The organism is Microbacterium sp. F2 (genome assembly GCF_052274505.1).
Lineage (GTDB): Bacteria > Actinomycetota > Actinomycetes > Actinomycetales > Microbacteriaceae > Microbacterium.
In genome coordinates, this window is the sequence record NZ_JBNVBV010000007.1 from 56,973 (window position 1) to 113,372 (window position 56,400).

Sequence of the window (56,400 nt, forward strand, 5' to 3'; positions counted from 1 at the left end):
AGGCCTTCGTACTGGACCGGGTAGAAGAAGAGGCCGTTGTACTCCTCGACGACAGGCTTGACAGCCTTACGCGACGAGGAGGTCCAGCCGCCGAAGATCGCGGCGACGCAGTCCTGCGTGAGCAGCTTCTCGGTCTTCTCGGCGAAGGTGGGCCAGTCGGTGGCGCCGTCTTCCTGGATGTATTCGATCTGCTTGCCCAGGATGCCGCCGTCGGCGTTGATCTCATCAGCCGCCATGTGCAGCACGTTCGAGACCGTGGTCTCGGAGATCGCCATGCCTCCGGTCAGCGAGTTGAGGAATCCGAGCTTGACGGTGTCGCCCGAGGTGTCGACGCAGCTCTCCGCGGCCGCAGGGGCTTCGCTCGAGGCTGCGTCGTCGGTGCGGGCGCCACATCCGGCGAGGACGAGGGCTGCAGCTGACGCCATGGCGCCTGCCGCAAGCAGCGTCCGTAGACGCGTGCCAGTGATGATCATGCTGTGCTCCGTTTCAGGTTGCGTGTGCGAGTTGCCAGCGGTCACGATCGCGTCGAGAGCGCGACGGACACCGCTTGCATGGCGTTCCGCGTCGGATGCGCCGTTCGCCCGGTCAGAGGATCTGTGGTGCGGGGTGGAACCCCTCGCCGATGTCTGAGCGAAGAGGCCCCGATTCGCCGGTGGCAGAACACCGCCGACTGCTGCAGGTGAGTTCACCATGGCCCCATGGCATTACATTGCCATTACTCGAATGTGTCGACCATGTAAAACTGCCAAAGCCGTGATCCGCCTAGTGCCTTGAAATTACAGGGTTTTTCGCTGGTTCTCACCGCGTCATGACGATGACAATGATGAGTGACTGACGCAAAAATGACAGACTTCTGTCACTGCTCGGGACACTGTCCGACAAGCATCCTGACAGTGATCCGACTCGCCGGCTCCTCAGGGAGCCACGCCGAAGGGAGCGCCCCGTGCATCTGTCACCTGCGGATACCGAGAAGCTGCTGCTCGCCGTGGCGGGCATGGTGGCCAGAGATCGCCAGGCACGCGGCGTGAAGCTCAACCACCCGGAGGCCGTAGCCCTCCTGTCGACGTGGGTGATCGAGCGCGCCAGAGAAGGTGTCGGGGTAGCGGAACTCATGGCGGCGGGGCGCACCGTGCTCACCCGCGATGACGTCATGGAGGGCGTGGCCGACATGCTCGTCGACGTCCAGGTCGAAGCCACCTTCCCCGACGGACGCAAGCTCGTCACCGTTCACCATCCGATCGACTGAGAGGCTCACCGTGGCATCGGGAACATCGTCAGGACCGGGAGCCATCCGGGTTCGTCCGGGGCAGATCGAGCTCAACGCCGACCGCGACGCCGATGAGCGCCTCGAGTTGATCATTCTCAATACGGGGGATCGTCCCGTGCAGATCGGCTCCCACATCCATCTGCCCGACGTGAATGACGCGCTCGACTTCGACCGCGCGGCAGCTGCGGGATGTCGACTCGACATTCCCTCGGGGACCTCGGAGCGTTTCGAGCCAGGGGTCTCCAAGCGTGTGGCAGCGGTGAGCCTGCGCGGGAATCGGCGTGTGGCAGGCATCCGCATCCGACACGAGGGAGGAGATCTCTGATGGTCAGGATCGACAGGGAAAGATACGCCGCGATCTACGGGCCCACCGCCGGCGATCAGGTGCGCCTGGGCGACACCGACCTCTGGATCGAGATCGAGAGGGACCTCACCGCCGGCGGCGAAGAGGCGGTGTTCGGGGGCGGCAAGTCGATCCGCGAGTCCATGGCGCAGAGCACTGTGTCGCGCGCCGATGGCGCCCTGGACACCGTGATCACGAACGCGATCATCCTCGACTGGTGGGGAATCGTGCGCGCCGATGTCGGCATCCGCGACGGCCGGATCGTCGGGGTCGGGCGCGCGGGCAACCCCGACATCGCCAATGGCGTCGACCCTCGGCTGATCATCGGACCGTCCACCGACGTCATCTCCGGTGAGGGGAAGATCCTCACCGCGGGGGCGATCGACTCGCACGTTCACTTGCTCTCCCCGTCACAGATTCACGAGGCGCTCGCGGCGGGGATCACGACGATCGTCGGAGGAGGAACGGGACCGTCCGAAGGGTCGAAGGCCACCACCGTCACGCCGGGGTCCTGGCACCTCGAACACATGCATCGTGCCCTGGATGCCCTTCCGGTCAACGTCCTGCTGCTGGGCAAGGGGAATACCGTCTCGGCAGCGGCATTCGAAGAGCAGGCGCTCGCAGGTGCGGCGGGCTACAAAGTCCACGAGGACTGGGGCTCGACTCCGGCAGCGATCGACGCGAGCTTGCGCGCCGCCGAGGACTGGGGCCTGCAGGTCGCGCTGCATAGCGACTCGCTCAACGAGGCGGGCTATGTCGATTCGACGATCGCCGCGATAGCGGGGCGCACGATCCACGCGTTCCACGTCGAGGGGGCGGGGGGCGGTCACGCTCCCGACATCCTCTCGATCGCGAGTCTTCCCTACGTCATTCCCGGCTCGACGAACCCGACGCTGCCCCACACGGTCAACACCGTCGCCGAGCACCTCGACATGCTGATGGTCTGTCACCACCTCAACCCGGGAGTACCCGAAGATCTCGCCTTCGCGGAGTCCCGCATCCGGGGCACAACGATCGCCGCCGAAGACATCCTGCATGACATGGGCGCGATCTCGATCACCTCCTCCGACGCTCAGGCGATGGGACGGATCGGCGAAGTCATCACCCGGACCTGGCAGGTGGCGCACGTCATGAAGGCCAGGCGCGGAAGCCTCGGCACCTCCCTCCCCGCCGACAACGAACGAGCCCGTCGGTATGTCGCGAAGTACACGGTCAACCCCGCGATCGCTCACGGCATCGACGCGGAGGTCGGCTCGGTCGAGGTGGGCAAGCTCGCCGACCTCGTGCTGTGGGATCCACGGTTCTTCGGGTTCCGTCCGAGTGTGGTCATGAAAGGTGGTGGGCTGGTGTGGGGAGCCCTCGGCGATCCGAACGCCTCCATTCCCACCCCGCAACCGGTGCTGATGCGTCCCGCCTTCAGCGATGCCATCGGCGGTGCCCTATCGGTGTCGTTCGTCTCTCCCGCCGCGCTGGCGGCGGGGATCGAGGGCCGACTCGGACTGACACGCCGGATGCTGCCGCTGCAGTCCACCCGCGGAATCAGCAAAGCCGACATGCGCAACAACGATGCGCTGCCGCGGATCGACATCCGACCCGACACGTTCGACATCCGCATCGATGGCGAGCTCGTCGAACCCGCCCCCGCGTCGCGGCTCCCCCTGGCCCAGCTCTACCAGCTGTTCTGATGGCACTGTCCTCGACCTCCGCCGCGATGCTCCTCGCGGATGCCAGGCTGCCCTCCGGCGGTCACGCGCACTCCGCCGGCGTGGAGCCCGCGCTGATGTCGGGCCTGCAGGCAGCGGAGCTTCCCGCTCTGCTGCGCGGTCGGGCAGCCACGGTGACCCTCGTCGAGGCGGGGACTGCTGTCGCCGCACGCCACGTGCGCATGATCGACGGTGATCTGGACGCTGTCGAGGCGGCATGGGCGGCCCGTACCCCGAGCGCCGCGCTGAGGGATGCCGCGCGCCACCTCGCCCGCGGATACCTGCGGGTCGGGACCGAGCTCCTCCCCGGCGACTCGGCTATCCACACCTGGCGCGGGCGGGCGACCCCTCCGCCGCGGGCCTGCGTGCTCGGGGTCATCGCGGCGGGGCTAGACATGCCAGCGCTGGATCTGGCGCGACTGGTCGTCTACGAGGACATACAGGCAGCTGCAGCCGCGGTCCTCAAGCTCGAGCCTCGCGATCCGCTCGATCTGGTCTCTCTCGTGGTCGAGGTCTGCAGCGAGATCGAGAACGAGCTACCGCTGATTGCGCAGATCACCGACCCGACCGACATCCCCGCCCTGTCCGCACCGCAATCCGAACAGTGGGCCCAGGCCCACGCCCAATCGACCAGGAGGCTCTTTCGTGCCTGACCACTCACCTCGCGCCCTGCGGCTTGGCGTTGCCGGCCCCGTCGGCACCGGCAAGTCCTCACTCATCGCGACGATCTGCCGCATTCTTGCCGACGAGATCCGCATCGGCGTCATCACCAATGACATCTACACCGACGAGGATGCCCGGTTCTTGCGCTCTGCCGGAGTGCTCGATCCTGAGCGCATCGTCGCCGTGGAGACCGGGGCCTGCCCGCACACCGCCATCCGCGACGATGTCACCGCGAACCTGCTCGCCGCCGAAGACCTGGAGCGTGCCTTCGCGCCCCTGGACCTCGTCGTCATCGAGTCGGGCGGCGACAACCTCACCGCCACCTTCTCGCCCGCGCTCGTGGATGCGCAGATCTTCGTCCTCGATGTAGCTGGGGGCGGCGATGTCGCCCGAAAGGGTGGTCCCGGTATCGCCCGGGCCGACCTGCTTGTCGTGAACAAGACCGACCTCGCGCCCTATGTCGGGGTAGATGTCGAGCAGATGGTCGCCGACGCCACCCTCGCCCGCGACGGCCGCACGGTGCTCGCTCTCTCACGCACCGACGCCGTCTCGGTCGCGGCGTTGCGCGAGTGGGTGCTGTCGATCCTCGCCGCACACCGCGACGGATCGCACGTCCCCCAGGATCCCGGCCCCATGGCCCCCCACTTCCACGCCGACGAGGAAGGCGGCGGGTTCCTGCACAGCCACGCCGACGGCGAGCACGCTCACGCACACGCGGACGGGGCCCTGCACGATCACGCGGACCACGCCCACTCGTGAGACCCACCGTCGTCGAAGTGAGCGCGCGGGGCGACTCTGTCGCGTGCGCACTGGACGGCGAGCTGGTTCTCCCCCGCCTCGTGCATCGCCGGGGGCACTCGGTCGAGATCGCGCTGGTCTCGGGCCGAGCGATGCTCATGCCCGGGGACCACGTCGAGCTCGACATCCGTGTCGGGGACGGATGCTCAGTGCGCCTGGTCGACATCGGCGGGCTCATCGTCTACGGGCGAGAGGAAGTGGGCCAATCGCAGTGGCACGCGCACCTTGACCTCGGCGCCGATGCTCACCTCGTGTGGGAGGGCCTTCCCACGGTGGTCACCGATGCCGGCTCACTCACGCGGTCGATGACCGTGCGACTGGGCGCCGCAGCATCCGTGATCGCCCGCGAAACCCTCGTCCTCGGTCGCTCCGGCGAGCGCGGCGGCGCGCTCACAGCCGATGTCGAGGCGACGGACGCCGCAGGCCCGGTGCTGCGCGAGCGCCTGCAGGTTCGCGGCGACCAGCCTTTCCCCGGCATCCTCGGCTCACACCGCGTGGTGGATTCAGTCCTCTACCTCGGCGAGGGGATCGAGGCGCCGCCTGTGCCCGACGCTGTGCGTCTGGACCTGGAGCGCGGTGGCACCGTGCTGCGTTACCTCGGCGACCACGCCCACGACAGCCCGCTCGAGGACCTGCTTCCGCTCGGCACGACGCTCCGGTGCGCTCGGAGCGCCAGCGATGATGAGGGTTTCGTGCCTTACGCCGACACCGGCCGAGTCGATGCTGGTCGTCCGCGCTTGGGACGGTGAGTGTCGAGTTCGAGCACCATTGCGTGCGCGGCGCGCGCCGCGAGTTGCGCCTCGACGTGATCGAGCCACCGAAGTTCCGCCTCCGCACCGAAAACCATCGACTCGTTGAGAAGCGACCAGGCGAGCTCTTCCGGTCCGCCGACGATCTCACCACCGAACGTCGCCCTGCGCAGGGACTCGAGGCGCCGAGTCGAGGCTCGCCGCTGCGTATCGATGACCTCGAAGACATCCACCCCCGGCAGCGTGGTCGCCAGCGCGAGCTTGATCGCGAGCTCGTCCCGGGTTCCGGGGTTGCGTTCGACCGGAGACGCAAGCCAGGCGCGGGCCTCGCCGCGGCCGGCATCCGTGATCTGCCAGTAGATGTGGCCGTCCGTGTCGGGTGCGCCCCGCGAAACGAGGCCGTCGCGCTCGAGCCGCTCGAGAGTGCTGTAGATCTGGCCGACGTTGAGCGACGAGCTCGAGCCGGTGCGCCGCTCGAACTCCGACCGCAGCTGGTAGCCGTAGCACGGCCCCTGCGCCAGGATCGCCAACAGGCTCTGCCTCACCGACATTCGAGTCTCCCTGCGCGCGATATGTATACCGGGTAGTGTCGCGCTCCTTATGGATACCGCCGCGACGACGCTATGGAGTGGTGCTGGCCGGGCGTTTGGCGGAATCCGCTATATGGTCTGACCACATTAGGGGTGAGCGCCGTGGGCTTCACTGAACGATTGGCGATGCGCCGACTCTCGGCGTAGAACGGCACCGTGTTCGGTTCGTCTCGGCGCCGCATGGTCGGATGCCTCGCCCTCATCCCCGTTGTCACGATCGTCGCCGTCGCCTGCTCGCCGGCGGCTGCCACTGCTCCCTCGCCTGCACCCCTCGACCCGACAGCAGGAATCGTCGTCGGCGACGGCGCGGTCGACATCCAGCTCTGGAGCGACCCTTCCTGCCCGCACTGCATGAGCCTCGACGAGGCGATCGGTGACGACCTCGCAGCCTTCGTCGGCGATGGCACGGCGACGTGGACCCTGCATCCGATGACGTACGTGAGCGCCAAGCGCGGTGACGTCACCGACTACTCGACCCGGGCCGCGGCACTTCTCCTCGGCGTCGCAGCGGCGGGCGAGGATGACGCACTCCTGCCGCTGTACGGACTGATCCAGCAGAACCAGGTCACGGCAGATCACTCACCGAGCGACGAGGAACTCCTCGGATTCGCGGCCACGGCTGGCGCGACATCCGACCTGTCGACAGCGATCGCTGACTACGCGGGACTCGCGAGCACCGCCAATGACGCGTGGCTCGGCAAGCCGATTCCCGGCACCGACCAGGTCGTCGACCACGTCCCGTTGCTGGTCATCGACGGCACGGTGTTCGAGGTGCGTGAAAACGGCACGGATGCTGCGCGCTTTGCCGCTGCGGTAGCCGAGGCCGCCGCGGACTGACCATCAGCCGAGTCCCTCCCGGTGCGGCGCGGACGCCGCATCCGCCTCCCCGACCACGGGCTTGCGTGACAGGCCGACGGAGCCGGAGGCGGGATCCTTCGACAGCGCCGCAGCGACGGCGGCTGACTCGTCGACATCCGGGTATTGGGGCCGAAGCTGCACAGCCTGCCGCTTCTTCTGCTCCCGCTTCGCTTTGCGGGACGAGTACGTGAGGTTCAGCGCCTCGACGAAGATCGCGAAGGCCATCGGACCGTAGATGAAAGCCTTGTCGATCTTGATGTGGAAGCCCTCGGCGATGAGGAAAACGCCGATCAATAGCAGGAACGACAGCGCCAACATCTTCACTGTCGGGTGCGCGTTGACGAACGCGAAGATGAATCGCGAGGCGAACAGCATGATGCCGAACGACAGCACCACGACGGTGATGATGATGACCATGTTCGAGGTCATGCCGACGGCGGTGATGACCGAGTCCAGCGAGAAGACGATGTCGAGCAAGAGGATCTGCGCGATGACCGATCCGAAGCTCACGCCCTTGCGGCCGCCCGAGCCCTCGCCGTGTTCCTCTTCGGCGCCCTCGAGCTTGTGGTGGATCTCGGTGACTGCCTTGTAGACGAGGAAGAGCCCGCCCGCGATGAGGATGAAGTCCTTCCACGAGAACGAGATGCCCCACAGGGTCACGACCGGTTCGGTGAGCGTGATGATCCACCCCGCCGCGAAGACGAGGCCGACGCGGATGAGCATCGCGAGGGTCAGGCCGAGGTTGCGCGCCCGCGCCTGCTGCTCCTTGGGGAGCTTGGAGGCGAGGATCGAGATGAAGATGACGTTGTCGACGCCCAGCACGATCTCGAGCACGAACAGCGTGACGAAGACCGCGATCAGATCGGGCGTGAAAGCGAAGGAGAAGTCCACGCGATCAGCGTAGAGGCTCGCTTCGGTCGAGTGAAACGGGTGACACGGATGCCGAAAGCGGCCGCCGCGTAGACTGGAGCGGCCCGCACGCTGGCGCCGGTCTCGGCATCCTCGACCACTGGAGTCCCACCCCGTGAGCACCCCGATCACTCCCGCCCGAGCAGCCGCCGACACCGTCGAGAACGCCGCAGCCACGCCCGAGCGCGAGCAGCCGTACGGCGCGCTCGGCCTGAAGGATGACGAGTACGCGCAGATCCGCGAGATTCTCGGCCGCCGACCCACGAGCGGTGAGCTGGCCATGTACTCCGTCATGTGGAGCGAGCACTGCTCCTACAAGTCCAGCAAGATCTATCTGCGCCGGTTCGGGCAGAAGGTCTCGGACGAGATGCGTGAGCGTCTCATGGTCGGGATGGGACAGAACGCCGGCGTCGTCGACATCGGCGAGGGCTGGGCCGTGACGTTCAAGGTCGAGTCGCACAACCACCCGAGCTACATCGAGCCGTTCCAGGGCGCCGCGACCGGCGTCGGCGGCATCGTCCGCGACATCATCTCGATGGGCGCACGCCCCGTCGCCGTCATGGACCAGCTGCGCTTCGGAGCGATTGACAACCCCGACACCGCCCGCGTCGTGCACGGCGTCGTCTCCGGTATCTCGTTCTACGGCAACTGCCTGGGCCTTCCGAACATCGGCGGCGAGACGGTGTTCGACTCCGTCTACCAAGGCAACCCGCTCGTCAACGCCCTCGCCGTGGGCGTGCTGCGCCACGAAGACCTCAAGCTCGCCAACGCCTCGGGTGCGGGCAACAAGGTCGTGCTGTTCGGTGCCCGCACCGGCGGCGACGGCATCGGCGGAGCATCCATCCTCGCCTCCGACACCTTCGCCGACGGCGGCCCGACCAAGCGCCCCGCGGTGCAGGTGGGCGACCCCTTCGCCGAGAAGGTGCTCATCGAGTGCTGCCTCGAGCTCTACAAGGCGGACCTCGTCGAGGCGATCCAAGACCTCGGCGCCGCCGGCATCTCGTGCGCCACGAGCGAGCTGGCCGCGAACGGCGGCAGCGGCATGCGCGTCGACCTCGAGCAGGTACTGCTGCGTGACCCGAGTCTGACTCCCGAAGAGATCCTCATGAGCGAGTCGCAGGAGCGGATGATGGCGATCGTCGCCCCCGAGAAGCTCGACGCGTTCCTCGAGGTCGTCGGCCGCTGGGAAGTCGAGACGAGCGTGCTCGGCGAGGTCACCGGAGACGGGCGCCTACAGATCTTCTGGCACGGCGAGCAGATTGTGGATGTCGACCCCTCCACCGTCGCGGTGGATGGCCCTGTGTATGAACGGCCCGTCGCCTACCCGGCCTGGATCGACGCCCTCCGCGACGACTCGGCAAGCGCGCTGCAGCGGCCGAGCGAGCCCGACGAGATGCGGGAGCAGTTCCTGGCGCTGGTCGCGAGCCCGAACCTCGCCGACACCTCCTGGATCACCAACCAGTACGACTACTACGTGCTCGGCAACACCGCCCTCTCGTTCCCCGACGATGCCGGCATGGTGCGGGTGGACGAGGAGTCGGGCCTCGGCTTCTCGATCGCGACCGACTGCAACGGCCGCTACTGCCAGCTCGACCCCTACCAGGGTGCACAGCTGGCGCTCGCCGAGGCCTACCGCAACGTCGCCGTCACGGGAGCCAAGCCCGTCGCGGTCACCGACTGCCTCAACTTCGGCAGCCCCGAGAATCCCGAGGTCATGTGGCAGTTCGGTCAGGCCGTCGATGGCCTCGCCGACGGATGCCTCGAGCTCGGCATCCCCGTCACCGGCGGCAATGTCTCCTTCTACAACCAGACCGGCGACCAGCCGATTTTCCCGACTCCCGTGGTGGGTGTGCTCGGCATCATCGATGACGTCGCGCGTCGCATCCCGTCGGGGTGGCAGGATGCCGGAGAGAACATCTACCTGCTCGGAGTCACCGCCAACGAGCTCAGCGGCTCGGCGTGGGCACAGACCGTGCACGACCACCTCGGCGGTCGGCCGCCGGCCGTCGACCTTGCCGCCGAGCGGCGCCTGGCCGACCTCCTGCACGCCGGAGCGCTACAGGGCCTGATCTCCAGCGCGCACGACCTCTCCAGCGGCGGTCTCGCGCAGGCTCTCGCCGAGTGCGTCATGCGCTTCGGCGTCGGCGCCCGCGTGTGGCTGAACGAGATCATCGAACGCGACGGCGTGGATGCGGCATCCGCCCTCTTCTCCGAGTCCACCGGTCGCGTCCTGGTGTCCGTCCCCCGCGAGGACGACGTGAAGTTCCGCGGCCTGTGCGAGGGGCGCGGCTACCCCGTGCTGCGGATCGGCGTGACCGATGCCCCCGGTGACGGCGCGGATCCGAGCCTCGAAGTCCAGGGCCTGTTCACGGTGTCGGCATCCGATCTGCGCGCAGCGTCGAGGGCCACGCTTCCCGCGGCGTTCGGTCCGACGATCACCGAGCCTGCCCTCTAGACTGATCGCATGTCCGACGACGACACCAACGTCTACAGCGAGACCCGACAGCGACGCATCAAGATCGTCGCGTGGGTCGTGATCGTTTCGCTGATTCTCGTGGGTGGTGGCGCCACCGTCCTCGCCCTGCTGTTCGGCTGAGCACTCTTCGGGCTTTCCCCCGTGTCCGGCGGGGGATAGCGCGAATAGCATGATGGCGTGGAACCGCTGTTCCAGTTCATCGGCAGCTACTGGTGGCTCGTCTTCCCCCTGATGGGCGTCATGGGGATGATCGGTAGCGCCTGGGAGCGCGGCGCCCGGCGCCGGCACAAGCGGCGGCTCGAGATCCTGCAGGCCAAGGGCGAGATCCGTGCGGCGCAAGCCGCGGCCCGTGGCCGCCCCCTGATCGGCGTCACGCTTCCCGGCGCCAAAGCACCGAAGGATCCTCTCGCGCAGCGGGTCGAAGACGCCGTCGCTGCCGGAATGGGCACGGCGCCACGAACCGCGACCGCATCGAGTTCGGCATCCGTCACGCCGCTTCAGAAGCTGCTGGCAGATCACGACGCGGTGACCAAACGCTGGCTCGAGTACGAACTGGACGTCGCCAAGATCATCGCCTACCCCGCCATGAGCGATGGCCGACAGCCGTTGACAGCAGCGTTTCTGCGCGCCAAGAAGGTTGCCGACCGACTCCGCCCCGACTCCGCGACCGCGAAGCTCTCGAGGGAACAGTTCACCGAGTACCGCACCGCCGTGACCGACTACGAGGTCGCGTTCGATCTGGCCGAACGCGAGGCTCGCCGCATCCGTGACTCGTCCTTCACCGCCGATGAGCGCAAGCGCCTGAGCACTGCGCAGCAACTGCTGAGCGTCGCGATCGATCAGGCTGCCACCCCCGCCGAGCGCCAGCTCGCGTACCGACGAGTACGCGAAGAGCTCGACGGCCTGCTCGCTCTCTCGGATGACGCGATCACGATCCTCGAAGAACGTGTGGCTCTCGAGCTTCCCGCGTCATCCCCGGCCACAACCCCCGTGGCGGAACCGCCCGCTTCGGCATCCGAGCGGGCGGCCGGCCCCGCATCTCCGGGCATTTGGCCCGTCCCCTCCCGCACCCCGCGCTCCTGAAACCAGCTCCAGACGAGCAGGCCCGGCGCCAAGCCGACGGATGCTGCGCTTGACGCATCCTGCGTTCTATGGTTACCTACTTGAGTAACTAACCGAAGAACACCACGGAGGCGCGGATGATCGAAGAAGGCAAGGCCCTCTTCCTGCAGATCGCGGAGAGCGTCGAGGACTCGATCGTTGACGGGAGCCTGGCCGAAGAGGCGCAGGCGCCCTCAACAAACGAACTCGCCGCCTTCTACCGGATCAACCCCGCCACGGCAGCGAAAGGAGTGACGATGCTCGTCGACAAGGGCGTGCTCTACAAGCGACGGGGCATCGGCATGTTCGTCGCCCCGGGTGCTCGCGAAAGCCTGCTCGCCGAACGGCGTGCGGCGTTCCGCGACCGCTACCTGACCCCCCTCTTGGCCGAAGCCCGCAAGCTCGGGCTCGGCTCCGAAGACCTCGCGCAGCTGCTCCGTGAGCACGCGCAGAACACGACAACGGAAGGCGACCAATGACTATCAACGATGTCGCACCCTCCGCGGGTGCCGGTGAGACGGTGATCGAGGTGAAGAACCTCACCAAGCGCTACCGCGATACTGTCGCGGTCGACGATGTGAGCTTCTCGATCCAGAAGGACACGATCTACGGTCTCCTCGGGCGCAACGGCGCGGGCAAGACCACCGTGATGTCGATCCTCACGGCTCAGAACTTCGCGACGTCGGGTGACGTGCGCGTGTTCGGCGAGCACCCCTACGAGAACGCTCGGGTGCTGCGCCGCATGTGCTTCGTCCGCGAGAGCCAGCGCTATCCCGATGACGCGAAGCCGATCCACGCGTTCGCGACGGCGAAGCTCTTCTTCCCCAACTGGAACCAGGAGCTCGCCGATCGCCTGATCGCCGACTTCCGCCTCCCTGTGCGCACCCGCATCAAGAAGCTCTCGCGCGGCCAGCTCTCGGCCGTCGGCGTGATCATCGGTCTGGCCTCGCGGGCCGAAGTGACCTTCTTTGACGAACCGTACCTGGGCCTGGACGCCGTCGCGCGTCAGATCTTCTACGACCGGCTCCTCGAGGACTACACCGAGCATCCCCGCACCGTCATCCTCTCGAGCCACCTCATCGATGAAGTCTCGAACCTCATCGAGCGGGTGCTCGTCATCGACCGGGGGCAGATCATCATGGATGCAGCCACCGACGACGTTCGCGATCAAGCCACCGCGATCGTGGGCGATGCCGCTGCCGTCGATGCCTTCGTCGCGGGACGCGAAGTGCTTCACCGCGAGAGCCTCGGACGGGTGGCATCCGTCACGATCGCGGGCGCACTGTCCGCAGATGAGCGCTCCCGCCTCACTGCTGCTGGCCTCGACATAGGTCCGGTGTCGCTGCAGCAGTTGATCGTCCGCACGACGCAGCACGCCGACGAGACGGATGCTGCGGCATCCGATACCCGCACCACCACGAAGGGAGGCCGGCGATGAACCGCATCGGAAATGTCGTTCGCATGCAGCTGGTCAACAGACAGACATTCATCTGGGTGCCGCTTCTCGTCCTGGGCGGCACGCTCGCGGTCACGCTCATGATCTGGGCGATGCTGCCTCCTGCGGCGGTGAAGTACGGCGGCGGTGCGCAGGCGCCGATGTGGTACTTCTTTGCCGTCGGCATCATGGGGATGACCCAGACCTTCCCGTTTTCGCAGGCGATGAGCGTCACGCGACGCGAGTTCTTCCTCGGATCGCTGTTGACCGCATCCCTGACCTCGGCAATCCTCACGGTGATCTTCGTCATCGGCGGGTTCATCGAGCAGGCGACCAACGGCTGGGGTGTCAACGGGTACTTCTTCTACCTCGACTGGATCTGGAGCTCGGGACCGGTCGTGGCAGCAGCGCTCATCCTGTTCATGACGATGACCTTCTTCGTCACCGGCTTCGCGATCGCCACGATCTACAAGCGGTTCGGCCCCACCATCCTGACGATCATCCTGGTGGGGTTGGGTCTTCTGCTGGTCGGCACGATGTGGCTCATCGGTCGGCTGAACGCCTGGGGACAGGTCTTCGGTTGGATCGTCACGCAGGGACCCGAGGGACTTGCGATTGGTTTGGTGATCACCCTGGTCGTCCTGTCGGGGATCGCCTACGGGCTTCTCCGCCGCGCCATCCCGTGACGGATGCCGCGAGGAAACGACACGGGGCTCCCGGCCGGCCGGCGGGGGCCCCGTGCGTGGCTACCTGGAGGTGAAAGACTCAGCGCCCGTCAGCGGCCTCAGTGTGGTGGCGAATCACTTCGGCGACGACGAACGAGAACCACTTCTGCGCGAACTCGGGGTCCAGATCCGCCTCTTCTGCGAGACGCCGAAGTCGGGCAACCTGCTGTTCTTCTCGCGTAGGGTCCGAGGCCGGCATCCCGTGCTCAGCCTTCAAGACACCCACCTGCTTGGTAGCGCGAAAACGCTCCGCGAGCATGAAGATCAGGGCGGCGTCGATGTTGTCGATAGTCGCGCGCAAACGCAGCAGGTCGGCAACTGGATCGGTCGGCTCGGTCATCCCCACTCCCTTCGGACTGTGTCGAGATTATCGCCTCCCTTACACGGCGACCGCCGACCCCTAGAGTGTGACCATGAGCGACGAGAGCCCGACCCCGTCATCCTCGGTGGCGCCCGACGGCGAGACCGCCGCCGAGACCGCTGGGTCCACCGACGACACCATCACCCCAGCGCCGCAACGGCGGTCGTTCTGGGTCGGCCTGAATCAGCCGTTCGCGGTCGGGTTCGCCGTCACTCTGGGAGCGCTGGCTGCCCTTCTGCTCGGACTTGCCGTGTCGAATCTCGCCACGGTCATCATCTACATCAGCTTCGCGCTGTTCGCCGCACTCGGGCTCGACCCCATCGTGCGCGCTCTCGAGCGCAAAGGCGTAGGCCGCGTCTGGGGGATGGTGATTGTCTACGTGGGCTTCCTGCTCGTCATAGCCGGCGTCATCCTGCTCATCATGCCGACGGTTGTAGCGCAGATCGCACAGTTCATCCGCGACATCCCCTCGATGATCAATGACTTCGAGAAGTCCGACTCGTTCGCATGGCTTCAGACGAACTTCGGCGACCAGATCGGCAGCATTCTCAAGGACGTCGAGACCTTTATCCTCAATCCCGCGAACATCGCATCGATCACTGGCGGCGTGCTGGCTGTCGGTGCGGGAATCGCGACGGCGATTTCGGGCATCATCATCGTGATCGTCCTCAGCCTCTACTTCCTCGCCTCGCTGAACACGATCAAGGCAAGCTTTGTGCGCCTGACCCCGGCGAAGTCCCGCGCGAAGGTGACGGAGATGACCGAGCAGATCACTGACGGCATCGGCGGCTACCTCATGGGGATGGTCATCCTCGCGTTCTTCAACTCTGTCGTGGCCTTCTTCCTTCACCTCTTCCTCGGGTTGCCGTTCCCCGCGCTGATGGCGGTCATCGCGTTCTGCATCACGCTGATCCCCCTGATCGGACCCGTGCTCTACTGGGGCATCGCGACGATCATCGCGCTGTTCACCGATCCGGTTGGTGCACTGATCTTCGCTGCCCTCTATCTGATCTACATGCAGCTTGAGGCATACGTCCTGACTCCCCGGGTCATGAACCGTGCAATCTCGGTTCCCGGTTCTCTTGTCGTGATCGGCGCGCTGGTCGGAGGCACGTTGCTGGGACTGCTCGGCGCGCTCGTCGCGATCCCGATCACCGCATCGATCCTGCTGATCATCAAGCAGGTCGTGATCCCCCGGCAGGACGCGAAGCTCTAAGCGGGGTGGCTCGTGCTCGCCCGCTCGAGCAGCCCGAGGCGATAGGCAGCGGGAACAGCGTGGTGGCGCGAGCTCACCCCGAGCTTGCGATAGATCGCCGAGAGCTGCGTCTTGACCGTACTCGGCGACACCGAGAGTGCCTTGGCCATGTCAGAGACTGACGCGTGCCTCTCGAGCGCCTTCAACACGATGGTCTCGCGCGGTGTCAACTGCGGCCGTTCCGCTATCACGAGAGCTGCTGATGCCTTTTCGACAGCAGCCTCGAACGCCGGACGGATGCTGCGCTCGGAGAGGTCGACCATCTGATCCATGAGCCACCCCGGCATGTGCGCGATGATCCGGACGAGCCCTGCGGCAACGACCATGCGACCGACGATTCCCCCCTCTCTCGCGGTCGGCAGGTTCCCGAGTACGGCATCCGCCCAGATGCGGACGAGCAGAGCCTCAGCCCTCTCGGCAAGGCTGCTCGTCGAGCGATCGAGAACGGCTGTAGCGAGCTCGCGTGCAGCGCCCGCGTCTCCGACGTACATGTGCATGTGCGCTGTCGCGAGAACGACGAGGGGACCCTGCGGCGCGTGCGTCAACACCTGACGGGCGCGGTCGGGCTCTGACAGCTGCAGATGAGCATGAGCCTTCATTGCGGCCACCACATCCTGGGCGAACAGACTGTTCCAGCCCGGGTGGGTCGCTTCGGCGAACTCGACGATCTCGAGCGCCCGCATGGGACTGCGTTCGAGCAGAGCGTGTCGCGCGCGAAGAAGAGCGGTTACCGGCCACAGATCATCCGAAGCTTCCACCTCCGGCCACTCCATCTCAGGGTCATGAGCGTCGAACCGTTCCACGAGCATCATCGCCTCGGCGAGCGCCTGCTCCTCACGCAGCGCCCGAGCCCAGCTGGGTGGAATCTCGCCGGCCACGCGATCGAAGCGGCGAAGCTGACGTCGCGCCTCCACGAGGTTTCCGCGCAGCGCATGCACCGTCGCGGATTTGGCCAGGATGCTGCGGTGGAGCGTCGCGCAGGAGTCGGCGAGCCGCGCAGCCACGGCGAAGTGGGCCAACGCAACCGCAGACGAGCCTGCGTGAAGATGGGCGATCGCCAGCTGTACCCGCAGCAGGGCACGCAGGAGCGGCGGTGACCCGGGAGCTTCGAGAGTCCCCTCGGTGTCGAGCCGCGTCAGCTCCGCCAACAGTCCCGCGATCTCCTCGGGACGCGCTCGGGAGCGACTCGCGCTGAGGGTGACGAGCATCGACTCCACGCGGACGGCATCGTGGGACTCAGGTGCACCGGGAGCGAGCTCCGGAACGCCCAGCAGGTCGGAACCCTGATGAGAACGCAGGACTACCCGAGCGGCGGCGACACGGACTGCCCAGACTCCGTCGTGGGGCGCCAGTGCAGCCAGTGCTCGGCTCGCCAGCCGCAGATCCTCGAACAACAGCCCCCAGAGGGCGAACTCGAGGATCGACTCGACGTCTTCAACCCGCTCGTCGTCGATCGCCGCACTCAGGTCGTAGCGCAGCTGGTCGTCGATGTGGCGGTGCATGGGTTCCTTATAACGAAGGCTGCCTGCACCCGCCAAAACCAGCCTAGTCTGTGGCGGAACCTGTGGCGGGTTCCGCACTAACTGAAGTCTACGGGCGGGTGAGACCAGGAGTATTCATGGACGATAGACGGTTGAATTACTCGATGTAGCTCATGCGCACATGGGCCCGACCCGAATAATCGAGGTGGGGGAACCGCGGGCATTCCGTGCCTGCGTCCGGTGTGTCGTCTGGGGGAAGGCCCGTGACCCGCAGTTCCGCTGCCGCTGTCGTGGCCGGCTGGATCCAGGCGATCAACGCTGCTGACCTTTCCGGCTTTCTGAGTGAGCTGGAAGAGGAGTGCATTCTCGTCGAGCCGCAGCACACCTATCTGGGCAAGGGCAACCTCGCCCGCTGGTTCGAGATGGTGGTACTGCACCGCTCATCCACGCTTCGACTCATCTCGACCCACGACGCCGAGCCCGATCACCTGCTCGCGTGGGCGGAGTGGCGGGCCACGAGCTTTCACGACGAAGTCACGGTCTGGACACCGCTTGCGGTGCTGACTGCGCGCGGACGAATCCGCGAGATCCACATCTCGCCCCCGATGCGCGTGCCCCTACCCGCTATCACCCCGCCCGAACCGGAGGAGAGCGCCGCATGAGAAACGCCCCTACGAGCAAGCAGTCGAGCGTCCGCCGCCCTGCGCCGCCGCCAAGCGGGCCGCGGTGGTGGCACTATCTGCTGGTCGGGCTGCTCGCAACCATCGCCATCGCCTTGGCCGGCGCCGCGCTCACCCAAGACCATTCGCCGCCGCAGCCCCGCGAACGTGTTGTGTCGCTCGGTCTGCCCGTCACAGGCCCGATACCCGACGCAGCTACACCGAGCTAGCGCGCTCCCGACTGCGGTCGCGCCAGAGGATGCCCGCAGCGATGACCCCCTGAACCATGACGACGGCGCTGATCGTGGCCGCAATAGTCCCGGCAGCTTGGTCGGATGCCGTGAGCAGGTCGAATCCCCCGTGCCAGATCAGCACGGGAACGATGCTCCATCCGGCGCCGCGGCCCATCCACGCGAGAAGGTACGAGCCCGTAATGAGGGCAAGCATCCAGCCGATGATTCCGGGGCCCATCTCGCGATAGGTCGGGTTGAAGACGAAGGCCGGGGCGTGCCACACGATCCACACACCGGCAACGATGAGCGCCGCCCAGAACGTGGAGAATCGCTCCGCGAGGTGCGGTAGCAACCAGCCCCGCCATCCCGCTTCCTCGCCGAGCCCGAAGGTGAGGATCCACACGACCGCGACGGCTGCCACGTTCCACCCCGGAAGCTTCTCGGTCAAACCGAACTGCGTCATATCGGGCCAGCCGCCCGTGACGATCGACGCGGTGAGGTAGCCGACGAGGAAATAGGCGACGGGCATCCCGATGGCCCACCACCACCAGACCCGGCGGAATCGCACCGAGAATGTTCGGTTCGCCCAAGCTCGCACCCCGCGCCATCCGCCGCTGAACAGGCTCGCAGCAACCGCGCCAGCGAGGGGCCCGAAGGAGCCCGCGAAGAAGACGAGGGGAACCGGTGGCAGTTCGGTCGCGCCCAGAGCAGCAACCGCCAGGGGCGCCCACACCAGCCAGGTGACCCCGAACGCGACGATCAGATAGACGACGATGCTTCCCCGGCGCCCGGCTACGGCGCTGTCGACGGCAGACGGCATCACGACCTCCGCGCGTCGCCGGTGACCGCTCGCCGGGGGCGAGCTCGGAGTCAGACCGCTGCGACGATTGTCACGGTAAGCGCAGGAGACAGGTCGGTGAAGGGACCTCGGTCCTTGTCGTGGTCCGGCCCGGGATGCCGCGAGCATCGAGCGGTAGCACTGCGACATCGTTCGATCGCTGACCCGCGACCAGCAATCCGTCAGCGACGACGACGTGGTGCCGCGGCCAGTCGACCCCGGCCTCCACGAGCGCAACCGGTGCAGTCGCCTCGCCCTCGCCGGTGACCCGCATCACGGCTATCGTGTTGCTTCCTCGCACACCGGCGTACAGGAGTGTGCCGTCTGACGATCGCGTCAGTTCCGCTGCCGTGTCACCGTCGAGCGTCCCGGCGCCCAGCGGTGTGCCGCCCACGACGTGCCATACTCCAGCGTCGTCCGGAGCCAGCACGAACAGCTCACACGAGAGCTCCGCGACGATGTACAGGTGGCCGCTGGGATGCAGAAGCCCGTGCCGCGGCCCGGATCCTCGGGGCAGCGTCACCTCCTGTATGAGTCGCGGCGCGCGCGAACCGGTGCGCCAGAACCTCACGAGGTCGAACCCCATGTCCGTCGTGGCTACAACACCCGGAGCCACGACGATCGACTGGTGGGCGTGCGAGACCCGCGGCTCGGGGTCGTAGCCGGCGTAGGGATCGGATGCGGCATCCGCCGTGACGGAACCGCGAATGCCACCGTCGGCGTCCAACTCGAGCTGCACCACCTGTCCGCCGCCCCAGCAGGTCACAAAGAGCCGATCGCGGCCGGCGAGGATGTGACAGGGTGCCGCACCGACGGGGCTCGGCTGCCCGAACGCGACCCACTGGTCTGGCCCCTGCTCCCGGAACGCCTGGACCGCTGCCGCGCCCTCGAGTGTCGCGTACACCACATCCAGCGTCGGATGCTTCGCCACCCACGACGGAGAGGGCGCAGCAGCCAGCGTCCCCCGCCAGCTGAGGGCACCAGCACTCGTCGAGTCGGCGTCCCCGGCGGTGAGCAGACCGATCCCGTCGGCAGTGCCGTCCATGTCGGCCGTGTAGCCGCCTACGAGAAGACGCACGCGACCGACCTCAGTCGACCAGGTCGTGGCGGACGATGACCGCGTCGCGACCAGGTCCGACACCGATCACAGAGATGCGCGTGCCGCTCATCTCCTCGAGGGCGAGCACGTAGTCCTGAGCTTCCAGCGGAAGATCCTCGAACGTGCGCGCCCCCGAGATGTCTTCGCTCCAGCCGGGCAAGTACTCCAGGACCGGGCGTGCGTGGTGGAAGTCCGACTGATTGTCGGGAATGTCGTCGAAGCGCGTCCCGTCGACGTCATACGCGACGCACACCGGGATCTGCTCGAGACCGGTCAGGATGTCGAGCTTGGTGAGCACGAGGTCGGTGATGCCGTTGATACGCGTGGCGTACCGCGTGATGGGCGCGTCGTACCAGCCCACGCGGCGCGGGCGCCCGGTCGTGGTGCCGAACTCGAAGCCCTGCTGGCGGATCCACTCGCCCTGCTCATCGAAGAGCTCGGTCGGGAACGGGCCGGAGCCGACACGAGTCGTATAGGCCTTGACGATGCCCACGATCCGGTCGAGACGATTCGGCCCGACGCCGGACCCCGTCGCCGCGCCCCCTGCGGTAGCCGAGGATGACGTGACGAACGGGTACGTGCCGTGGTCGACATCGAGCATCGTGGCCTGGCCGCCCTCGAAGACGACAAGTTCACCCGCGTCGAGCGCGTTGTTCAGCAGCAGCGAGGTGTCGGTCACCATCGGCCGAAGCCGTTCGGTGTACGAGAGCAGGTCTTCGACGATCTCGTCGACCTCGATCGCACGGCGGTTGTAGACCTTCACGAGCAGGTGGTTCTTCTGCTCGAGGGCACCCTCGACCTTCTGCCGCAGGATCTTCTCGTCGAACAGGTCCTGCATCCGGATGCCGACACGGTTGATCTTGTCGGCATATGCCGGACCGATACCGCGCCCCGTCGTTCCGATCTGGCGCTTGCCGAGGAAGCGCTCAGTGACCTTGTCGAGCGTGCGGTGATACTGCGTGATGACGTGCGCTGCCGAGCTGATCTTCAATCGCGACGTGTCGATGCCGCGAGCGCGCAGCGCCTCGAGCTCGCCGAAGAGGACCTCGAGGTCGACGACGACACCGTTCCCGATGACGGCGTTGACGCCGGGCGAGAGGATGCCGGAGGGCAGCAAGTGCAGGGCGTACTTCTCATCGCCGATCACGACGGTGTGGCCCGCGTTGTTGCCGCCGTTGAACTTGACGACCCAGTCGGTGCGATCACCGAGCAGATCGGTGGCCTTGCCTTTGCCTTCGTCGCCCCACTGCACTCCGATGATCACGATGCCTGGCATGACGAATTCCCCCGGGGTGACGTGAGCTGGTAGGTCTCGAGTCTATCGGCGCGTCGCATCGCGGCCCGAGACTGCTTTCGTGGTCGCGCTGGATATCGTGAGCGCATGCTGAGATCACGGGCCTGGGCGCTGACCTGGGCGGTGCTGCGACTGCTCGCCGCCATCGCAGGTGTGGCGGCGATCGTCGGCCAGTTGGTGCGCACGCTGAGTATCTCGGCGGGCAACGGTTGGCCACTCGGACTCACCGCCGTCGACTTCTTCAGCTTCTTCACGATCCTCTCCAACGTCGGGGCGGCAGTGGCTCTGACGATCGGGGCGATCCTGATCTGGCGGGGTGACCGCGTCGACCCCGCGTGGTTCGCCACGCTGCTGGCCGCGGTGTCGACCTACATGCTGATCACCGGGATCGTCTACAACGCGCTGCTGCGAAACATCCCGCTCCCCCAGGGATCGACAGTTCCGTGGTCGAACGAGATCCTGCACGTCTGGGCTCCCTTGTTCATCCTGCTCGACGTTCTGTTCGGCCCGCTGCGGCGCCGTCTTCCCTGGCGTGCGCTGTGGACGATCATCGCCTTCCCGATCGTCTGGGTGATCTACACGCTGGTGCGCGGGCCGCTGGTCACCGACTTCCGCACCGGCAATCCGTGGTGGTATCCCTACCCGTTCCTGAACCCCAACATCCAGCCCTGGGGCTACGGCGGAGTCGCACTCTATGTCGTCGGCATCGCCGCCGGCATCCTGCTCCTGGCGGCCGGTGTGATCTGGGTGGGTCGTCGGCGGGGTGCCGACGCCGCCGAGGCGGGCAGCGCCGCTCAGTAGACTGAGGTTCCATGTCGAAGGTCCTCCAGTCCCTGCCCATCGGCGAGCGCATCGGCATCGCCTTCTCGGGGGGTCTGGACACCTCCGTGGCCGTCGCGTGGATGCGAGACAAGGGTGCGGTGCCTTGCACCTACACGGGGGATCTCGGGCAGCCCGACGAAGATGACATCGCCGCCATTCCGGGCCGCGCGCTGACCTACGGCGCCGAGGTGTCGCGCCTTGTCGACTGCAAGACCGCGCTCGTCGAGGAGGGCTTCGCGGCCCTCTCGTGCGGTGCGTTCCACATCCGCTCGGGCGGCCGCACCTACTTCAACACCACACCGCTGGGTCGCGCCGTCACGGGAACGCTCCTCGTGCGCGCGATGAAAGAGGACGGTGTCGACATCTGGGGCGACGGGTCGACCTACAAGGGCAACGACATCGAGCGCTTCTACCGCTACGGCCTGCTCGCCAACCCCGCGCTGCGCATCTACAAGCCGTGGCTGGATGCCGAGTTCGTGCGCGAACTCGGTGGCCGCAAAGAGATGAGCGAGTGGCTCGTTGCGCACGGCTTCCCGTACCGTGACTCCGCCGAGAAGGCGTACTCGACGGATGCCAACATCTGGGGCGCGACGCACGAAGCCAAGACCCTGGAGCACCTCGACGTGTCGCTCGAGACCGTCGACCCGATCATGGGGGTGCGCTTCTGGGACCCCGAGGTCGAGATCGTGACCGAGGATGTCACCGTCACCTTCGAGGCTGGTCGCCCGGTCGCTCTCAACGGTACCGAGTACTCCGACCCGGTCGACCTGGTGTTCGAGGCCAACCGCATCGGCGGTCGACACGGCCTCGGGATGAGCGACCAGATCGAGAACCGCATCATCGAAGCGAAGTCCCGCGGAATCTATGAGGCTCCGGGAATGGCGCTGCTGTTCATCGCCTACGAGCGCCTCGTCAACGCAATTCTCAATGAAGACACCCTCGCGACATACCACGAGCAGGGCCGGCGCCTCGGCAGGCTCATGTACGAGGGCCGCTGGCTCGAGCCGCAGTCGATCATGCTGCGTGAGTCGATCCAGAAGTGGGTCGGTTCCACGATCACGGGGACCGTCACGCTCCGGCTGCGTCGCGGCGAGGACTACACCGTTCTCGACACCACCGCGCCGGTCATGTCCTACGGTCCCGAGAAGCTCTCGATGGAGCGCGTCGGCGACGCAGCCTTCGGGCCGGTGGATCGAATCGGCCAGCTCACGATGCGAAACCTCGACATCGCCGATTCCCGCACGCGACTCGAGCAGTACGCGAGCATGGGTCTTCTGGGAGGTCCCACGGGTGAGCTGATCGGTGCCCTCAAGCGTGGTGAGGCCGACGAGATCACCGAGCACGCAGCACCCTACGACCACGACCGCGAGGAGCTGGCTGAGGCGACGGATGCCGCGGGCGAAGCCGCAGCGTTCGACTTCGGCGCCGACTGAGAGGCGCAGCGGCGGTGGTGCCTGAGCATCCGCCGGTAAAAGTGCACATCGGTGTGCAAGTTATGCGATGATTGGCGCATGGCCCACACCCCCGCGCACGCCCTTCGTCGGGACGCCGTGCGCAACCGCGACGAGCTCCTCGCCTGCGCGCAACGTGAGATCGCCCGCGACCCGCGCGCATCGCTGGCCACGATCGCTCAGGCAGCAGGACTGACCCGCCGCGCACTTTACGGACACTTCTCCGACCGCGACACACTCGTACGTGCAGTCATCGAACGCGGTGCGGAACGGTTCAACGCGATAGCGAACGGCGTTGCCGCTGCAGAGCCGTTGGACGAGTTGACCGAGCTGACCACGCGGCTGTGGCACGAAGCGTCCCTGGTGCACGCCTCCGCGGCGATCGCCCTCGAGGAGCGCTACCTGTCACTGACTGCGGCATCCCTCGCGCCCCTGCGCGCGCGTCTCACAGCAATCGTCGAGGACGGCCAGCGCACCGGACAGATCCGGCGGGACATCAGCGCCGCCACCCTCACGCGCCTGATCGAAGAGACCGCCCGCACCCTCATCATCCGCTGGGACCAGCAGGATGCCGAGGTCACCGCTCACCTGCCGGTGCGCGCCGTGCTCAGCATCGCCGGGTTGTCTTGGCAGGACGTCGAGGCTCGACTCGCGAACGCGACCACGAGCGCCGCCACGAAGGAGGCATCCGGTGCACGTTGAACTCTCCGACGTCAGCAAGGGCCGCCGCGGGATTGCACTGCCGCACATGAGTCTGAGCTACGGCAACAGTGTCGCTCGACTCGCCATCGCCGAAACCGAACAGCGCCCCACCGTTCTCGGTCTTATCGCGGCGGGCAGGATGACACCCGACACCGGCACTGTCCGGATCGACGGTGTTTCGGACCGTGGCGCGCTGCGCCGACGAGTCGCGCTCGTCGACGCGCCGGACGTCAGCGATCCCGCGCCCAACATCACCGTATGGGGCATCGTCGCGGAGGAACTCATGTTCGCGGGTCAGCCTGCCTCACCTCGAGCAGTGAAGCAGTGGCTCGTGACACACGACGCTGCGGGTTTGTCCCGCTTGCCGATCGCCGATGTCGCGCCTGCCGATCGGCTCCGACTGCTGATGGAACTCGCGATCCTGCGGCCCGGCGTCGAAGGTCTCGTCGTCGTCTCGCCAGATCGCCACGGCGGCCATCCGGAGCGATGGTGGCAGATCGCCGTAGACTTCGCCGACCGCGGGACGAGCATTCTGGTGATAGCTGGAGCAGCCTCGGGGGCCGTACTTGCTGACATCGCTCCGCGTGCCGAGCTCGGCCCACCGGACGAGAGCGCGCTCTCCGAGGAGGATCAATCATGAAGGTTCCCGCCATGATCGCGGCGGAGCTTCGGCGACTGACCGCGACACGCATGTCGATCCTCGCCCTCGTGGCGCTCATGCTGGTGCCCGTGCTCTACGGAGGCGTCTACCTGTGGGCAAATCAAGACCCCTACGGCCGGCTCAGCGAGGTACCGGTTGCGCTCGTGAATCTCGATACGGGAGCTCAGAACGACGGCGCGAGCGTGAACTACGGCGATGAGGTCGCCGACAATCTCCTCCGTGACGGCAGCTTCGACTGGCAGTCGCTCGACGCCGGTGCTGCCGAGCAGGCTCTCACCGACGGATCCGTGGACTTCATCGTGACGATCCCGGCCGACTTCTCGAGGGCACTGGTGTCGACCTCGGGCAGCGATCCGCACCAGGCTCGCCTCGAACTCGAGACCAACGACGCCAACAACTACCTCGCCTCCACGATCGGCGACCAGGCGATCGAGAAGATCCGTGCGTCAGTGGCGCAACTTGTCGGACAAGAGGCGGCGTCGCGCTTGCTTTCGGGGATCGCCGACATCCGTTCGAACCTGCAGGATGCCGTCACCGGTGCGACGCAGCTGACCGACGGCACGGCGCAGGCATCCGACGGATCCGCGCGCCTCGCCGACGGGGCTGCCCAGCTCTCATCCGGGGTCACGCAACTCGCGGACGCCGCCCCGAGCCTGGCTGACGGTGCAGCGCAGGTCTCCCAGGGAACCGCGACACTGGCGGGGTACGCGGGCCGAGCCAGCGCCGCCAGCCAGCAGGCGGTCAACGCGCTCCCGGCGGTTCGCCAGGACATCATCGACGCGCTGACCGCCGAGGGCCTCACCCCTGCCGAGATCGATGCCGTACTCGCGCGCCTCGACCCGCTTGCCGGAGCCGTGCAGAACGCCAACGCGCAGGTGCAGAGCGCGGCATCATCCGTCGATGCTCTGGCAGCCGGCGCCGCGCAGGTGGCTGCCGGCGCACAGCAGCTCTCCGGCGGGCTCCAGGATGCCGCCAGCGGCGCGGTGCAGCTGGATGCCGCGTCCCAGACTCTGGCCGAGGGCCTGACCCAGCTCGACGAGGGAGCGGCAACGCTGCGCGACGGCCTTGCCTCGGGCGTCGCGCAGATTCCCGATTCGGATGCCGCACTTCGGGACGCGCAAGCGAAGACGATCGCCGATCCGGTCGCGGTGGAGACAGGCAAGGTCGCCGCAGCGGGAGACTACGGTGCGGGCCTTGCCCCATTCTTCGCAGCACTTGCCGGATGGATCGGCATCTACGCGCTCTTCCTGATCGTGAAGCCGATCTCGCGCCGCGCCGTGACAGCCCTGCACTCGCCGGTCAGGGTCACCCTCGCCGGATGGCTCACCCCGGGGCTGCTCGGCGGACTGCAGATGCTCGCGCTGTTCGGCATCCTCGCGGCAGCCCTCGGCTTCACGTTCTCGCACCCGCTGGCATCGCTCGGCGTGATGGTGTTCGCTTCACTCACCTACGCCGCGATCATCCTGGCACTGAACGTGTGGCTCGGTTCGGTCGGGCAGTTCCTGGGGCTCGTGCTGATGGTGCTGCAGCTGGTGACGGCCGGCGGAACCTTCCCGTGGCAAACGCTGCCCGAACCGCTGACGTGGCTGCACCACATCCTGCCCATGGGGTACGTCGTCGACGGGATGCGCCAACTCATGTACGGCGGCGACATTGCCCGCGTCGGCGCGGACCTCGGCATCCTGAGCCTGTGGTTGCTCGGAGCGTTGACGTTCGCGGCGATCGGGGTCGCTCGGATGACGCACGGGAGGACTCTGCGGGACCTCCAGCCGAGCCTCATCGGCTGACCCGAACGCGGCAGCGCGGGCTAGGATGACCACCTGACACGGGATCCCAGATCGACTGCGACCCCGTGTCCGCCCGGCTCCCCCGAGAGGCTTCAATGTCGAAGACCGTAGCCGCCGTTGTCGGCGATGCCCCCGAGGCGCCGACCCGCCCGCGCCTCGGCCGCCGCATCGGCCTCATCGCCTACAGCGTGTTCGTGGGGCTCGTCGTGCTCGCGCTTGTTGCCGCGGGAGTCGGCGTGTGGTTCGTGAATCGATCGTTCCCCCAGGCCGAGGGAACGATCGCTCTGGACGGACTGTCGGGCACCGTCACCGTGCAACGCTCCGAACTCGGCATCCCGACGATCACGGCGGGCTCCACCGACGACCTCTTCTTCGCGCAAGGGTACGTGCACGCCCAGGATCGCTTCTGGGAGATGGACTTCCGCCGCCACGTGACCAGTGGCCGCCTCTCAGAGCTGTTCGGTGAGTCCCAGGTCGGCACCGATGCGTTCCTGCGGACCCTCGGCTGGCGCACGATCGCCGAGCAGGAAGTGGCGGCGCTCGATGAGACGACCGTCTCGTACTACCAGGCCTACGCCGACGGAGTGAACGCGTATCTCGCGAACCGCGACGCGGCAGATGTTTCGCTGGAGTATGCAGTTCTGGGCCTGCAGAGTGCCGACTACGAGATCGAACCCTGGACTCCCGCCGACTCGGTGGCGTGGCTCAAGGCCATGGCCTGGGACCTCCGGTCGAACATCGAGACCGAAACCGAGCGGGCGCTGCTGGCCACCGACTACACCGACGAGGAGCTCCTCGAGCTCTACCCGCCGTACCCGTTCGACGAGAACCCGGTTATCGTCCCGCAGATCACGGACGTTCCGGCGGCTACCGAGCCAGCGCAAGCAGCTGCGGCCGGCATCCGCTGGAGCGAGGTGTCAGACGTCGTGAGCGCCGTCTCGACGCTGATCGGTGATGCGGGCGAGGGTATCGGTTCGAACTCCTGGGTCGTGGCGGGCCACTACACCGACACCGGGATGCCGCTGCTGGCCAACGACCCCCACCTCGGAGCCTCCCTACCGAGCGTCTGGTACCAGACCGGTCTGCGCTGCTCCGCCCCAAGCGACACGTGTCCGTTCGATGTCAGCGGCTTCAGCTTCTCGGGCGTGCCCGGCATCATCATCGGGCACAACGCGTCGATCGCCTGGGGTTTCACCAACCTCACGACAGATGTCGTCGACCTCTACATCGAGAAGCTCGACGGCGACCAGTACTGGCGAGACGGCGGGCTCGTCGACCTCGACACCCGCACCGAGACGCTGAAGGTGGCCGGGGGCGAGGATGTCGAGCTGACGATCCGCTCGACGGTGCACGGCCCGATCATTTCGGGTCTGACCCCGGACTTCGACGCGATCGCCGCCGACCCCGTGGTCGGCACAGCAGGCGCCGCAGCCACCCCGGCGGCTGAGCCCGACGGGGAGACCGCCGTCAGCATCCAGTGGACCGCACTGCAGCCGGGAACGACGGCTACTGCGATCTTCGAGCTGAACGCTGCCACGGATATTACCGGCTTCCGCGCAGCCGCCGAGAAGTTCGTCGTGCCGGCCCAGAACCTCATCTACGCGGATATCACCGGCAACATCGGCTACCAGACGCCGGGGCAGCTTCCGATTCGCGGCGCCGGCGACGGGTCGATGCCCCAGCCCGGGTGGGACTCGGCCTACGACTGGCAGGGTTACATCCCGTTCGCTGACCTGCCGGCGGCCTACAACCCGGACGCAGGCTACATCGTGACCGCAAACAACGCGATCGTCGACCAGAACTACCCCTACTTCCTCACGCGGGACTGGGACGACGGATGGCGCGCAGCCCGCATCGATGAACTGCTGCAGCGAGCCATCGCCGAGGGGCCCGTCACCGCCGAGGTGATGCGCGGCATCCAGGCCGACAACCAGTCCGAGATCGGCAAGACGCTCATCACCGCCTTCGAGAACCTTCGCACTGGTGACGAGGCAACGGATGCCGCACTCGACCTGCTGCGGCAGTGGGACGCCCAGAACGACGCCGACTCGTCGGCCGCCGCCTTCGCGAACGTCGTGTGGGACGAGCTCGCGCAGAACCTGTTCACCCGGGGACGCTCCGCGCCCGTGCCCCTGACGAGCCAGTCGCGGCAGTTCCTGGTGGTGCAGAACCTGCTCGCTGAGCCCGGCTCTGCCTGGTGGACGAACACGGAGATCGGCGTGTCGGGCCAGCGAGAGATGCTGGAAACCAGCGCACGAAGCGCCACCGAGATCCTCACCAGGGCGCAGGGATCGAATCCCCTGCAGTGGCGGTGGGGCACCCTGCACGCGATCACCCTCACCCACGAGACGTTCGGCACCTCGGGGATCGCACCGATCGAGGCGCTGTTCAACCGAGGCCCCTTCCCCGTCGGCGGCGGCTCCTCGGTGGTCAATGCGACGGGATGGCCGCTCGGTGAGGGCTTCGCGACGACGACGGTGCCGTCGATGCGAATGGTCGTCGATCTGAGTGATTTCGACGCGTCAGGCTGGAATCACCTGACCGGCGCCAGCGGTCACGCGTTCCACGAGAACTACACCGACCAGACAGAAACGTGGCAGGCGGCGGGACTCTCGCCCTGGGCTTTCTCTCCGGATGCCGTGACCGCTGCCACCGAGCACACCCTCACTCTCGAACCGGCGAACTGACCCTCAGCCGAACCGGTGAACTCGGCCTCACCCGGGATCAGCGCCCGTCTCGGGGCGGGAGGTCTCGATCTCGGCGTCGGCGAGTTCGTCGACGACGAGGTCATCGACGTCCATCGTGCGGTTGCGGTAAGCCTGGCGCCCCACCATATGAGCGGCAAGCGGCGATGCCGCGAGCTGGATCAGGATGATCGGCACGATGAACGCGACCACTGCCCAACTGCGCTGCGCAAAGGCGATCGCCAGACAGATCAGAATGACACCCAGGACCTGGGGCTTGGTCGCGGCATGAAGACGGCTCGGGACGTCGCGGAACCTCGCGAGTCCGATCGCTGCCGTCAGGCACAGCAGTGCGCCGATCAGGATCAGCACGAGGGCCGTCCCGTCCAGAAGGGCCGCGATCCCAGCATCCGTCATTTCGTCACGTCCTTTCGGGCGACGAACCGAGCGATCGCGATCGATCCGAAGATGCCGACCGCCGCGATGATGAGCAACACGGGCAGCGTGCGGGTGTGGTGTCCGATCACCATGTCGGCACCGAGGACGCAGACAACCTCGGTCAACAACACATCGGACGCGACAGCGCGATCGAGGATCGAGGGCCCCACGACGATGCGCCACAGCGTGACGAGCGCCGCTGCCGTGAACGCGATGTAGATGGCGATGATCAGGATCGTCGAGATCGTCATGACACCTCCGCTTTCTGCGCCTGCCGAAGCCGGTGCAGCTGCTCGCGCGACCCGAACGCCCGGGTCAGGCGCGCCTCCCACAGGAGCGTCTCGCGCCGATTGGCTTCGATCTCCTTCTGCCCGCGCACGCCGATGATGTGCAGGTACAGGATGCGGCGATCGCGGTCGGCATCCAGCACGAGCGAGCCGGGAATCAGCGAGCAGGTGATCGCGGTGTGAGCCATCAGCAGGTCATCGTCGGTACGCAGCTGCACGCCGATCACTGCAGTGCCGGGCTGTCGACGCAGGTCGAGCACCTGCCACGCGACACTCAGCGAGCCGCGCACCAGCCCCCCGAGGAAGGTGACGACAAATACCAGCGTGTACCAGAGGTTCAGCCGCCGCGACAGCTCGACCACCGGCAGGTGGAAGACGGTAGTGACCGCGATGGCGGCGACAAGCCCGGTGAGGAAGGCGAGCACTGTGAACTGTCCCCACAGCAGCATCCACAGCACCGTCAGCCACAACAGGACGGGAAGCTGTCGCCAGATGGCCGTGAAGAAGCCGACGGGCTCGGGGGAGCGATCTGTCACGGCTGCACCTCCCCGCTCATGTCGACCGATTCATCGAGCTGGACGACGGTGATCGGCTCCAGCAGCGCGCCGCCCACACGAGCGCAGATCTCATACAGCGGCCCCGCAAAGACGGTCAGTGCGACGCTGACCGCGACCATCCCCGCGGTGGCTGCCGTCATGATGCGCGGAATCACGCGGCGTTCGGTGATCGTCGTCGCTGCGGGAGCAGCCTGCAGGTAAGCCGTGCGCTGTGAGGTCTCGCTGGAATCGTCATCCTCTCGCCAGAACGAGAGGTTCCACGCTCGCATGAGCGCATACAGGGTGAGCAGGCTCGTAGCGATACCGGCGACGATCAGGGTCATCATCAACGGTGTGCCGACGGCAGCGCCCGCATCGAACAACGCGTACTTGCCGATGAAGCCCGAGAAGGGCGGCAGACCCCCGAGGTTCACCGCCGGGATGAAGTACAGCAGCGCGATGACGGGGGCTGCTCGCATGAGCCCCTTGACCTTGAGGATCGAGGTGCTGCCGGCCCGGCGCTCGACCAGGCCCACCGCGAGGAAGAGCGTGGTCTGCACCACGATGTGGTGGACCATGTAGTAGATGGTCGCCCCGATCGCCGCGGGTGTCGCGATCGCGATCCCGAAGATCATGTACCCGACGTGGCTGACCAGGGTGAACGACAGGATCCGCTTGAGTTCAGCCTGCGCGACGGCGCCCAGGATGCCGATCACCATCGTCGCGAGCGCGGCAATGAGCAGGATCGTATTGAGGTCGTTCTCGAGGAAGATCTGGGTCTCGGTGCGGATGATCGCATAGACGCCGACCTTCGTCAGCAGGCCCGCGAACACTGCAGTCACCGGCGCAGGAGCCGTCGGATAGGAGTCGGGGAGCCAGAACGACACCGGGAAGACCGCTGCCTTGATCGCGAAGGCAAGAAGCAGCATGACGTGCAGCACGTACTGCGTCTCCTGCGGCAGCTGCGTCATCCGGTCCGCGAGCTGGACCATGTTGACCGTGCCTGTCGCGCCGTAGATCATCGCGATCGCCGAGAGGAACAGGATCGACGAGACCAGGGAGACGACGATGTACGTAATGCCCGCACGGATGCGTTGCTCACTGTTTCCGAGGGTGATGAGCACGTACGAGGCGACGAGCAGGATCTCGAAGCCGACGTAGAGGTTGAACAGGTCGCCCGCGGTGAAGGCGACGAAGATGCCCGCCGCGAGGATGAGGTACGTCGGGTGGAAGATCGAGACCGGGGTGTCGTCGTCGCCGTCCGCGGCTCCCTGCCCGATCGAGAACAGGAGCACGGCAAGTAGCACGACGCTGGAGACCATGACGAGCAGCGCGGCAAGGCGATCGACATAGAGCACGATCCCGAACGGGACGGGCCAGCCTCCCACCGACACCGCGAAGGGGAGGTTCGACGCGTCGACGGCGACCAGCAGCACTGTCGCGATCGCGAGGGTCAGGACGAGAGTGACGACCGAAACGCCCACCTGAACTCGGCGGTGGCGGCCGGCGATGAGCGCGATAGCTGCACCCAGCAGGGGCAGGGTGACCAGAAGCGGAACGAGGGCGGTCATGAACCTGATCCCTTCGTCCGGTCGTCTGCGGCTTCGGATGCGAGGAAGTCGCTTGTCGCGTCGTCGTCTTCGGGTTCGATCTCCTGATCCATCTCGTCGTCGGCTCGCATGCCGCGCTCGCGCAGCGCGACATCCGCTTCGTCTTCGTCGAACGTGTCGGCCTGACCCAGCTGCCAAGAGCGGTAGATCAGTGCGAGCAGGAATGCCGAGATCGCGAAGGTGATCACGATCGCGGTCAACGTCAGCGCCTGGGGGAGGGGATCTGACATCTCCTGGGGTTCACCGTCGCCGTAGAACGGCGCGATACCGGGCCGCCCCATGACGATCAACAGCAAGAGGTTGGCGGCATTGCCGAGCAGGAGGAAGCCGATGAGCACCCGCGTGAGGCTGCGCTCGAGCATCGCGTACACCCCGGCGGCGAAGAGCACCGCCATGATGACGATCAGAACGATCGAGACGTTCACGATCGGCTCACCCCCTCACGCGCAGCTACCGAATCCACGGCGGCATTCGCCTGACGGTCGACCTCGGCGCCGAGACTGCGCAGGACATCCAGCACCAGTCCGATCACGACCAGGTAGACACCGACGTCGAAGATCGTCGAGGTGACGAACTCGATGTGCCCGAGCACGGGGATCTCGGCCTCGAAGATCGCTCGCGTCAGCGGCTCGACACCGAAAGCGAGCGGGATGATGGCGCAGGCTACGGCGATGCCCATGCCGATCCCGAGGAAGCGCCCGGCATCTGTCGGCGCAGCTGCGCCGAGTTCGTAGCGACCACCCGCGATGTAGCGCATCACCAGGGCCATACCGGCAACGAGACCCGCTGCGAACCCACCACCGGGAAGGTTGTGCCCGGCGAACAGCAGATAAAGCGACACGATGATGATCGAGTGGAAGAGGATCCGCACCACGATCTCGAGCAGGATCGACCGGTTCTCCGGACGCACGCGCTGCCCCGCGACGAGCCAGGCGTTGCGGCCGGTCGGGCCGTCGGCGTCAGTCTCAGCCAGCGGCGTGCGACGACGCACCGCGCGCTGAGCACGCTGGATGATCGGCGCCGTGATCTGTGGCAGCGTCTCGGAGCGGTTCGTGACGAAGACCAGCGATGCGACACCGGTGGCGGCGAGCACGACGACCGAGAGTTCACCCATTGTGTCCCAGCCACGCAGGTCGACCAGTGCGACGTTGACGACGTTCTTGCCGTGCCCGATCTCGTAGGCAAGGTTCGGAAACGCGAGCGAGATGGGCAGATCGACGCGGGCGCCGGTGGCGACGATGGCAACGCCGGCCATCGTCAAGCCCACGAGCACGGCCAGCACCGCCCGCCCCACGGCGAACGCGGAGCCGTTGTGGGCACCCAAGCGGGCCGGGATGCGGCGCAGCACGAGCGCGAATGCGACCAGTGTGACGGTCTCGACGAGGATCTGGGTGAGAGCGAGATCAGGCGCACCGCTTGTTGCGAAGAGCACGACCATGCCGAGGCCGGTGACCGAGACGAGCACGACGCCCGTGTAGCGCTTGCGGGCACGAACAGCAATGACTCCGGCCGCGATCATCACCGGAGCAACGGCCAGTTGCACGGGCGTGTGGAAGGCGTCGAGATCTGCCTGCCAGTCGGATGAGGCCAACAATGCGGTTCCCTCGCCGGCCACAAGAACGAGGAAGATCGTGGCGACGTAGACCGGGAGTGAACCGCGCTGGACGAGCGTGGTCGTCAGCACCGAGAGTCGCTCGATCATCCGCAACGAGCCGTTATAGGCATCCACCGCCGTGAAGGGAAGAACGCGCCGGCGTCCGACTCCCCGCACCGTAAAGACAAAGAGCACGGAACCGAGCGCGATCGTGCCGAGCGAGATCCACAGAGCAGGCTCAAGCCCGTGCCACAGTGCGAGATAAGCGGGGTGCTCGGGCACGGGAACGCCGGCGGTTGCCGGCGGCGCGAGCTGCGCGTACGGCGCGAATGCGACGTCAAGAAGGGGAGCGGCGAATCCTCCCGCAAGGCTGAGCGCGGCCAGAATGACCGGCGCCGACAAGAAGCCCGCCGACGGCGCCGGCCACGGCGCCCTGGCGAGGTCGCGCTTGGTCCAGAAGGCGCCCCACACGAACCGCATGCCGTACGCGGCGGTCAGAACAGAGCCGACGACGACAGCCAGCAGCGCGACAACCCCCCAGGCCGAGCCTCCGACCGCCTCATCCAGGAGGGCTGCGAGCGCGCCCTCCTTCGCCACGAACCCGACGGTGGGGATGATGCCGACCATTGATGCGATCGACACGATCGCGGCGGTGGCCAGGACCGGTGCCTGGCGTCCGAGTCCGCTGATCTCACGAAGATCGCGGGTCGAGAGCTGGTGGTCGATGATCCCGACGATCAGGAACAGCGCGGACTTGAACAGGGCATGACTGAGCAGCAGAGCGAGTCCCGCCAGAGCGGCATCCTGGGTGCCATAGCCGAGGACGACCATGAGGAAACCCAGCTGGCTGACAGTTCCGTAGGCGAGAAGGCGTTTGAGATCTGTCTCACGCAGGGCCTGCCATCCGCCGAGCAGCATCGTGAAACCACCGAGGCCGATCACGATCGGATGCCACGCGGGATTCTCGGCGAAGACCGGCGCCAATACCGCAACGAGATAGATGCCGGCTTTGACCATGGCTGCCGCGTGCAGATAGGCCGAGACCGGTGTCGGGGCCGCCATCGCGCCGGGGAGCCAGAAGTGGAAGGGGAAGATCGCCGACTTGCTGAGCGCGCCGACCAGCAGCAACACGAGCGCCGCGGTCATGACGGGACTGACCGGTGGGTCGGCGAGGATCTCGGACAGGCTTGAGGTTCCTGCCTGCACCACGACGAGCACGACACCGATGAGCATCACCAGGCCACCGAGAGTCGTCACCAGAAGCGCCTGCAGGGCAGCGCGCCTGCTGGCCGCACGTCTGTTGTAGTGGCCGATCAACAGGTACGACAGAACGCTCGTGACCTCCCAGAACATCACGAGCACGACGACGTCGTCGGTGAGCACGAGCCCGTACATCGCCCCCGCGAACGCGAGCAGCACGGCGGCGAACTGGCCGAGCTCTTCCTTCCCGTCGAAGTACCAGCGGCAGTACAGCAGAACGAGAGCACCGACTCCGGTGACGATCAGCGCGAGGACCCACGACAGGGTGTCCATCCGCATCGACAGCTCGATATCGAGAGGTTCGATCCAGGTGAACGACTCGAAGGGGATGTCGCCGGCAAGCACTCGGGGTGAGAGCGCCGCGGTGTACACGAAAGCCCCGAACGAGACCGCGGCGGCGGCGAAGAATGCCCGTGGACCCCACGCCCGCACGAGCAGCGGCAGTGCGAGTGACCCGATCGTGAACGCCACGAGAACGAGGAGCATGCCGGCCTCCTCGTGGTCGTCGTCCCGTCGATGCTGCGGGATCGGGCGATCAGGGTGTGGCTTTCATCCTATCCGGGCAGTGTTCAGGCGCGGCCGGTGGATGCGGGATTACCCCGGGGAACCGGCCCTGCCGTGGTGCCGATTCGGAAGGAACACGTGAACGTGACGGACGCGGCATCCTCCCCCGCCAGCATCGCCACGACCGCGGCGCCGGCCGCGCGACCCTTCTCGACGGCCGGCTGCACCAGGGTCGTCAGCTCATAGGCATCCAGTCCGTCGACCTCGACTCCATCGAAGCCGGTGACGCTGAGATCGTCGGGAACGCGCAGGCCGCACTCTTCGGCCGCGCGGATGACGCCGGCGGCCAGCAGGTCGGTCTGGGCGATGACCGCCGTCGGGCGGTCGGGTCCGGCGAGAATCTCGCGGCCGGCGGTCAGGCCCTCATCGATCGAACTGGTCACCGCTGCGTACGTCGGGGCATCGGGGTAGACAGCCCGGGCACCGACCAGGCGCGCCGCGGTCACATCGACCTTGACGGCGTCGGCGGGGCCGAACCAGCCGCGGGCGCGCGAGGGGCGGATCGGGAGGGTGAGGATCGTCACCCTCTCGTGGCCGAGGTCCCGCAGGTAGCTCGCTGCTCGCTGCTGCGCCGCACTGTTGTCGAGCTCGATCCGCGGGATGTCGGGCCCCGCATCGCCCTCGATGATGACGACCGGCACGCGACGAGCACGCAACACCTCGAGCGAGGGCTGGCGGGTTTGGCCGAATCCGACGAGGACCGCAGCATCGATCGGCGCGGAGGTCATCGCCGATGGCACCTCGATCGCACCGCTGTCGGTTTCGGTTGCCGGCGCCGCAGAGGACGTCTCATCCGGCAGAAGCAGCAGTCCGGCGCGAAGCGGTGCTACCCCCTCGGCGATCCCATCCATCATCGCGATCGTCACCGGGTCGTGAAAGGCGGAACGCAGCGAGCCTCCGAAAACGACGCCGACGATGCCGGACCGACCCCGACGCAGCGACGCGGCGCGGGGATCCGGACCGGTGTACCCAAGCGCCTCGGCAGCCGCCAGGACCCGCCGTCGCGTCTCGGCCGAGGCAGGCGCGTTTCCGCTGAAGACGACGGACGCCGTGGATGCCGACACTCCGGCTTCGCGCGCGACGTCTGTGATCGTTGCCCTGCGCTCGCTCATGGTGCCTTGATGGTACTGGCTCGCACACGCAGTTCCCCGTGAGATGGTGCGCCTCGAAACGATTCGATACACTCGACCGGTGGATACCGCTCTCTCTCGCGCTCAGATCGTCCGGTGGCGCACCGCGGTCTTCACCATCTTCTTCCTCAGTGGGCTGAGCGTGGCAACGTGGGCTGCGCGGGTGCCGGCGATCAAGGCGACGCTCGGCGTCGACAACATCCAGATCGGCTTCATGCTGCTGGGCGCCGGTATGGCCTCGATCATCGGTCTGTCCCTGGCATCCGTCGTTCTCGCGCGGTTCGGTGCTCGCCGAAGCATGCTCGGCGCCATCCTCACCTTCTCGGTCGGTGTCGCGCTCGTCGGAATCGGCGTCGACGTCGCGAACTCGTACATTCTCGTGATCGTCGGTCTCGCTCTGTTCGGCCTGGGCAACGGATCCGTCGACGTCATGATGAACGTCGAGGGTGCTGCGATCGAGAAGACGATCGGCAAGACGATCCTTCCCCTCTTCCACGCGTTCTTCAGCTTCGGAACCGTCGCCGGCGCGGGGCTTGGAGCCCTCGCTATCGCGATGAACCTCAACGTCCTGACGCACACCGCGGTGATCGCCGGCCTGCTCGTGCTGACCGGTCTCTGGGCGAGCGCCAACGTGCCGGCCCGGGAGATCGCGATGGACCCGGATACCGACCCGGAGCCGGCTCAGAAGCCGCGCATGCGAGAACGCCTTGGAATCGCCCTGTCAGCGTGGAAGGAACCCCGCACCTACACGCTCGGGATCATCATGCTCGGGATGGCGTTCGCCGAGGGCGGTGCCAACGACTGGCTCGCGCTCGGCGTCGTGGACGGCCACGGCGCGAGCGAAGCGCTGGGGGCCATCGGGCTTGCCGTGTTCTCGGTCAGCATGACCGTCGTCCGGGTTTTCGGCGGGCCTCTCGTCGACCGCTTCGGCCGCGTTGCCACGTTGCGCGTTCTCTCGGTGCTCGCGGCATCCGGCCTGCTGCTGTTCATCCTCGCGCCGAATGTCCCGCTCATCTTCGTCGGGGCGGCGCTCTGGGGCGCGGGTACCTCGCTCGGCTTCCCACTCGGGATGTCGGCAGCCGCCGACGACCCCGCGAAGGCTGCGGCGCGCGTGAGCGCGGCGGCGACGATCGGTTACGTCGCGTTCCTGTGCGGCCCGCCGATCCTCGGGTTCATCAGCTTCCACATCGGCGTGCTCAACACGCTGTACATCTTGGTCGCCCTCGCGATCGCCTCGGGGCTCGCGTCGGGCGCTGCCCGTCCGCTCCCGGTACCTGCCGCCGTTCCCGCGGGCGGCGAGCGGACTGAGGGCCGTTAGGCTCGACGGGTGCGTCTTGTCATCGCCCGCTGCACCGTCGATTACACCGGCCGACTGAACGCGCATCTCGCGCTCGCGACCAGGCTCCTGGTGCACAAGGGCGACGGGTCCCTGCTCGTGCACTCGGACGGCGGCTCCTACAAGCCCCTGAACTGGATGAGCCCGCCCTGCTCGCTGGTCGTGGAAGAGCCGGATGCCGAAGCCGCCGACGTCGGCGTCATCGAGCAGTGGCGCGTCACGCATGCGAAGACCGGCGACGCCCTCCTCGTGCGGATCTACGAGGTCGTGCACGACTCCACGCACGAACTCGGCATCGACCCGGGCCTGGTGAAAGACGGCGTCGAAGCAGACCTCCAGCGTCTCCTTGCCGAGCAGGTCGACGTCATCGGCGACGGCCTGAGCCTCGTGCGTCGCGAGTATCCCACGGCGATCGGTCCCGTCGACCTGTTGCTGCGCAACCCCGACGGCGGCACGATCGCTGTCGAGGTCAAGCGGCGGGGTGACATCGATGGCGTCGAACAGCTCACGCGCTACCTCGAGCTTCTCGGTCGCGACCCGCACCTGGCACCGGTGACCGGAGTCTTCGCCGCCCAGGAGATCAAGCCGCAGGCTCGCGTGCTGGCGACAGACCGCGGCATCCGGTGCGTCACCCTCGACTACGAAGGAATGAAGGGCATCGAGTCGGGAGCGCCCCGCCTGTTCTAGTCGGCCCTCCGACGACTGGCGCCCCGCTGGGTTCCCCTAGCGTGGAGTCATGCGATCCCCCTGGACCTGTGTGCTGTGGGACGTCGACGGCACCGTCGTCGACGCCTCCGACGGCATCCTTCGCCGACTGACCACGACCCTCGAGCACTTCGGCTACCCTGCACCGACCCGGGCCGAGCTCGTCCACTGGATCGGTCCGCCCATGTTCGAGTCCTTCCAGGTGAACCTCGGCATGACGCCGGAGCAGTCGACGGCTGCCGTGGCGTACTACCGCGCCCTCAGCAAAGCCGACGGCTACACCACTGGTGCGCGGTTGTTCGACGGGATCGGAGAACTCATCGCCGATCTCGACAGGGCCGGCATCCCACAGGCGACCGCCAGCTCGAAGCCGGAGAACCAGGTCGTCGCCCTCATGGAGCATTTCGCGCTGTCGCCGCACCTGCGTGCGATCACCGGTGCCACTCCCGACGAGCGGACGCTGAGCGCGAAGGCCGACATCGTGGCTGAAGCGCTGCGGAGACTGCGGGCTGTAGGTGTCGACACGTCGCGACCCGTGCTCATCGGGGACCGCCACCACGATGTCGACGGGGGCGCCGCTAACGATGTCCCCGTGATCTTCGTGCGGTGGGGTTTCAGTTGGCCCCACGAATCCGAGGGCGCGCAGGCGACGGTCGACGACGTCGCGTCGCTGCGCGGATTGCTCCTGGCACCGACAGAATAGGTGCGCAGGAGGGCAACGATGACCGACACCGCAGCGACCGAGACCCCCGCGCGCCGAGCGTCCGGGTTCGGGATTCGAACCGCGGTCTCGCGGATGCCGGCCACGATCGTGTTCGTGCTCGCACTACTCGCGGTGGGCATCATCTCGCAGGGCCTGTGGCGATCTTTCAAGCACAACCCGCTCTTCGCGGAGGTCGCGTACGGACTGCCAGCGTTCCTCGAGGGCCGGTGGTGGACGCCGGTCACGGGAACGTTCTTCGTCGTGCATCCGTGGGTCTACGCCATCACTCTCGCGAGCTTCATCGGCATGGGCTACCTCGAGTGGCGCCGCGGGACGAGGGTTGCCCTCGCGTACTACACGGTCGGGCAGCTCTTCGCGATCTTCGCGAGCGCCCTGGCGCTCTGGCTTCTCGCCTTTACCGCCTGGCCCTGGGCGCAGCGCGAGGCACTCGCCCGGGACGTCGGCCCCTCCGGCGGCACCATGGCCTGCCTCGCCGCCGCGGCTACCCTCCTCCCTTCCCCGTGGCGCTCACGGGCGTGGCTGGTGCTGCTGGGCGGTAGCGCGGTGGCACTGCTCTACTGGGGTTCGCTCTCGGATGTCGTGCACGCGTTCGCCATCCTGCTTGTTCTGGTCGTGGCACGACCGCTACGGCTTCGCCGCGTGAGCGTTCAAGAGCAGCGATTCGTTGCTCTTGTCGCAGTCCTCGCGCTGGCAGCGGTCGAAACGCTCACCTCGATCGTTCCGACCAACGGACCGTTCGGCCGGACCGAACTCGGCGGCGGATCCTGGATCGACACGGCGATCGACGTCATCATCCTGCTTCTGGTGGCCCGGGGTCTGTTCCGCGGTCGCCGCTGGGCATGGGTCATCGCCGTGATTCTTGCGAGCATCAACGTCGTTCTCGGCATCCTGGTCATCGCCCTCTACTTCACCTTCCCCGCCGCCGACCTCACCTGGGACGGCGACCCCTCAGTCACCGTCGCGACGGCGATGCTGTGGGGCATCCTGCTCGTCTATCTCGCCTGGGTACGCGGCGCTTTCCGCGGCAGGCGGCGCGCCAAACTGGGCCTCAGCCCCATCCCCACGGTCGGCGAGGTCCGCGAGATGCTGCACGCCTTCGGCGGCGGCACTCTCTCGTGGATGACGACGTGGGAGGGTCTGTCGTACGCCCGCACGAGGTCGGGGATCGTCGCATACCAGCGCCGCTCGGGAGTGGCGCTCGTGCTCGCCGACCCCCTCGGGCCGCCCGCGAGCCGGGCCGAATCGGTGCACGAGTTCGTCTCGACGACTGAGAGCGCGGGGCTCATCCCCTGCTTCTTCTCGGCGGATGAAGCAACGCGTGATGTCGTGCCGGAGGGCTGGCGCAGCCTCATCGTCGCTGACGACACGATCGTCGACCTCGCGGGGCTCGAGTTCACCGGCAAGCGGTGGGCTGCGGTTCGCACATCACTGAACCGCGCGAGCCGTGAAGAGATGACTTTCCGGATGACGCGCCTGGCCGATGAGCCCTGGGGCATTCAGCAGCAGCTGCGCGCCATCTCGGACATGTGGGTCGGCGACAAGGGGCTGCCCGAGATGGGCTTCACCCTGGGCACGCTGCACGAGGCTGCAGACCCCGAAGTGCGGCTCGCTTTGGCGATCTCACCGAACGGCGACGTCGACGGTTTCCTTTCGTGGCTGGCCGTTTACGGCGAAGGCCGGATCGACGGGTGGACCCTCGACCTCATGCGCCGCCGCGAGGGCGGGTTCGGGCCCGTGATGGAGTATCTCATCGGCTCGTCGGCGCGGTTCTTCGCCGACGAGGGGGCCCGGATGCTGTCGCTGTCGGGCGCTCCTCTTACGCACGACTACCCACCGGACGCCGGGATGATCGCCGACATCACCGAGCGACTCGCTGACATGTTGGAGCCGGTGTACGGCTTCCGGTCACTGCACCGCTTCAAGGAGAAGTTCCATCCCCGCTATGAGTCGCTATACCTGCTGTATCGCGATGAGGCCGACCTGGCTCGGATCGGAATGGCGTTGACCCGAGCCTTCCTCCCCGACGCGTCGCTGCGTCAGCTCGCAGGATCGAGTCGAGAACTCCTCCGCAGCGGGCGCTGAACACCAGCCCATCGAACACGGTGCCATCGAACGCCCGGGCCGAGCAGCGCTCCAGACCCGGGCGTCGACGGATCCCCCCGGATAGATCGCGCCAAAGCGCGACAAGCCACACTCTATCGACACCGCAACGGCGCGGGTACTAGGGCTGGATGAGTTCTCCGGCCCACTCAGGACGCCGCGAGAAAGACGGCGTCGCCGCCGGTGTTGAGCACGGTCCACACGCCGCCGTCGATCTCCTCGGCCGGGACGCTCACGGCGACGTTCGCCGTGAGGTCTTCGGCCGGCGGGTACACCGTTCCGATCGACCAGAGCTGGTTCGGCACGTCGGCTGCGGCGTTCTCGAACAGCTCATAGCTGCGCCCACTCGCACCGATGTAGCGGACGACCAGCGACGCCCAGGGGTCGATCCCGAGAGTGTCGGCATCCGCGGGGTCCTGCCCTTCCTCCGCTAGCTGATCACGGATCGCGTCCCAGTCGATGAGGATGCGCATCGGCAGCACGACATACCCGTCGCCGACCTCGGTCGCCGCAGTCGCACCCACCGACCACGCCGACACGTCGGAGAGGCGAATGGTCTCACCGACCGGGAGCGGGTTGGCGCGAGACCCCGGCGCCGCCTCGGCGCTCTCACTGACCGACGGCGTCGGGCTCGGATCTGGTGTCGAGTCTGCGGTGCACCCTGTCAGTGCGATGCCCACGATCGTGAGTGCGGCCAGGGCCGCGGCAGGCTGGAATCTCATGACGCCTCGAGTCGGGTAGGACGAAAAGAAGGCCCCTCTCGGGACCTTCTCTCCTGTGCGCGAGGGGGGAGTTGAACCCCCACGCCCTTTCGGGCACTGGCACCTGAAGCCAGCGCGTCTGCCTATTCCGCCACTCGCGCGAACCGCGGAGCACCGCGGATCAACTTCCCGAGGATATCACGACAGATCAGCGCGTCGAGCCCGGTATCGGCGCTCCCGACAGGTCGTCCATGGCCTGTTCAGAGTCTCCAACTAGCATGGACCCACCGCTCTGCCTGCCTGAGGAGATCCGTGGGACTACTTGACAGCTTCGAGAAGGGACTCGAACGTGCCGTGAACGGCGCGTTCGCGAAGACCTTCCGTAGCGGGATCCAACCCGTCGAGATCGCTTCCGCCCTGCGCAGCGAGCTCGATAAGAAGGCCGCCGTGGTCACGCGGGACCGGATCCTCGCCCCGAACACCTTCACCGTGAGGCTGGCACCCGCAGACAACGAGCGAATGCAGGCGATCGGTCAGCCGCTCGTCGACGAACTCGCCGAGCTTGTCACGAAGCACGCGCGAGCGCAGGGATATACCTTCGCCGGCCCGGTGTCGGTGACCATTCGCCGAGACATTGCCCTCTCGACCGGAACGCTGCAGGTCGACTCATCGACCGCGCAGGGGTCGGTGTCGTGGCGCGGTGTTCTGGACATCGCCGGCCAGCGGCATCCGCTCGTGAAGGCCCGCACCGTGATCGGCCGCGGTAGCGACGCAGACATCACGCTCGCGGATGCCGGCACGAGCCGCCGTCACGTCGAGGTGCTGTGGGACGGCGAGCGCGCGATGGTGCGCGATCTCGGGTCGACCAATGGCACACTGCTGAACGGTCGCAAGATCAGCGAGTCGCCCCTGCCGCCAGACTCCACCATCACGATCGGCCGCACCGACATGGTCTTCCGCGTCGTCGCGCAGGCCTCCGCGCCGGCACGGCCACCGGCATCCGATGCCACGCGGGCTTTCGACGTGTTCGACGGGGGCGGACGCGCATGAGTGAACTGACACTTCTGCTGCTGCAGATCGGGTTTCTGCTGCTGCTGTGGTTCTTCGTGTTCGCCGTCGTCTACGCCCTGCGCGCCGACGTGTTCGGTGTGCGGGTGCGACGGATGCCGGAAGCTGCAGCGCCGGTCGGACCTGTTCGGCGCGAAACGGCACCGGTCGCACCCTCGGCACCGCCGGCACCCTCCGGAGATGCCGGGGGACCCGCGACGAAAGACACGGTCTCGCGCATCGTGATCACGAGTGGCCCCAAGGCCGGTCTCGAGCTCCCCCTGGGAACCGAGCCCCTCACGATCGGGCGCTCGAGCGAGTCGGGCCTGGTCATCCGCGACGACTACACCTCGAGCCACCACGCCCGCCTCCTGCTCTGGGGAGAGCAGTGGATGCTGCAGGACCTGGATTCGACCAACGGCACGTGGCATGACGGTGCGCGCGTGAGTGCGCCGGTCGAGGTGAAGATCGGAGCCCCGATCAAGGTTGGCGCCACGACCTTCGAACTGCGGAAGTGACGGCCGACTCGTCATGGTCTTCGAAGGATCCAGCGCGGCGCTGTCGCACACCGGCAAGGTGCGATCGAACAACCAGGATTCCGGGTACGCCGGATCCAACCTGTTCATCGTCGCCGACGGGATGGGCGGCCACGCCGGCGGTGACGTGGCCTCGAGCGTCGCGATCGCGCAACTCGCGGACCTCGACCGCCCGTTCGAGTCGCCCGCGGCAGCCGAACGGGCACTCGGTGAGGCGATCACCGACACCGCGGCTGCCCTGATCGACACCGTCGCCGCACGCCCGGAACTTGCCGGCATGGGAACGACGGTCAGCGCTCTCGCGATGGTCGACGACTACGCCGTCATCGCCCACATCGGCGACTCCCGCGTCTATCTGTACCGCGACGGAGCACTAACGCAGATCACCACCGACCACACGTTCGTCCAGCGTCTTGTGGATTCGGGTCGCATCACCCCCGAGGAAGCGCGCTACCACCCGCGCCGCTCGGTACTGATGCGCGTGCTCGGCGACATGTCGCCGAACCCCGAGATCGACACCTTCGTCATGCCGACTCAGCCCGGCGACCGTTGGCTCCTGTGCTCCGACGGACTGTGCGGCGTCGTCCCCGACACGCAGACGGCCAAGGCGCTCGGGGCAGACCTTGCTCCGGCCCGCACCGCTGACGCACTGCTGAAGATGGCCCTGGATGCCGGAGCCCCCGACAACGTCACGATCGTGCTCGTGGATGTCGGGGGGCAGCATCCGCTGTTCTCGGGAACCCCGACGGTCGTCGGTTCGGCATCCAACCCCGCCGGCATCGACATTCCTGCCGCCCGCAGCTCCCGCACGAGCTGGCTGCACCCCGCAAGGCAGGCAGCCAACGAGCCCACGCACTTCGAGCCGGCGCCGGAATTCCTCGAGGAGCTCATCGAAGAGGACCGACGTCGATCGCGCCGACGCCAGCTCGCCTGGATCGCGGGCTTCGTGATCGTGCTCGCGATGATCGGCGTCGCGCTCTTCGGCGCCTACCAGTGGACGCAGACGCGCTTCTTCGTCGGCGCCGACGACGACACCGTCGTGATCTACCGCGGCATCCAACAGAACATCGGTCCGATCTCGCTCTCGACCCCGTACGAAGACACCGGCATCCTGCTCGCCGATCTGCAGTCCTTCGACCGCGCAACCGTGGAGCGTACGATCTCGGCACGTTCCCTCGCCGACGCGCGGGCCATCGTCGACAGGCTCGACTCCCGGGCGGAGGTGCCCAGTGGCTGATCCCGCCATCATGCGCGAACCGGCGTCGGAGATCGCGGCCGATACGGCTGTCGTCCGCGCGCTCAAGAGGTTGCGGACCCCGCAGAAGCAGCGCAACCGCGAACTCGGCCTGCTGCTGTTCGCGCTCGTGCTCTCCCTCGGTGCGCTCGTACTCGTGCAGCTCGGCGTCATGGGCGAGATCGCGCCCGGCTACCTCATCGCCTTCGGTGGACTGTTCACCACGGTGATCGCCGTCCACATCGCGCTGCGCGTCTGGGCGCGCGACGCCGACCCGTTCGTCGTGCCGATCGCGACGCTGCTCACGGGACTCGGAATCGCGATGATCTACCGCATCGATCTCGCGATCGGTGACGAGGGGTGGGATGCGGCGTCCGTCCGCCAGCTCGCGTGGGCGGGGATCGCGATCCTCGGATGCCTCGCCGTCGTGATCACGCTGCGCAACTACCGCGTCCTGTTCCGGTACACCTACATCTTCGGGTTCGCCGGTATCGCCCTGCTCCTGCTTCCGATCGTGCCGGGCCTGGGAACCGACGCGAACGCCGACGTCTGGGTGTCGCTGGGGATCTTCTCGTTCCAGCCCGGCGAGCTCGCCAAGATCTCGCTGGCGATCTTCTTCGCCGGTTACCTCGTGCGCACCCGCGAGAGCCTGAGCTCTGTCGGCACCCGGTTCCTCGGCATGACGTGGCCGCGAGCGCGCGAGCTCGGCCCCCTCCTCGTACTGTGGCTGATTTCGCTCGGCATCATCGTGCTGCAGCGCGACCTCGGCACCGGACTGCTGCTGTTCGGGATGTTCGTGGCGATGCTGTACGTGGCCACCGGAAAGACCTCCTGGGTCGTCATCGGTCTGGTGCTTGCCGGCATCGGCGCCTACCTCGCATCGCGGGTCCTGCCCTACGTCGGTGGTCGTTTCGACAACTGGCTCGATCCCTTCAACGTCGAGCGCATCGACGCCACCGGCGGCAGCTACCAACTCGTGCAGGGAATCTACGGTCTCGCCCACGGCGGGCTCATCGGCACCGGGCTCGGGCAAGGTCGCCCCTACATCACGCCGCTATCGCAGAGCGACTACATCCTGCCGAGCCTGGGAGAGGAACTCGGTCTTGCCGGTGTCTTCGCGATCCTGCTGCTGTACATGGTGTTCGTTGCCCGCGGCATCCGGATCGGTGTCGCCGGTCAAGACGACTTCGGCAAGCTCCTCGCAACCGGCCTGGCCTTCACGATCGCCCTCCAGGTGTTCATCATGGTCGGCGGCGTGACCCGGATCATCCCCGTTACGGGGCTGACGACACCGTTCCTGGCAGCGGGCGGATCCTCGCTCGTTGCCAACTGGATCATCGTGGCACTGCTGCTGCGCATCTCAGATGCCGTCCGCAGCCGTCCCCGTGCGGTGATCGGATGACGGGGGTGATGGCACGATGACCAAGGAATTGCGCCGGCTCAGCATCCTGATGCTGATGATGTTCCTCGCGCTATTGGCCTCCACCACGTGGATCCAGGGAATCCAGTCGGCAGACCTCGCTGACTACCCGCAGAACAAACGCGCCCTCTACGACTCCTACGAGGTGCAGCGCGGGTCCATCATCGCGAGCGGCTCGGCGATCGCATCATCCGTTCCCTCGAGCGACGTCTTCAGCTGGCAGCGCGTCTACGTCGACCCCGACATGTGGGCCCCCGTGACCGGCGTGATCCCTGTCGTCGGGCAGGCCACCGGCATCGAGCAGGCGATGAACGACGAGCTCAGCGGCACCGCGAGCTCACAGTTCCTCTCCCGCATCGAACAGATCCTCACCGGCCAGCCGCCGCGCGGTTCGAACGTCGTGCTGTCGCTGGATGCCGACGTTCAGCGTGCCGCCTATGAGGCGCTCGGCGACCTGCAGGGCGCGGTCATCGCCATCGAGCCCGATACTGGCCGAGTCCTCGCGATGGTCACGAGCCCGAGCTACGACACCAATCTGCTCGTGTCGCACGACACCGCTCAGGTGGAAACGGATTACGCCGCGCTGCTCGCCGATCCGGCGAACCCGCTCTACAACCGCGCGATCGCGGGGGATCTCAACCCGCCGGGGTCGACGTTCAAGATTGTCGTCGTCGCCGCGGCTCTCGCGTCGGGGCAGTACACGCCCGAGTCGCAGATCCCGAACCCCGCCATCTGGCAACTGCCCCAGTCGTCGAACACGATCCGCAACTCCAGCGGTGGCACGTGCGGACCGGGCGAGACGGTGTCGATCGCCGACGCTCTGCGGCTCAGCTGCAACATCCCGATGGCTCAGCTTGCCGTGCAACTGGGGGACGAGGCTATCCGTCAGCAGGCCGAGAAGTTCGGTTTCAACCTCTCGTTCAGCATCCCCCTGGACTCCACTGCCTCGAGCTATCCCCGTGGGCTCGATGCCCCGCAGACCGCCCTCACCGGCTTCGGCCAGGGACAGGTGACCGCGACACCGCTGCAGATGGCGATGGTCTCTGCCGGAATCGCCAACGGCGGGATCGTCATGAACCCCCGAATGGTCGATCAGGTCATCGGCCCGGATCTGTCGGTGCAACAGACGTTCGAGAGCACCGTTTTCGGTGAAGCACTGAGCCCGGAACTGAATGAGGAGATGGTCGCCATGATGGTCGCGAATGTCGAAAACGGCGCCGCCTCGAATGCAAGAATAGAGGGCGTCGACGTGGCCGGTAAGACGGGTACGGCGGAGAACGGACCCGACAAGCCATACACCCTCTGGTTCACCGGGTTCGCGCCCGCCGACGATCCCGAGGTGGCAGTGGCAGTCGTCGTGGAGAACGGTGGCGGAATGGGTCAGTCGGGATACGGGGACCTCATCGCGTCCCCGATCGCGAAGAAGGTCATGGAGGCGGTGCTGAACAAATGAGACCGACGCAGGGTGTGACCTTCGGCGGCCGTTACGAGCTGGATTCGCGGATCGCGATCGGCGGCATGGGCGAGGTCTGGGAAGCAACAGACCACGTCATCGGACGGACGGTCGCGATCAAGATCCTCAAAGACGAGTACATGGGCGACCCCGGGTTTCTGGAGCGCTTCCGCGCCGAGGCACGGCACGCTGCCCTCGTCAACCATGAGGGCATCGCCAGCGTCTTCGACTACGGCGAAGAGAATGGCAGCGCGTTCCTGGTGATGGAACTCGTGCCAGGTGAGGCTCTCTCGACCATCCTCGAGCGGGACGGTTCACTGTCGACCGATAAGACGCTCGACATCATCGCCCAGACCTCGGCAGCCCTGCAGGCGGCACACGCCGCCGGTCTCGTGCACCGTGACATCAAGCCTGGGAACCTGCTGATCACCCCGGACGGCCGCGTCAAGATCACCGACTTCGGTATCGCGCGCATCGCCGACCAGGTTCCCCTGACTGCCACTGGTCAGGTCATGGGAACTGTGCAGTACCTCTCGCCCGAGCAAGCATCCGGTCACCCGGCATCCCCCGCTACCGACATCTACTCGCTCGGCATCGTCGCCTACGAATGCCTGGCAGGCAAGCGCCCGTTCACCGGCGAGTCGCAGGTCGCGATCGCGATGGCCCAGATCAACGAGCAGCCGCCACCGCTGCCGCCGACCGTCGCTGTGCCGGTACAGAACCTCGTCATGGCGATGATCGCCAAGAAGCCCGAGGACCGCCCCGCCACCGCCGCTGCCGTCGCTCGCGCCGCAACGGCGCTTCGCCGCGGCGACGTCGCCGCGGCAGCAGAAGCGATTCCCGCGATCGCCACGGGAGCCATCGCCGCCGACGATGCAACAGCCCTGCTGACGTCCGCCGCGACATCCGCCGAGACCCGGCTGATGCCTGCTCCGGAGACCCCGGCCGAAGAGCCCGCGCCGCGCAAGCGCAGCCCGTGGACCTGGCCACTCGTTGCGCTCATCGTGCTGCTGGTTCTTGTTCTCGGCGGCACGATCTGGGCTCTCGTTGCCAACCAGCAGCCGGCGCCTGAGCCCACGAACTCGTCGTCGGCACCGTCTCCCAGCGCATCGACACCGACGCCCTCGCCCAGCGAGACGCGCATCAACATCGACGCCCTGAACCTGGTGGGCATGCAGTGCGAGCAGGCAGTGCAGACTGCGAAGGATGCAGGTGTGCTCGAGGTCGTCACCGACACGGGTACTCCGGCTCCGGATGACTCGCAGGTCGGTGTCGTCTGGCAGGTCAACCCGACCGGCAACATCGAGCCGACGAAGGCGCTCACGATCTCGTGCTACGGCCAGGTCACCCCCATCGGCGGACCGAGCAACCCGCCCGCTATCCAGGGTGGTGCGCCCGCCGTCGCCGGCTCGACCGTCACCCTCACGTGGGACAGCTTCACCTGCCCGACCGGGACCGGGACGCTCAGTGGCTACACCGTCACTCTGCAGAACGCGGTCTTCACCGTCGACGGCACCTCGCAGCGCACGTTCGCCCCGAACGACCGTGAGGAGGCGATCCTCATCGCCAACGCCGCGGGTCAGACTCTGACGGCGTCCTATACGGCACTGTGCAGCGGGTCCGAACAGCGAACCTCGGATGCCTCGCCGAAGATGCAGGTTCAGATCCAGCCCGCCTCGACCCCCAACCCGACGAACACGCCCTGACCGGGGGTTCACAGGAAGCGCTCGACTAGGCTGAGGAGACTGGCTCAGTCAGGGAGGGGTAGTGTGACCGACGATTCTCGCGTGCTGTCGGGCCGCTACCGGATCGACGAGTCGATCGGCCGCGGCGGCATGGCGTCGGTGTATCGCGGATACGATCTGACGCTCGGCCGTGACGTCGCGATCAAGGTCCTCAATCCCGAGCTCGCTCGGGATGCCGGGTTCCGGACGCGCTTCCGTCTAGAGGCACAGGCTGCGTCGCGGATGTCGCACCCCACCATCGTGCGCGTGTTCGACGCCGGCGAAGAGACCGAGTCCCTTCCCGACGGGACGACCCAGCCCGTGCCGTACATCGTCATGGAACTGGTGACGGGGCGACTGCTGAAGGACGTGATCGAGGACGGTCCTCTCGAGGCCGACCGTGCGGTCGCCTACGCCGACGGCATCCTTGAGGCTCTCGAGTACTCGCACCGGGCGGGCGTCGTGCACCGCGATATCAAGCCCGGCAACGTCATGGTCACCGCCGACGATCACATCAAGGTGATGGACTTCGGTATCGCTCGCGCGGTTTCGGATTCATCGTCAACCGTTGCCGAGACCACCGCCATCCTCGGCACTGCCGCCTACTTCTCACCCGAGCAGGCGAAGGGCGAACCGGTCGACGCCCGTGCCGACCTGTATTCCACAGGTGTCGTGCTCTATGAGATGTTGACCGGCCGCGCGCCGTTTCGGGGCGAGTCCTCGGTTGCCGTCGCGTACCAACACGTCAGCGAGACCCCGCTCACACCGTCGGAGATCAACGAAGAGATCCCGCGTGCGTTGGATGCCGTCGTGCTTCGCGCTCTCGCGAAGGATCCCTACCAGCGTTACCAAGACGCGGCATCCTTTCGAGCCGCACTGACTCATGCCCTGACCGGCAAGGCGCCCTCGCGCCGGCAGTTGGGAACGCTGACCAGCGAGCTCTACGGCCCCAACCCGCGGCAGGCCGCGGAGACCGCTCGGTCGCTCCGGCAGCTTTCGACCGACACGACGATGCGACGCACACAGTCAGGTCCCCCGGTCGCGTGGGTCTGGGCGGGCGTCGCGATCCTCGCCGTGTTGCTGATCTCGGTGCTGTTCTGGGTGCTCACCATTCCGCGCGGCGGCGAGAGCGTACCCAGCAACTCGCGGATCGTCCCCGACGTGACCGGCATGACCTACGAACGGGCCGCGGAGGAACTGATCGCGAACGATCTGGTTCCCGTGCGCGTCGAAGAGCCAAGCGTCGCGGTGGCCGAGGGAAACGTCATCAGGACAGAGCCCGGCACGGATGTCTCGGTCGAGGTGAACCAGGAAATCAAGGTCTACGTTTCGACGGGGCAAGAGCTCGTGGCTGTGCCGGCTCTCACGGGCCTGACCCAGGAGACTGCCGCGCAGGCCCTCGAGCAGGTCGGTCTGAAGGTGGGCACTGTCACTTCGCGTAACGACCCCGCCCTCGACGCCGGAATCGTCATCGCTGCGGATCCGGCAGGAGGCGACGAGGTGGCAGTCGGCAGCAGCGTCGATCTCGTCGTTGCGACGGGACGTGTTCTGATCAACGACGTCACCGGCTACACCGTCGAGGCAGCAACGCGGGAACTCGAAGCCCCCGACACCCAGTTGACGGTCGAAACGCAGGAAGACACGTCGTGCCCCGCGACCACCCCGCCCGTCGTCATCGCCCAGTCACTCGCGCCCGGTGAGGTGCCCGTACGCTCGACAATCACGTTGACCTACTGCTCCGGCTGACCCTCCACTCTCACGAACTCTGACCTCGGATGACGAGGCCAGACTCACACGCCAGCGGCGACGTGTGGTCGAAGCATGCCCGATCGTTCGACGGCATCCGGGTAGCCGACCTTCACCAGCCAGTTCGCCAACAGCCGGTAGCCGCCCTCGGTGAGCACGCTCTCGGGATGGAACTGCACACCCCACAGCGGCGCGTCGCGGTGGGCGACTCCCATCACGATCCCGCTGTCGGTGCGGGCGGTGACCACAAGGCTCTCAGGGATTGTGTCGGGATCAACCGACAGTGAGTGATACCGGTTGGCGATGAACGGCGACGGGATGCCGGAAAACAGCATCGACGCGTCGTGAGTCACCGGCGACGTGACGCCGTGGAAGAGTTCCGGGGCGACGGTCACCCGGGCACCCAGCGCCTCGGCTATCACTTGGTGCCCGAGGCACACGCCGAGCATGGGAGCACGCTGCTCGACAGCCTCCCGAACGAGATGCTTCGATGCCGCAGTGTCGGCGGGACGCCCGGGCCCGGGAGAGACGAGGATGCCGGCGTGATCACCGACGAGCCGCGGAACGGCATCCGCGGTGATCTGGTCTGCCTCGACCATCACGGTCGTGGCGCCCAACTCGTGCAGGTACCCCACGAGGGTGTGGACGAAGCTGTCGTGGTTGTCGACCACAAGTACCGGGCCGAGGGTCGGCGAATCGGCGGTCACCCGACTGTCGCGTCCTGCGGAGTGGTCAGTTCACTGATCCAGGGGAAGACGTAGAAGACCAGGCCGTACAGAACAGCGGCGGCCATCACCGTCAGGATCGCGGCCTTCACCCACCACGGGCCGGGTAGCACGTGCCACAGTGCTGCGTACATCAGGCGATTCCTTCCGTGAGGGATGCCGGCGGGCCCGCATCCCTCGGAGTGAACGATTCGAACACGCCATACGCGACGATCCGCTCCGTCATGCTCCAGCGCGGACTGCAGCTGGTCATCGTGATGTAGGCGTCGCCGGCAGTGACATCCATCTGCGGAACGGCGTCAAGCACCGATGTTTCGGTCGGCTTCACGTACTCGAGAGTGCGGAACCTGTAGGTGTACCACCCGGCCTCGGTTTCGACGACGATCGCGTCGCCGATGCGCAGCGTCTCGATGTCGGAGAACGGCTTTCCGTAGGTTGTGCGGTGGCCGGCAACGGCGAAGTTCCCGGCCTCTCCCGGCATCTGGGTGCCGGGGTAATGGCCGATCCCGATGGGGTCGAGTGTTCGTGCGCGTGTCACACCGCCGGCGATCGTGACGCTGTAGTCCGGCCCCCAGCGGGGCACCCGCATGATGGCGAAGGCTTGCGCGTCGTCGGGCTGGCCAAGAACGGGAATGGGGACCTCGGCCTCGGTCGTCGCTGTCGGATCCGGCGAGGCGGACGCATCCGGCGTGGGAGATGCCGTCTCAGCTGCCTGCTCCCACTGCTGCGACAACTCGCTGCCGGCGGCGTTCTTCTGCGCGCCCTGGATCACGTCCCCGAGCCACAGCTGCCACCCGACGTACAGGAATGCCAGCACACCCAGGGTGATGAGCAGTTCCCCGATCACACCAAGGACACTCACCCGGCGGCGGCGCTTCGCTGGGCGACGCGATCGGCGGGTCGGGTGCGGCACTTCCTCCGCATCAGCCACGCGTATCCCCTCTCGTCTGAGTCCTCGCCCCGGCCCAGATCACCGGGCGCCGTACATCACCGGCGATTCTATTCGTCTCCTGCTGGAGGAGCCCTGGCAGTTAGACTTGTGCGCATGGCACGCCAGAGCAACGACGACGACCCGATCGTCGAGAGCAGTAGCGCGGATTCCGCACCGAACCCGGTTTGGTTCAAGCCGGTGATGATCGGACTCATGCTGCTCGGACTGGTGTGGGTGCTCGTCTCCTACATCAGCGGCATGCAGTACCCGATTCCCGGGATCGACGCGTGGAACCTGGTCATCGGTTTCGGGATCGCCTTCGTCGGCTTCCTGATGACCACACGCTGGCGCTAGCCGTACGGATTCGCCCCCACCGAATTACACGGCTGTGATTCATCCCCAGGTGTGGATGAATCTGTGGATGGATTACACGTAGAACACCGCGGGGATCGCGAGCAGGGCGAGCAGCCCGACACCGATCGCCACGAGCAGTCCGATTTGCAGCGGCTGCCGAGCGCGCGTACGCGTACGTGCAAAGACGAGCCCGATGACTGCGCCAACGACCAGACCGCCAACGTGCGCCTGCCAGGCGATGTTGTAGCCGGGAACGAACCCGATCACGAGGTTGATGCCGAGCACGATCAGGATGCCGGTGATGTTCGCCCCGATGTGCCGCCCGATCACGAGCAGAGCGCCGAGGAGTCCGAACACCGCGCCGGAGGCTCCGACCACCCAGGTCCCGGGCGCAATCAACGCGACGCCCACCGATCCGCCGAGGCCAGAGAGCAGGTAGAGCGCGACAAATCTGCCATGGCCGAGCAGCGGCTCCAGCGACCGCCCGATCATCCAGAGCGCGAGCATGTTCAATCCGATGTGGAAGAAGCTCGAGTGCAGGAAGATCGCCGTGAACAGCCGCCACGGCTCGAACGCGATAGACGGGATCACGTAGGCGCTGTTGAAGGCGAACATGCCCTCGATTGCGGGGATGAGCAACTGCAGCACGAACACCGCTGCGGTGATCACGATGATGGCGTACGTCGCGGTAGGTCGCTGCGTCCCGACCGCCATCGGCGCCCTCGACCAGCGACGCTCGGCCTTCTTCTGCGCGCTCGTCTGGGTCGCGCGTTGCTCTCGCATGCACTCCGGGCAGATGACTCCGACCGCGGCCTGCGTCTGACACTCCGGACAGATGGTGCGCATGCAGCGCTGGCACAGCACGAAACTCTGTCGGTCAGGGTGCCGGTAGCAGAAGTTGTCCCGGTTGCTGCGGAACGCGTCGGACGTCGTCACGGCAGATGCCGACTCCCGTCAGACCGAAGCGATGTCGATCGACGAAATGACGACAGGCTCGATCGGGCGGTCGCCGGGCCCCGTGGCGACGGCGCTGATCGCGTCGACGACGCGGCGAGACTCGTCATCCGCCACCTCACCGAAGATCGTGTGCTTGCCCTGCAACCACTCGGGACCACGACCGCCCTGGCCGGGAACCGTGATGAAGAACTGGGAGCCGTTCGTCCCCTCGGGCTGGCCGGTGATCGCGTTGCGGCGCAGGCCCGCGTTGGCCATCGCGAGCTTGTAGGGCTCGGTGAAGGTCAGCTCGGGGCTGATCTCGTCGTTGAAGTTGTATCCCGGACCTCCCGTACCGACGCCGAGCGGGTCGCCGCCCTGAATCATGAAGCCTTCGATGATGCGGTGGAAGATGACATCCGTGTAGAGCGCGCCCTCGCCCGGCTTGCCGGTGGCCGGATGCGTCCACTCACGGCTTCCGTCGGAGAGACCGACGAAGTTCTGGACGGTGCGCGGGGCCTGGTCCCCGAACAGGTTGACGACGATGTCGCCGTGGTTGGTGTGGATCGTGGCGACCGCGGTGTGCTGAGGCATGCGGCCATTCTTTCAGAGTTCGCCGTGAACACTTCCCGTCTGCGGCTCACATGGCAAGATGGGAAGACCACGTCGACACGACAGGGAGGGCCCCGTGAGCCTCAGCCGCAAGCGCAAGAAGGAACTCCGCAAGCTCCAGAAGCACGCGAACGACATTTGGGAGTCGCAGCAGGTGCTGGTCGGCGAAGCCGCTGACATCGCCCGGGAAGCCGGTCGGCAGCTGGGCAACTACGGCCGCGAGCAGGTCGTTCCCCAGGTCCAGGAGGCCTACGGCCGCTACGCCCAGCCATATGTGCAGCGCGGACTCGCCTCATCCAAGTCGTTCCTGACCAACCGCGCCATCCCCGCGACCGGAGCCGTCGTCGGTTCCGCGCTCTCGGCCTGGGACGCAGCAAACGAGACCCGCGCGAAGCTCGCCGCGGGCCGCGGACTGTCGGCGCCCGACGCCAAGAAGTACGCCAAGCTCGCCGACAAGTACGGCAAGGATGTCTCGAAGAAGCTGTCCAAGAGGCTTTCGGCGCTCGAGCCGCAGAAGCAGGGAATCGGTGCCGGTGGCGTCTTCGCCATCATCCTCGGTGTGATCGCCGCAGCCGGTGTGCTCTACGCCGCTTGGCAGACGCTGCGGGCTGACGACGAGCTGTGGGTTGCCGACGACCCGCTGCGCGCTCCCGACGCCTGATCCAGATCGGCTTTCACTGCGGCGCTCGGCTTCCGGGCGCCGCAGTCGTTTGTGCTGGCGCGCTCAGCGCGTGAAGGAGCCGAGTCCCGCCATCCGCAGGCCGATGTTCACGAGACTGACCCGCTTGAGCCTGCGCACCTGCGTCAGCGGAAACCATTCCGCGCGATCGGTCGTGCCGTCCGTCTCGTTGCGCAGCTCCCCGCCGGTGACGTGGGCGCGGTAGACGATGCGCAGTGCCTGCAACGGCAGGTCGGATCCGGGCACCAGGCGCCGGTGGGCGGGAATCACCCGCGAATGGATGCCGAGAAGTTCATCGAGCGCGACACGGTAACCGGTCTCTTCCTGAACTTCGCGCCGGGCTGCGGCATCCGGGCTCTCACCCGGCTCGAGACCACCGCCCGGAAGGGTCCATCCCGATGCGCCGCCCTCGTTCCAGTGCGCGAGCAGCATGCGTCGGTCGTCGTCGATGACGATCGAATACGCCGCGACCCGCAGATCCATGGATTCACGATACGGGAGCTGCCGGCTGCGTCTCCTGCATGCGGGACCGGAACGTCGCATCGGCGCGGTGCGGCGCGAGCCGCCCCCGCTCACGCAGGATCGGTACGACGAGGTCTCCGAACGCCGCAACGTCCCGCGTTCCGAAGACCGGCTCGATGAGGAATCCGTCGAGTCCGGTGCGGGCAGCGAGCTCCTCAACGCCGTCCGCGACCTGGGTCGGGTCTCCGACAAGCCGGAAGCCCCGCGTGCCGCGCCCCCGCAGCTCGTCCAGGATTTCTCGGACCGTCGGGGCGGGCCTGTCGGCGCTGCCCAGGAATCGCTCGATGTTGCTGGTACCCATCTGTCCGATGGGCCCACCAGCGTCGAGCACCTGGTGCAGGGTCTGGTCTGGATCGAGGGTTCGCAGATCGATGCCGGTGTTTCCTGCATAGAGGGTCGCGACCACATCGTCGGTCTGCATCCGGTCGAATTCGTCGGCGAGCTCCCGTGCCTCGGCGGAGGTCTCGGCAACGATGGCGGTGAGCCCCGCCATCGTCACGAGCGGAGTGGTTCGCCCCGCTTCGCGCGCGCGACGGTGCAGGTCAGAGACCGCCG

At 66.9% G+C, this 56,400-nt stretch carries 58 protein-coding genes and 1 tRNA gene (2 of these 59 running past the window's edge); 35 read left to right on the forward strand and 24 right to left on the reverse strand.

Features of this window, described 5'->3' with window-relative positions:
• Nucleotides 1-473, reverse strand: the 5' end (the start) of a protein-coding gene (gene urtA, locus ACQVDU_RS12445) for an urea ABC transporter substrate-binding protein (protein WP_443477297.1). 826 nt of this gene lie to the left of the window's left edge; the window shows 473 of its 1,299 coding nt (coding positions 1-473); it begins with the start codon at nt 471-473; its stop codon lies off the left edge, out of view.
• A 470-nt stretch (nt 474-943) separates the two neighbouring features.
• Here urtA and ACQVDU_RS12450 point away from each other — a divergent pair, with 470 nt between their 5' ends.
• Genes ACQVDU_RS12450 through ACQVDU_RS12475 form a run of 6 tightly spaced genes read left to right on the forward strand, consistent with a single transcriptional unit; the run spans nt 944 to nt 5,523 of the window.
• The gene (locus ACQVDU_RS12450; RefSeq protein WP_292729658.1) at nt 944-1,246 is read left to right on the forward strand and encodes an urease subunit gamma; all 303 of its coding nucleotides are present in this window, start codon (nt 944-946) and stop codon (nt 1,244-1,246) included.
• Nucleotides 1,247-1,256: 10 nt separating this feature from the next.
• Entirely contained in the window at nt 1,257-1,592 is a 336-nt protein-coding gene (gene ureB, locus ACQVDU_RS12455) for an urease subunit beta (RefSeq protein WP_292729655.1), read from the forward strand.
• Nucleotides 1,592-3,295, forward strand: coding sequence for an urease subunit alpha (locus ACQVDU_RS12460; RefSeq protein ID WP_443477298.1), 1,704 nt, complete (start codon nt 1,592-1,594; stop codon nt 3,293-3,295). Before ureB ends, ACQVDU_RS12460 begins: the two co-directional genes overlap by 1 nt.
• Entirely contained in the window at nt 3,295-3,966 is a 672-nt protein-coding gene (locus ACQVDU_RS12465) for an urease accessory protein UreF (RefSeq protein WP_292735274.1), read from the forward strand. The genes ACQVDU_RS12460 and ACQVDU_RS12465 overlap by 1 nt, the downstream gene beginning before the upstream one ends.
• Nucleotides 3,959-4,735, forward strand: a complete 777-nt coding sequence (gene ureG / locus ACQVDU_RS12470) for an urease accessory protein UreG (RefSeq protein ID WP_292735277.1) — start codon at nt 3,959-3,961, stop codon at nt 4,733-4,735. The genes ACQVDU_RS12465 and ureG overlap by 8 nt, the downstream gene beginning before the upstream one ends.
• Before the next feature lie 17 nt (nt 4,736-4,752).
• Nucleotides 4,753-5,523 (forward strand): urease accessory protein UreD, encoded by a 771-nt coding sequence (locus ACQVDU_RS12475; RefSeq protein WP_443477299.1) that lies wholly within the window; start codon nt 4,753-4,755, stop codon nt 5,521-5,523.
• On the opposite strand, the gene ACQVDU_RS12480 is transcribed toward ACQVDU_RS12475, so the two are convergent.
• Entirely contained in the window at nt 5,472-6,074 is a 603-nt protein-coding gene (locus ACQVDU_RS12480; protein ID WP_300592002.1) for a PadR family transcriptional regulator, read from the reverse strand. The genes ACQVDU_RS12475 and ACQVDU_RS12480 overlap by 52 nt on opposite strands.
• 195 nt (nt 6,075-6,269) lie before the next feature.
• Between ACQVDU_RS12480 and ACQVDU_RS12485 the strand changes: the two genes are divergently transcribed.
• Nucleotides 6,270-6,950, forward strand: coding sequence for a hypothetical protein (locus ACQVDU_RS12485; RefSeq protein ID WP_443477300.1), 681 nt, complete (start codon nt 6,270-6,272; stop codon nt 6,948-6,950).
• Between the two features lie 3 nt (nt 6,951-6,953).
• On the opposite strand, the gene ACQVDU_RS12490 is transcribed toward ACQVDU_RS12485, so the two are convergent.
• Entirely contained in the window at nt 6,954-7,862 is a 909-nt protein-coding gene (locus ACQVDU_RS12490) for a TerC family protein (protein ID WP_300591998.1), read from the reverse strand.
• Between the two features lie 133 nt (nt 7,863-7,995).
• Here ACQVDU_RS12490 and purL point away from each other — a divergent pair, with 133 nt between their 5' ends.
• The 6 genes from purL to ACQVDU_RS12520 all read left to right on the forward strand — a co-directional run bounded on the left by purL (nt 7,996) and on the right by ACQVDU_RS12520 (nt 13,578).
• Complete coding sequence (gene purL / locus ACQVDU_RS12495) at nt 7,996-10,335, forward strand: phosphoribosylformylglycinamidine synthase subunit PurL (RefSeq protein WP_443477301.1); 2,340 nt, start codon at nt 7,996-7,998, stop codon at nt 10,333-10,335.
• A gap of 9 nt (nt 10,336-10,344) precedes the next feature.
• Entirely contained in the window at nt 10,345-10,476 is a 132-nt protein-coding gene (locus ACQVDU_RS12500; protein ID WP_267189853.1) for a hypothetical protein, read from the forward strand.
• Between the two features lie 57 nt (nt 10,477-10,533).
• Entirely contained in the window at nt 10,534-11,439 is a 906-nt protein-coding gene (locus ACQVDU_RS12505; RefSeq protein ID WP_443477302.1) for a hypothetical protein, read from the forward strand.
• 116 nt (nt 11,440-11,555) lie between these two features.
• On the forward strand, nt 11,556-11,936 hold the full coding sequence (locus tag ACQVDU_RS12510; protein ID WP_300590815.1) for a GntR family transcriptional regulator: 381 nt from the start codon (nt 11,556-11,558) through the stop codon (nt 11,934-11,936).
• Nucleotides 11,933-12,895, forward strand: coding sequence for an ABC transporter ATP-binding protein (locus ACQVDU_RS12515; RefSeq protein WP_300590816.1), 963 nt, complete (start codon nt 11,933-11,935; stop codon nt 12,893-12,895). Before ACQVDU_RS12510 ends, ACQVDU_RS12515 begins: the two co-directional genes overlap by 4 nt.
• Nucleotides 12,892-13,578, forward strand: coding sequence for a hypothetical protein (locus ACQVDU_RS12520; RefSeq protein ID WP_300590817.1), 687 nt, complete (start codon nt 12,892-12,894; stop codon nt 13,576-13,578). Before ACQVDU_RS12515 ends, ACQVDU_RS12520 begins: the two co-directional genes overlap by 4 nt.
• Before the next feature lie 79 nt (nt 13,579-13,657).
• Here the strand turns inward: ACQVDU_RS12520 and ACQVDU_RS12525 are convergent, their stop codons facing one another.
• Entirely contained in the window at nt 13,658-13,957 is a 300-nt protein-coding gene (locus tag ACQVDU_RS12525) for a chorismate mutase (RefSeq protein WP_300590818.1), read from the reverse strand.
• Between the two features lie 73 nt (nt 13,958-14,030).
• On the opposite strand from ACQVDU_RS12525, the gene ACQVDU_RS12530 reads away from it, so the two are divergent.
• Nucleotides 14,031-15,194 (forward strand): AI-2E family transporter, encoded by a 1,164-nt coding sequence (locus ACQVDU_RS12530; protein WP_443477303.1) that lies wholly within the window; start codon nt 14,031-14,033, stop codon nt 15,192-15,194.
• Here the strand turns inward: ACQVDU_RS12530 and ACQVDU_RS12535 are convergent.
• Nucleotides 15,191-16,735, reverse strand: coding sequence for a response regulator transcription factor (locus ACQVDU_RS12535; RefSeq protein ID WP_443477304.1), 1,545 nt, complete (start codon nt 16,733-16,735; stop codon nt 15,191-15,193). The two genes, ACQVDU_RS12530 and ACQVDU_RS12535, sit on opposite strands and share 4 nt — an antisense overlap.
• A gap of 242 nt (nt 16,736-16,977) precedes the next feature.
• Between ACQVDU_RS12535 and ACQVDU_RS12540 the strand changes: the two genes are divergently transcribed.
• Together ACQVDU_RS12540 and ACQVDU_RS12545 are read left to right on the forward strand one after the other, a co-directional pair.
• On the forward strand, nt 16,978-17,376 hold the full coding sequence (locus ACQVDU_RS12540; protein ID WP_292712753.1) for a hypothetical protein: 399 nt from the start codon (nt 16,978-16,980) through the stop codon (nt 17,374-17,376).
• Nucleotides 17,373-17,603 (forward strand): hypothetical protein, encoded by a 231-nt coding sequence (locus ACQVDU_RS12545; RefSeq protein WP_443477305.1) that lies wholly within the window; start codon nt 17,373-17,375, stop codon nt 17,601-17,603. Before ACQVDU_RS12540 ends, ACQVDU_RS12545 begins: the two co-directional genes overlap by 4 nt.
• On the opposite strand, the gene ACQVDU_RS12550 is transcribed toward ACQVDU_RS12545, so the two are convergent.
• The 3 genes from ACQVDU_RS12550 to ACQVDU_RS12560 form a co-directional block, all read right to left on the reverse strand.
• Nucleotides 17,590-18,426 (reverse strand): CPBP family intramembrane glutamic endopeptidase, encoded by an 837-nt coding sequence (locus ACQVDU_RS12550; protein ID WP_443477306.1) that lies wholly within the window; start codon nt 18,424-18,426, stop codon nt 17,590-17,592. The genes ACQVDU_RS12545 and ACQVDU_RS12550 overlap by 14 nt on opposite strands.
• A gap of 70 nt (nt 18,427-18,496) precedes the next feature.
• Complete coding sequence (locus ACQVDU_RS12555; protein WP_443477307.1) at nt 18,497-19,522, reverse strand: lactonase family protein; 1,026 nt, start codon at nt 19,520-19,522, stop codon at nt 18,497-18,499.
• A gap of 10 nt (nt 19,523-19,532) precedes the next feature.
• Entirely contained in the window at nt 19,533-20,819 is a 1,287-nt protein-coding gene (locus ACQVDU_RS12560) for an adenylosuccinate synthase (protein ID WP_443477308.1), read from the reverse strand.
• Nucleotides 20,820-20,924: 105 nt separating this feature from the next.
• Between ACQVDU_RS12560 and ACQVDU_RS12565 the strand changes: the two genes are divergently transcribed.
• The 6 genes from ACQVDU_RS12565 to ACQVDU_RS12590 all read left to right on the forward strand — a co-directional run bounded on the left by ACQVDU_RS12565 (nt 20,925) and on the right by ACQVDU_RS12590 (nt 28,947).
• A complete protein-coding gene (locus ACQVDU_RS12565) occupies nt 20,925-21,638 on the forward strand; it encodes a Pr6Pr family membrane protein (protein WP_443477309.1) in 714 nt (237 codons plus the stop codon).
• A gap of 11 nt (nt 21,639-21,649) precedes the next feature.
• Nucleotides 21,650-23,092, forward strand: coding sequence for an argininosuccinate synthase (gene argG / locus ACQVDU_RS12570; protein WP_443477310.1), 1,443 nt, complete (start codon nt 21,650-21,652; stop codon nt 23,090-23,092).
• A gap of 78 nt (nt 23,093-23,170) precedes the next feature.
• Nucleotides 23,171-23,812: a TetR family transcriptional regulator gene (locus ACQVDU_RS12575; protein WP_443477311.1), complete on the forward strand. Its 642-nt coding sequence runs from the start codon at nt 23,171-23,173 to the stop codon at nt 23,810-23,812.
• Nucleotides 23,802-24,452, forward strand: coding sequence for a hypothetical protein (locus tag ACQVDU_RS12580; protein ID WP_443477312.1), 651 nt, complete (start codon nt 23,802-23,804; stop codon nt 24,450-24,452). Before ACQVDU_RS12575 ends, ACQVDU_RS12580 begins: the two co-directional genes overlap by 11 nt.
• Complete coding sequence (locus ACQVDU_RS12585) at nt 24,449-26,260, forward strand: YhgE/Pip family protein (protein ID WP_443477313.1); 1,812 nt, start codon at nt 24,449-24,451, stop codon at nt 26,258-26,260. Before ACQVDU_RS12580 ends, ACQVDU_RS12585 begins: the two co-directional genes overlap by 4 nt.
• 95 nt (nt 26,261-26,355) lie before the next feature.
• Nucleotides 26,356-28,947: a penicillin acylase family protein gene (locus tag ACQVDU_RS12590; protein WP_300591809.1), complete on the forward strand. Its 2,592-nt coding sequence runs from the start codon at nt 26,356-26,358 to the stop codon at nt 28,945-28,947.
• A gap of 27 nt (nt 28,948-28,974) precedes the next feature.
• Here ACQVDU_RS12590 and mnhG read toward each other — a convergent pair whose 3' ends face one another.
• The 7 genes from mnhG to ACQVDU_RS12625 all read right to left on the reverse strand — a co-directional run bounded on the left by mnhG (nt 28,975) and on the right by ACQVDU_RS12625 (nt 36,345).
• Complete coding sequence (gene mnhG / locus ACQVDU_RS12595) at nt 28,975-29,361, reverse strand: monovalent cation/H(+) antiporter subunit G (RefSeq protein ID WP_300591807.1); 387 nt, start codon at nt 29,359-29,361, stop codon at nt 28,975-28,977.
• Nucleotides 29,358-29,633: a monovalent cation/H+ antiporter complex subunit F gene (locus ACQVDU_RS12600; protein WP_300591805.1), complete on the reverse strand. Its 276-nt coding sequence runs from the start codon at nt 29,631-29,633 to the stop codon at nt 29,358-29,360. Before ACQVDU_RS12600 ends, mnhG begins: the two co-directional genes overlap by 4 nt.
• On the reverse strand, nt 29,630-30,205 hold the full coding sequence (locus ACQVDU_RS12605; protein WP_300591803.1) for a Na+/H+ antiporter subunit E: 576 nt from the start codon (nt 30,203-30,205) through the stop codon (nt 29,630-29,632). The genes ACQVDU_RS12600 and ACQVDU_RS12605 overlap by 4 nt, the downstream gene beginning before the upstream one ends.
• Entirely contained in the window at nt 30,202-31,776 is a 1,575-nt protein-coding gene (locus tag ACQVDU_RS12610; protein ID WP_292712731.1) for a Na+/H+ antiporter subunit D, read from the reverse strand. Before ACQVDU_RS12610 ends, ACQVDU_RS12605 begins: the two co-directional genes overlap by 4 nt.
• Nucleotides 31,773-32,240, reverse strand: coding sequence for a Na(+)/H(+) antiporter subunit C (locus tag ACQVDU_RS12615; RefSeq protein ID WP_300591801.1), 468 nt, complete (start codon nt 32,238-32,240; stop codon nt 31,773-31,775). The genes ACQVDU_RS12610 and ACQVDU_RS12615 overlap by 4 nt, the downstream gene beginning before the upstream one ends.
• Entirely contained in the window at nt 32,237-35,155 is a 2,919-nt protein-coding gene (locus ACQVDU_RS12620) for a Na+/H+ antiporter subunit A (RefSeq protein ID WP_443477314.1), read from the reverse strand. The genes ACQVDU_RS12615 and ACQVDU_RS12620 overlap by 4 nt, the downstream gene beginning before the upstream one ends.
• An 83-nt stretch (nt 35,156-35,238) precedes the next feature.
• Nucleotides 35,239-36,345 carry a LacI family DNA-binding transcriptional regulator gene (locus tag ACQVDU_RS12625; protein WP_300591797.1) on the reverse strand — a complete coding sequence of 369 codons (1,107 nt, stop codon included), beginning with the start codon at nt 36,343-36,345 and terminating at the stop codon, nt 35,239-35,241.
• Between the two features lie 79 nt (nt 36,346-36,424).
• Here ACQVDU_RS12625 and ACQVDU_RS12630 point away from each other — a divergent pair, with 79 nt between their 5' ends.
• The 4 genes from ACQVDU_RS12630 to ACQVDU_RS12645 are packed head-to-tail and all read left to right on the forward strand — an operon-like array spanning nt 36,425 to nt 41,210.
• Nucleotides 36,425-37,681: an MFS transporter gene (locus ACQVDU_RS12630; RefSeq protein ID WP_300591795.1), complete on the forward strand. Its 1,257-nt coding sequence runs from the start codon at nt 36,425-36,427 to the stop codon at nt 37,679-37,681.
• A gap of 9 nt (nt 37,682-37,690) precedes the next feature.
• Complete coding sequence (gene nucS / locus ACQVDU_RS12635; RefSeq protein ID WP_292712724.1) at nt 37,691-38,386, forward strand: endonuclease NucS; 696 nt, start codon at nt 37,691-37,693, stop codon at nt 38,384-38,386.
• 49 nt (nt 38,387-38,435) lie between these two features.
• Entirely contained in the window at nt 38,436-39,107 is a 672-nt protein-coding gene (locus ACQVDU_RS12640) for an HAD hydrolase-like protein (RefSeq protein ID WP_443477315.1), read from the forward strand.
• A gap of 18 nt (nt 39,108-39,125) precedes the next feature.
• Nucleotides 39,126-41,210, forward strand: coding sequence for a bifunctional lysylphosphatidylglycerol flippase/synthetase MprF (locus ACQVDU_RS12645; protein WP_443477316.1), 2,085 nt, complete (start codon nt 39,126-39,128; stop codon nt 41,208-41,210).
• Nucleotides 41,211-41,377: 167 nt separating this feature from the next.
• On the opposite strand, the gene ACQVDU_RS12650 is transcribed toward ACQVDU_RS12645, so the two are convergent.
• Together ACQVDU_RS12650 and ACQVDU_RS12655 are read right to left on the reverse strand one after the other, a co-directional pair.
• Complete coding sequence (locus ACQVDU_RS12650; protein WP_443477317.1) at nt 41,378-41,950, reverse strand: hypothetical protein; 573 nt, start codon at nt 41,948-41,950, stop codon at nt 41,378-41,380.
• A gap of 56 nt (nt 41,951-42,006) precedes the next feature.
• Nucleotides 42,007-42,090 (reverse strand) — tRNA-Leu (locus ACQVDU_RS12655).
• A gap of 151 nt (nt 42,091-42,241) precedes the next feature.
• On the opposite strand from ACQVDU_RS12655, the gene ACQVDU_RS12660 reads away from it, so the two are divergent.
• From ACQVDU_RS12660 to pknB, 7 genes are all read left to right on the forward strand, one after another.
• The gene (locus tag ACQVDU_RS12660) at nt 42,242-42,979 is read left to right on the forward strand and encodes an FhaA domain-containing protein (protein WP_443477318.1); all 738 of its coding nucleotides are present in this window, start codon (nt 42,242-42,244) and stop codon (nt 42,977-42,979) included.
• Complete coding sequence (locus ACQVDU_RS12665) at nt 42,976-43,494, forward strand: FHA domain-containing protein FhaB/FipA (protein WP_292712715.1); 519 nt, start codon at nt 42,976-42,978, stop codon at nt 43,492-43,494. Before ACQVDU_RS12660 ends, ACQVDU_RS12665 begins: the two co-directional genes overlap by 4 nt.
• Before the next feature lie 13 nt (nt 43,495-43,507).
• Nucleotides 43,508-44,749 (forward strand): PP2C family protein-serine/threonine phosphatase, encoded by a 1,242-nt coding sequence (locus ACQVDU_RS12670; RefSeq protein WP_443477319.1) that lies wholly within the window; start codon nt 43,508-43,510, stop codon nt 44,747-44,749.
• A 10-nt stretch (nt 44,750-44,759) separates the two neighbouring features.
• Complete coding sequence (locus ACQVDU_RS12675) at nt 44,760-46,148, forward strand: FtsW/RodA/SpoVE family cell cycle protein (RefSeq protein WP_300591813.1); 1,389 nt, start codon at nt 44,760-44,762, stop codon at nt 46,146-46,148.
• A gap of 16 nt (nt 46,149-46,164) precedes the next feature.
• Nucleotides 46,165-47,619: a peptidoglycan D,D-transpeptidase FtsI family protein gene (locus ACQVDU_RS12680; protein ID WP_443477320.1), complete on the forward strand. Its 1,455-nt coding sequence runs from the start codon at nt 46,165-46,167 to the stop codon at nt 47,617-47,619.
• Nucleotides 47,616-49,325, forward strand: a complete 1,710-nt coding sequence (locus ACQVDU_RS12685) for a serine/threonine-protein kinase (RefSeq protein ID WP_300591780.1) — start codon at nt 47,616-47,618, stop codon at nt 49,323-49,325. Before ACQVDU_RS12680 ends, ACQVDU_RS12685 begins: the two co-directional genes overlap by 4 nt.
• A 63-nt stretch (nt 49,326-49,388) precedes the next feature.
• Nucleotides 49,389-51,089 carry a Stk1 family PASTA domain-containing Ser/Thr kinase gene (gene pknB / locus ACQVDU_RS12690; protein ID WP_300591778.1) on the forward strand — a complete coding sequence of 567 codons (1,701 nt, stop codon included), beginning with the start codon at nt 49,389-49,391 and terminating at the stop codon, nt 51,087-51,089.
• Nucleotides 51,090-51,133: 44 nt separating this feature from the next.
• Here the strand turns inward: pknB and ACQVDU_RS12695 are convergent, their stop codons facing one another.
• From ACQVDU_RS12695 to ACQVDU_RS12705, 3 genes are read right to left on the reverse strand one after another with little or no spacing between them, the layout of a single operon-like run.
• Nucleotides 51,134-51,796 (reverse strand): anthranilate synthase component II, encoded by a 663-nt coding sequence (locus ACQVDU_RS12695; protein WP_300591776.1) that lies wholly within the window; start codon nt 51,794-51,796, stop codon nt 51,134-51,136.
• A complete protein-coding gene (locus ACQVDU_RS12700; protein ID WP_300591774.1) occupies nt 51,793-51,948 on the reverse strand; it encodes a hypothetical protein in 156 nt (51 codons plus the stop codon). The genes ACQVDU_RS12695 and ACQVDU_RS12700 overlap by 4 nt, the downstream gene beginning before the upstream one ends.
• Nucleotides 51,948-52,745 carry a class E sortase gene (locus ACQVDU_RS12705; RefSeq protein ID WP_443477321.1) on the reverse strand — a complete coding sequence of 266 codons (798 nt, stop codon included), beginning with the start codon at nt 52,743-52,745 and terminating at the stop codon, nt 51,948-51,950. The genes ACQVDU_RS12700 and ACQVDU_RS12705 overlap by 1 nt, the downstream gene beginning before the upstream one ends.
• A gap of 114 nt (nt 52,746-52,859) precedes the next feature.
• Here ACQVDU_RS12705 and ACQVDU_RS12710 point away from each other — a divergent pair, with 114 nt between their 5' ends.
• Entirely contained in the window at nt 52,860-53,099 is a 240-nt protein-coding gene (locus ACQVDU_RS12710; protein ID WP_443477322.1) for a cell division protein CrgA, read from the forward strand.
• Between the two features lie 72 nt (nt 53,100-53,171).
• Here the strand turns inward: ACQVDU_RS12710 and ACQVDU_RS12715 are convergent, their stop codons facing one another.
• Nucleotides 53,172-54,035, reverse strand: a complete 864-nt coding sequence (locus ACQVDU_RS12715) for a rhomboid family intramembrane serine protease (RefSeq protein WP_300591768.1) — start codon at nt 54,033-54,035, stop codon at nt 53,172-53,174.
• Between the two features lie 18 nt (nt 54,036-54,053).
• Nucleotides 54,054-54,626 carry a peptidylprolyl isomerase gene (locus ACQVDU_RS12720; protein ID WP_443477323.1) on the reverse strand — a complete coding sequence of 191 codons (573 nt, stop codon included), beginning with the start codon at nt 54,624-54,626 and terminating at the stop codon, nt 54,054-54,056.
• 94 nt (nt 54,627-54,720) lie between these two features.
• Between ACQVDU_RS12720 and ACQVDU_RS12725 the strand changes: the two genes are divergently transcribed.
• Nucleotides 54,721-55,305, forward strand: coding sequence for a DNA helicase (locus ACQVDU_RS12725; protein ID WP_292712694.1), 585 nt, complete (start codon nt 54,721-54,723; stop codon nt 55,303-55,305).
• A 63-nt stretch (nt 55,306-55,368) separates the two neighbouring features.
• Here ACQVDU_RS12725 and ACQVDU_RS12730 read toward each other — a convergent pair whose 3' ends face one another.
• On the reverse strand, nt 55,369-55,806 hold the full coding sequence (locus ACQVDU_RS12730) for an NUDIX hydrolase (RefSeq protein WP_300591764.1): 438 nt from the start codon (nt 55,804-55,806) through the stop codon (nt 55,369-55,371).
• A gap of 4 nt (nt 55,807-55,810) precedes the next feature.
• On the reverse strand, nt 55,811-56,400 hold the 3' portion of the coding sequence (locus tag ACQVDU_RS12735; protein WP_443477324.1) for an NtaA/DmoA family FMN-dependent monooxygenase. The gene runs 766 nt beyond the window's last position; the window shows 590 of its 1,356 coding nt (coding positions 767-1,356); its start codon lies beyond the right edge, outside the window; the stop codon is at nt 55,811-55,813.

Coding starts and splice junctions, on each gene's coding strand:
- ACQVDU_RS12535 (WP_443477304.1), bottom strand. CDS start 16,735: ATGCACCGCCACATCGACGACCAGCTGCGCTACGACCTGAGTGCGGCG.
- ACQVDU_RS12730 (WP_300591764.1), bottom strand. CDS start 55,806: ATGGATCTGCGGGTCGCGGCGTATTCGATCGTCATCGACGACGACCGA.
- ACQVDU_RS12645 (WP_443477316.1), top strand. CDS start 39,126: ATGACCGACACCGCAGCGACCGAGACCCCCGCGCGCCGAGCGTCCGGG.
- ACQVDU_RS12465 (WP_292735274.1), top strand. CDS start 3,295: ATGGCACTGTCCTCGACCTCCGCCGCGATGCTCCTCGCGGATGCCAGG.
- ACQVDU_RS12560 (WP_443477308.1), bottom strand. CDS start 20,819: ATGCCAGGCATCGTGATCATCGGAGTGCAGTGGGGCGACGAAGGCAAA.
- ACQVDU_RS12525 (WP_300590818.1), bottom strand. CDS start 13,957: ATGACCGAGCCGACCGATCCAGTTGCCGACCTGCTGCGTTTGCGCGCG.
- ACQVDU_RS12480 (WP_300592002.1), bottom strand. CDS start 6,074: ATGTCGGTGAGGCAGAGCCTGTTGGCGATCCTGGCGCAGGGGCCGTGC.
- ACQVDU_RS12675 (WP_300591813.1), top strand. CDS start 44,760: ATGCGCGAACCGGCGTCGGAGATCGCGGCCGATACGGCTGTCGTCCGC.
- ACQVDU_RS12545 (WP_443477305.1), top strand. CDS start 17,373: ATGAGAAACGCCCCTACGAGCAAGCAGTCGAGCGTCCGCCGCCCTGCG.
- ACQVDU_RS12680 (WP_443477320.1), top strand. CDS start 46,165: ATGACCAAGGAATTGCGCCGGCTCAGCATCCTGATGCTGATGATGTTC.
- ACQVDU_RS12670 (WP_443477319.1), top strand. CDS start 43,508: ATGGTCTTCGAAGGATCCAGCGCGGCGCTGTCGCACACCGGCAAGGTG.
- ACQVDU_RS12500 (WP_267189853.1), top strand. CDS start 10,345: ATGTCCGACGACGACACCAACGTCTACAGCGAGACCCGACAGCGACGC.
- ACQVDU_RS12625 (WP_300591797.1), bottom strand. CDS start 36,345: ATGAGCGAGCGCAGGGCAACGATCACAGACGTCGCGCGCGAAGCCGGA.
- ACQVDU_RS12550 (WP_443477306.1), bottom strand. CDS start 18,426: ATGCCGTCTGCCGTCGACAGCGCCGTAGCCGGGCGCCGGGGAAGCATC.
- ACQVDU_RS12460 (WP_443477298.1), top strand. CDS start 1,592: ATGGTCAGGATCGACAGGGAAAGATACGCCGCGATCTACGGGCCCACC.
- ACQVDU_RS12530 (WP_443477303.1), top strand. CDS start 14,031: ATGAGCGACGAGAGCCCGACCCCGTCATCCTCGGTGGCGCCCGACGGC.
- ACQVDU_RS12620 (WP_443477314.1), bottom strand. CDS start 35,155: ATGCTCCTCGTTCTCGTGGCGTTCACGATCGGGTCACTCGCACTGCCG.
- ACQVDU_RS12575 (WP_443477311.1), top strand. CDS start 23,171: ATGGCCCACACCCCCGCGCACGCCCTTCGTCGGGACGCCGTGCGCAAC.
- ACQVDU_RS12650 (WP_443477317.1), bottom strand. CDS start 41,950: ATGAGATTCCAGCCTGCCGCGGCCCTGGCCGCACTCACGATCGTGGGC.
- ACQVDU_RS12640 (WP_443477315.1), top strand. CDS start 38,436: ATGCGATCCCCCTGGACCTGTGTGCTGTGGGACGTCGACGGCACCGTC.
- ACQVDU_RS12720 (WP_443477323.1), bottom strand. CDS start 54,626: ATGCCTCAGCACACCGCGGTCGCCACGATCCACACCAACCACGGCGAC.
- ACQVDU_RS12685 (WP_300591780.1), top strand. CDS start 47,616: ATGAGACCGACGCAGGGTGTGACCTTCGGCGGCCGTTACGAGCTGGAT.
- ACQVDU_RS12510 (WP_300590815.1), top strand. CDS start 11,556: ATGATCGAAGAAGGCAAGGCCCTCTTCCTGCAGATCGCGGAGAGCGTC.
- ACQVDU_RS12700 (WP_300591774.1), bottom strand. CDS start 51,948: ATGTACGCAGCACTGTGGCACGTGCTACCCGGCCCGTGGTGGGTGAAG.
- argG (WP_443477310.1), top strand. CDS start 21,650: ATGTCGAAGGTCCTCCAGTCCCTGCCCATCGGCGAGCGCATCGGCATC.
- ACQVDU_RS12710 (WP_443477322.1), top strand. CDS start 52,860: ATGGCACGCCAGAGCAACGACGACGACCCGATCGTCGAGAGCAGTAGC.
- ACQVDU_RS12515 (WP_300590816.1), top strand. CDS start 11,933: ATGACTATCAACGATGTCGCACCCTCCGCGGGTGCCGGTGAGACGGTG.
- mnhG (WP_300591807.1), bottom strand. CDS start 29,361: ATGACGGATGCTGGGATCGCGGCCCTTCTGGACGGGACGGCCCTCGTG.
- ACQVDU_RS12585 (WP_443477313.1), top strand. CDS start 24,449: ATGAAGGTTCCCGCCATGATCGCGGCGGAGCTTCGGCGACTGACCGCG.
- ACQVDU_RS12600 (WP_300591805.1), bottom strand. CDS start 29,633: ATGACGATCTCGACGATCCTGATCATCGCCATCTACATCGCGTTCACG.
- ACQVDU_RS12565 (WP_443477309.1), top strand. CDS start 20,925: ATGCTGAGATCACGGGCCTGGGCGCTGACCTGGGCGGTGCTGCGACTG.
- ACQVDU_RS12665 (WP_292712715.1), top strand. CDS start 42,976: ATGAGTGAACTGACACTTCTGCTGCTGCAGATCGGGTTTCTGCTGCTG.
- ACQVDU_RS12520 (WP_300590817.1), top strand. CDS start 12,892: ATGAACCGCATCGGAAATGTCGTTCGCATGCAGCTGGTCAACAGACAG.
- ACQVDU_RS12590 (WP_300591809.1), top strand. CDS start 26,356: ATGTCGAAGACCGTAGCCGCCGTTGTCGGCGATGCCCCCGAGGCGCCG.
- ACQVDU_RS12610 (WP_292712731.1), bottom strand. CDS start 31,776: ATGACCGCCCTCGTTCCGCTTCTGGTCACCCTGCCCCTGCTGGGTGCA.